This window comes from Vibrio sp. 10N.261.55.A10 (genome assembly GCF_041470825.1).
GTDB lineage: Bacteria > Pseudomonadota > Gammaproteobacteria > Enterobacterales > Vibrionaceae > Vibrio > Vibrio crassostreae_C.
Genome location: NZ_JBFRNC010000032.1, coordinates 115,343 through 173,013 on the forward strand (window position 1 = coordinate 115,343; position 57,671 = coordinate 173,013).

A 57,671-nucleotide genomic window follows, 5' to 3' on the forward strand; every position below is an offset into this window, starting at 1 on the left:
AGCGGCATAGATACTCACGCCGTTTTCAACTTTTAGGAGGTGATTGTTGTCACAAATCCTTTTATCTCCTATAAAAGTTAACGTGCTACTAACATGGTACTAAGCGATCGCAGTAATGTGTTCGCTTTTCGAATCCACACTTTCTCTCCAGTTTGTATAAATATAGGTAGAGCAGCACAAATAATTACAGATAAAACTAGACTCATTAGGGAAGATGAGAACGTAAAAAAATAGAGGTTATATGAATCAATTAATTTCAATTGGACCACTAGAATCCTTCCTAATCGCGATTAGTGTTTTGTTTCTAGGTCATTTCGTCAATGCAAAGCTTCCGATTCTCAAAAAGTACAACATTCCAGAGCCCATTGTCGGCGGCTTGATTGTCGCTTTTGCTATTACAGCCCTGCACTTTAACGGCCTTGATCTTGAGTTTTCCTTGCCCCTGCAGAACACGTTTATGTTGATGTTCTTTGCAACGGTCGGTCTTGCGGCGAACTACACGCAGCTGATAAAAGGTGGTGCTAAGGTATTCCTATTCTTAGGGGTAGCGTCGGTTTACATCATTATCCAAAACGGTGTAGGCGTAACCTTAGCTACGGCACTAGGCCTTGAACCCTTGATGGGTTTGATTGCTGGCTCTATCACCCTTTCGGGCGGTCACGGCACAGGCGCGGCTTGGTCTCAAACTTTTGCAGACACGTTTGGCATTGCAAATACGCTAGAAATCGCGATGGCTTCAGCGACCTTTGGTTTGATCATCGGTGGTATTATCGGTAGCCCAGTGGCGCAAAAGCTGATTGATAAAAACCAGCTTGAATCTGAGTACGGCACTGGCACGCAAACACATGAACGCTTCCCTGAACTTGTTACTTACAACGAGTATGAAGAAGACAAAGTGACGGCGAAGAAGGTGATTGAAGTGTTGTTCATCCTTCTTATCTGTATCACGGGTGCGAAGTACCTAGAGCAGTGGGTGGCGACTTTTGAAATTTCTTGGTTGATGATTCCTGACTTCGTTTACGCGTTGTTTATCGGTGTGTTCATCACTAACGTGTTTGAAGTGACTAAGCTGCATAAGACTGACAGCGAAACGGTCGATATTCTTGGTACGGTGTCATTGTCACTGTTCCTAGCAATGGCGCTAATGAGCCTTAAGCTTTGGAACATATTTGACCTTGCGATTCCGTTCTTGGTTATCCTGGCGGTTCAGGCGGTTGTGTTAGGTATCTTCTCTTACTTTGTGACGTTCAAAGTAATGGGTTCTAACTACGACGCAGCGGTTATGGCAGGTGGTCACTGTGGTTTCGGCCTAGGTGCAACACCAACAGCGGTAATGAACATGGGCTCTTTGGTGAACCGTTTTGGTCCTTCACCACAGGCGTTCATGGTGGTGCCAATTGTTGGTGCCTTCTTTATCGATATCGTTAACCTGATTATCCTTCAGGGTTACATCTCGTTTATCGGTTAATGTTCGCCTTTACTTAAACGCAATGTGCTTATCGCACTAAGATGAATACAAGAAAGCCAGTCTGTTGACTGGCTTTTTTTGTTCTTGTTTATCGAGGTTTTCTTGCCTGATACCCCTGCGGTTAGGGCTCTGTCACATCAACACGCCCTAAAGTGTTGTAACGACTTCATCAAGAGCTAGGCGCGCTTTTGGTTTGCCGTAGTTGTAGTCTTCGCCGTCTTTGTGGTAGCCGATAGCTAGAGCTACATCAACAACGTGACCTTCTAGTTCGTCAGCAAACTCTTCGCTGATCATAGCTGCATCTACACCTTCCATAGGTGTTGAAGCGATACCTAGACGAGCTAGTGTGTGCAGTGTGTTACCTAGTGCGATGTAAACTTGAGACTTAGTCCAGTTACCGTTGAAACCTGTTTCGTCTGTGTTCATTTCTGCGAATGCGTAAGCACCTAAGAATTGCTCGTACATTTCAGCTGGTAAGTGACCAGAGCTTACTTCTGTATCAGCACGCTTCGCGAATTTCTCTTTAGTGTACTTAGGATCGTGAGCAAACAGGATCGTGTGTGACGCTTCTTTCGCATGTGGTTGGTTAAACTGGAACATGTTTTCGAAAGTATTGTGGAAGCGTTGTTTTGCTGCGTCACTCTCAATGATGATGAATTTCCAAGGCTGAGAGTTGATAGAAGAAGCTGACAAGCGAAGTGCTTCTTTGATTACTTCCATGTCTTCCGCAGAGATGCGCTTTTCTGCATCGTATTTTTTAGCTGTGTAACGAGTGTTTAGATCAGTAATGATTGGATGAGTCATGTTGAATCCTAATATCTATCAATAATAAATGTTGTAGGGTTTTATGTTCAGTTACGTCAACAATAAACGGATAACCAATTTAAACGAATCTCAATAGATTGAACGTCTAAATAGTTATCGAACATGCCCCAATAAATCGAGTATCTGCGGTAGCTCAAGTCGATGGGTGTAAGATAATAGAAGAATGACTCGGGAAAAATAGCGAACATATCAAATCACTATGGTTAATAATGTCCATAATGATTCAATAAGTGTGATCTTAATGGAGGTGGAATCTCTAGATTCAGTAGCTTAGTACGCTTTGATACCATATTGGCGCAATAATGGCGGAAGTACGCTGTCTAGGTTGGGGATATCTTCTGGCGTGATTTCGATTAAACCAAAACCATGCTCTTCATAGATTTTTCTCGTAGCTTCACGTTTATTTTCGGCGATTGGCGCAGAATCAGTTCCCCAGAACTGGATGTATACTTTGCCACTTGGTAGATAAAAATCGCTGATCACTTCTTTTGATATCGGAAGCGGACGCTCGTACGCATGGACCACTCCTGCCATATAAAGCCAGTTATCAATGATCAGCTCTCCCTTTGATCGAACATAATGCCCGTCTAAGCTTCGGTGCTTCGCCTCAAATTTCTGACGAAAACTGGAGAATGACACATCGGTCGAGTGGCTTTCAGCATCATGCCCTAGGAATTCAACAACAGACTGCTTTAAACGTTTATTGCGAACCAATGAGTCGTGCCATACCACGAATAAGTTTTGAGTCGCTTTGTCTTCTCTTTGTTCACCTCCGGCTTTTAAGCCTGTAGAGGTGACATGCCAACCGTCTTCTTCTTTTGTTATCCAACCAAGCTCATTGAGCAATAAGTTGATTTTCTTTGCGCTGAGTTGAAAGGCACCGCCGAGCTGAGTGGCGGTCAATGTATTTCCTGAGAATGAATCCAAATCGATAAGAAGTTTCTCTGGCCAGACAATAAAGACACCGAACTTCTTATGTTCGACATATTCCCCACCAAAGCTTTCTCCTCGTTCTGTAAGAACCCAGCGCTCTTGTGAGCGCACGATATAACCCGCTGTTTTTAGATCGCTAAATAAAGTTTTAGCTTCTATGCCTTTTTGTTTAGCGAGTGCGGATGTGGAAATTTTGTCTGACATAGTCTTTTCTCAAATAGCAGAGTGATCCGCTGATGGATTTTGGTGAGATACATGATGTGATAGCACAGGCGAGTACCATATCACATCTACTAATGCCAACTACTGCTCACTGGTCTATGTTTTTAGTAGAAAGTCATGTCTGATTTTGATTTTGTGGGAAATGTGGTTCTTTCTGTAATTAAATTACATGATTAGCGATTCTGCTCATCTGGGTGCATATTTTCTATACGTGACACGATGTTCTTTTATACGGTTTATATAGATCTTAGATGCTATATTTTATTAAATGTGATTTTGATCACTATTTATTTTTAAGTATTACAAGATAAAGCGTGATCTAGATCTTGCGTTAATGATATTTATTCTCATTAATTTGGCTTTGTAATTTTAATTCATGGTATTTTTGTGATCTAAAGTGCTCTTGTTAACCCTAAAGTGTTTTTCGTGTGTGATGGTTGTCACGAAAGTTGGGCTAAGGTGCATTTTAGAAATGTTGTGATACATTTTAATCGACTTTTGAGTACACACTTTCGGTCATTTGACCAACCAATACATTACGGGGTTCTACCTATGTTATCACCAGAAGCAAAGATTAAGGTTCAAAACTTTGGTCGTTTCTTATCCAATATGGTAATGCCAAACATCGGCGCATTTATTGCGTGGGGTTTCATTACTGCACTATTCATCCCAACCGGTTGGTGGCCTAACGAAACGTTAGCATCAATGGTTGGCCCTATGATTACATACCTATTGCCACTATTGATTGGTTACACCGGTGGTAAAATGGTTGGTGGTGACCGCGGTGCGGTAGTAGGTGCCATCACGACAATGGGTGTTATCGTTGGTACTGATATCCCAATGTTCATGGGTGCAATGATTGTGGGTCCACTAGGTGGTATCGCAATTAAAAAATTCGATGAAGCTGTTCACGGTAAAGTGAAGAGTGGTTTCGAAATGCTAGTGAATAACTTCTCTGCGGGTATCATCGGCATGATCTGTGCGATCATCGCGTTCATCGTGATTGGTCCTGCGGTTAAGATTCTATCTGGCGGACTTGCTGCTGGCGTAAACGCAATGGTAGAAGCAGGTGCATTACCTCTAGCATCTATTTTTGTTGAACCTGCGAAAATTCTATTCCTAAATAACGCAATCAACCACGGTATCTTCTCTCCACTAGGTATCCAGCAATCTGAAGAGATTGGTCGTTCAATCTTCTTCTTAATCGAAGCAAACCCAGGTCCTGGTTTTGGTCTTCTACTTGCTTACATGGTGTTTGGTAAAGGTAGCGCGAAGCAATCTGCTGCTGGTGCATCTATCATCCACTTCCTAGGTGGTATCCACGAAATTTACTTCCCTTACGTTCTAATGAACCCACGTCTAATTCTTGCGGTAATCGCAGGTGGTATGGCGGGTGTATTCACTAACGTAGTGTTCGATTCTGGCCTTATCTCTCCAGCATCTCCAGGTTCTATCTTCGCAGTCTTACTGATGACGCCAAAAGGCTCTTACATCGGCGTGATTCTATCGGTTATCGCAGCAACGGCAGTATCGTTTGTTGTAGCGTCAATCCTCCTTAAAACATCAGCGCAAGATGATGAGGAAGATTCACTAGAGAAAGCTTCTGCACAAATGAAAGACATGAAAGCGTCTTCTAAAGGTGCAGCAGCAGAAGCAAACGTAAACCTAGCGGATGTAAAAGCAGTTTATGTAGCGTGTGATGCGGGTATGGGTTCAAGTGCAATGGGTGCGGGTCTACTACGTAAGAAAGTAGCAACAGCTGGCCTAGACATTGAAGTGACCAACTACGCAATCAACAATCTACCGGCTGATTCGCAAATCGTTATTACGCATAAAGACCTAACAGACCGTGCTCGTAGCACTGTGCCAGGTGCGATGCATATGTCTCTAAGCAACTTCCTAGACGGCGGTGTATACGACCAACTAGTTGCTGAACTTGTCGATGCTCAAAGTGGTGAAGCGAAAGTAGAAGCTCCGGCGCCTGCTGCAGCTCCAGCACAAGAAGGCAACAAGCTTGCACTGACAGACGACAGCATCTTCCTTGGCCTTAAAGCGACTCAAAAAGAAGACGCAATCAAGTTTGCTGGCGAACAATTAGTAAAACTTGGCAACGTATCACCAGAATATGTAGATGGCATGTTTGCTCGTGAAGAGCTTGTGTCTACTTACCTAGGTGAGTCTATCGCTGTGCCACACGGCACAATCGAAGCGAAACAATATGTACAAAAAACCGGCATTGTTTTCTGTCAGTACCCTGAAGGTATTCAGTGGGGCGAAGATGAAGATGATATCGCGAAGATGGTTATCGGTATTGCCGCACAAGGCGATGAGCACAACATGGTGCTGATGGCTATTACCAATTCACTCGATGATGAAGAAGCTGTGGAATGCCTACAGAACACAACAAACCCTGCTGATGTTCTACGTATTCTCAACGGAAACTAAAAAGCTCTAGTCAAGCTCCTGAGTGAAGGAGGCCGGTATCCCCCTACTGGCCTCATTTTCGGTCTTAATCTTTCTAACAAGATTCAGTCTGAATAGCTTACTGCTTAATGCCTAGGGCACATCGTCAAGGCATGTTGTTGAGCAGTTAGCTATCTAGATTCAAATATTTATAAGGTCAAAATTATGAAAGCGTTACATTTTGGTGCAGGTAATATCGGTCGTGGTTTCATTGGTAAGCTTCTTTCTGATGCTGGTATGAAGGTTACGTTTGCTGACGTAAATGAAACGGTTGTAAATGCGTTAATTGAACGCCAAGAATACCCAGTTAAGATTGTTGGCGAAGAGTGTGTTGTCGAAGTTGTTAAGAACGTGACAGCAGTAAACTCAGCGACAAGCGCAGTAGTAGATTGCATTGCTGAGTCTGATCTTGTGACGACTGCAGTGGGCCCTACGGTTCTTAAAATCATCTCTAAGTCTATCGCTCAAGGCATTGAAAAGCGTGCAGCAGCAAACAACACTGCACCAATGAACATCATCGCGGCAGAGAACATGGTTCGCGGTACTAGCCAATTAAAAGCAGCCGTGTTAGAGCACCTTTCTGATGAAATGAAAGCGTTCACTGAAGAGCACATTGGCTTTGTTGATTCTGCGGTTGACCGTATTGTTCCACCGGCAGAAGCGGGCGAAACAGATCCTCTAGCGGTAACGGTTGAAACGTTCAGCGAGTGGATCGTAGATCAAACACAATTCAAAGGTGAGATTCCAAACATCCCAGGAATGGAATGCACTGATAACCTAATGGCTTTCGTTGAGCGTAAACTGTTCACGCTAAACACAGGTCACTTGGTAACGGCATACCTTGGTGTGCTTGCAGGTCATGAGACTATTAAAGACTCTATCGAAGATGACGTAATCCGCGCTGAAGTAACAGCGACGATGGAAGAGAGTGGTGCGGTTCTGATTAAGCGTTACGGCTTTGATCCAGAAGCACACGCTGCCTACATCCAAAAGATTCTAGGTCGTTTTGCTAACCCGTTCCTACGTGATGAAGTAGACCGCGTTGGTCGTCAGCCAATTCGTAAACTGAGCCCGCAAGACCGCCTAGTTAAGCCTCTAAACGGTACATTAGAGTACGGCCTACCGAATGCTCACCTAGTAAAAGCAATCGCTGCTGCGTTCCATTACAAGAACGAAGACGACCCACAAGCGGTTGAACTTCAAGCAATGTTCGCAGAAAAAGGCTTTGCTGAGACATTAGCGCATTATTCTGAGCTGAATAGTGACTCAGAAGTTGTTAAACTAGCGGAAGAAGCTTATCTAGCATTGAAATGATAAACCATCAAAGTGCCACACCAGTGGCACTTTCTTATTGTCGAGCCGTTATGCCAATACAAACAAGCCATGAAACTGAATTACTCGAAGCCCTTTCGGAAGCTGAGAGTGCTAGCGCCTGCCTAATGGCTGCTTATGATGCATTGGACGACACGGTAGATGCCGTATTAAAAAACATCTTTAAGAAAGACGACACTGCAATTAAGTTCGTTGTCGAGCCACTTCTCAACAGTGGTGGGCCGTTAGGCGAGATCATGATTCGTGCTAAGTTGCTACTCGGACTTGGCGTGATCAGTAAAGAACTCTACGACGATCTAGAGGTTTTCGTTACCTTGAAAGAGTGGGCGAAAATACAGGGTGAAGACACCAGCTTTACAGAAGTTGATGTGATATTTGAGCTCAACAAGGTGCACGCGATTCAGCGTATTATGCCTATCGAATATGACGCGGAGATGGTGGAAACGATGTCTGGCCCAATGCTTGAAATGTTCTTGGGGCGACATAATCAAAAGGTGAAGTCGACGATCGTATTAGCTATCACTGACATTATCACTACCCTATGCCGAGATAACGCGCTGAGCTCTTAGCTCTAGTTTGCAGCTCTGCTTATCTTGTTTCGCATCCTACATAACTTGTAGCTGTTCGTTCGTTTCAATACAAAGATTTAAATGATGGCGGTTTCTCTCGTTGGAGAAATCGCTTTGTTGTTTTTGTGCTTCTAAAAAATATCCGAAATATCTTCCCATTAAATACAAAAGCAGCAGGCACAAAAAAGCCACATTCAGTGGCTTTTTCTATTCAAGACGCTCTCTTTATAAAAACGCCCTGCTATTCAAGACTATAGGAATTATAGGTCTTGGATGTTCTCAGCTTCTAGCTCTTGGAAGTAACGTAGAGTCTTAACTTTTAGCTCTTGTTGAGCTGGCTCATCAGCAACGATGATAGCTTTACGGTGCATCTGTAGAGCTGTAACAGTCCACATGTGGTTTACAGAACCTTCGATAGCCATTTGAAGCGCTTGAGCTTTGTTGTGGCCTAGAGAAAGGATCATCACTTCTTCTGCATCTAGAAGAGTCGCAACACCGATAGTTAGTGCGTATTTAGGAACTTGGTTGATGTCGCCATCGAAGAAACGAGAGTTCGCGATACGAGTGTCTTCAGTCAACGTTTTGATACGAGTGCGTGAAGATAGAGAAGAACCTGGTTCGTTGAATGCGATGTGACCGTCGATGCCTACGCCGCCCATGAACAGGTTGATTTTGCCGTATGAACGGATTTTCTCTTCGTATGCTGCACAGTGAGCATCGATATCTTCAGCTTTGCCGTCTAGCAGGTTGATGTTTTCTGCTTGGATATCAACGTGGTTGAAGAAGTTCTCGTGCATGAATGTGCGGTAAGACTCTGGGTGGTTAGGGTCGATGCCAACGTACTCATCCATGTTGAATGTTACAACGTGCTTGAAGCTAACTTCGCCAGCTTTGTAAAGTTCAATTAGCTCAGCGTAAGTAGTTAGAGGTGTGCTACCAGTAGGAAGACCTAGTACAAATGGACGCTCAGCCGTTGGAGCGAACTTGTTGATTGAATCTGCGATATGACGAGCAGCCCATTTACCTACTTTAGCTTTGTTGCTTAATGGAATAAGTCTCATTGATTTTGCCCCTAGAAATAAAATTTTATAGTGTTCTGAAACATTAATTCGCATTATAAAATAAGTTATCCAGTTCCGCTATTGTTTTAGGTCAAGTTTTTGCTTTTTTCGTCGTAACTGTGACTGGAACTCTCAAAATTGCACAATTATTGTATGGATATTTGGTGGCGTTAAACAAGATTAATACGTTTGTCATATACAGCAATGTTGATCTAATTCAGCACCTGAAAGGGTTGGTGTGTTTCTATGCCTTGATACGATTATTGCAATAATGGCATCGCTCGAACCATTGACGAATTTTGGTGCATTAACGTGTTTCGAGTATAAACAAGCGTTGAGCGTATAGTTGAAACTAGAAAAATAATGATGGCAATGGAGCGCTATCGTGATAAAAGACAGGGGCAGGATGAAGAACGATGAATCTCAGTGGGATGAATACCCATAAGATTGAACGAGAGCTGTGTTTTAGTCACGCTATCGCTATGAATTGTATATAAATATTGGTAAAAATGGATAGGTTGGCTAAACTTACCAATTACAAAGAAGATGTGTGTTTGAAGGCAAAAAAAAGCCCAAAGTGATGAGGTATCACTTTGAGCGATTTTACTAATCTTCTAACACTAACTCACTTTCGTATTCTTCCCTAGATACGTCGCCGCGTTTGCAGCCGTTTAGGGTGTGAAAGCGACGGCGTCCACGAGCCAGTTGAATGTACTTCAACCAAACACGCTCTAACTTGGACTTTGCCTTATGAGGGTGAGACAACACTTTAATGAAGTGTTTTTCTTCTGCATTGATTGGTGCTAGTTCACCAGTTTCAAGTGCAAGCATAGTGTCACCAAACAAGGTTAGGATTTCCTCTTCTGAAAGAGTAAAATCACCCGACTTAGCGAACCCTCTCGGGAATTTAATGGTGTCATAAAAACGTTTTTTTCCGTGTCGGAATTCGGTCTCAGACATATCAGCCTCAGTAATGTGGTTAGATAGAAATTAGTGTTTATTGCTCACGCGAAAATATTGTTAAAAGGCTAAAATAGGAAACAAAATGTTTTTGCCTTTACGATAAACAATCCTAGATCGGCTAGTTAGCAGATTTATTACAGAGATGTATTTGATGGATGTGAAAGTATTTAGAACCTTTCTTGAGGTTGCAAGGGTGCGCCATTTTGGGCGTGCAGCTGAAAACTTGTATTTAACACAAGCGGCGGTGAGTGCGCGGATCAAACAGCTTGAAGGCTATTTTGATACTCAGCTCTTCATTCGTGACCGCAATAACATCAAACTCACATCTTCCGGTGAACGTTTGATTGGTTATGCCGAAGTGATGGTGTCCACCCTACAACAAGCCAAATTTGAGCTGTCGTTAGAGAGTGGTAAAGCCTTGCAGTTAACGCTGGGCGGTACGCCGAATATTTGGGATGCGTATCTGCAAAACTGTTTAAGTGTGGTAACCGACTCTTTTGGTGGTTACGGCTTTATGGCAGAGGTGATGGGGCGCGAGCAACTGAACCGTAATTTGTTAGAACGAACCTTAGATATGGCTTTCGCGTTCGATCAGATCAAAGCAGAAGAGCTGAACTGTAAAAAAGTCGCTGACTTGGTTTTGGTGTTGGTATCAACGCAGCAAGATGATCTGGAATCTGTATTTCAACATAAGTATGTTTATGTGGATTGGGGAACGCGCTTTGGTTCTGAACACGCAGAACGTCACCCTAAAGTGCCAGCACCGTACCTACGTACCTCTACAGCCCGTATCGCCCTCGATTTCATTTTAGAGAAAGGCGGCAGTGCGTATCTTCCGGTGTCTCTAGTCGAACCTTTTATCGATTCGGGTCAGCTGCACAAGGTGAAAGGGGTTGAAGACTGGTATCTCCCAATTTATCTGAGCTACCGTAAAAGCAGTACCTCGGTTGATGCGATCATGCAGGTTGAGAAGTTGGTTAATGAGATTGACCCATCGACGGCTTACACATTGCAGCAAGCCGCTGAACAAGCACCTGAGTAACGGCATTCGCGGTAAGCAGTGGCTTTGCTGATTAGATTCAATAAAAAATGGCTCCCAACTAATTGTATAGTTGGGAGCCATTTTTGTTTTAAACCAGAAATGTACTTCTTTTCGGAACTAGAGATCGTTTCTAATTCCATAAATATCGTTTAGGCCTGGTATGTGTAGCCTTTATTAAAAGCCCTATAGGTTCATTAGATTCTCAATAGACTCTTCAAGAGAGTGTGACATGTACGAATGGATTTGATTGCCATCCGTTGCGTCAATCTCGATCATAGAAATCCCGTTGTCCGCTTTGTCTTCAAGAAAGCTTAGAGACTGCTCGACTGATTGACTGGTGAGAACCTGTTGATTTGATAAAACAATACGACATGTGTGTAGAACCATAGCCTTTTCCTTTTTATATTCGATAGGTCTCTGCATCTTGGCGTGCTAAGTACCGATCGTTGACGTTGTGAGAAGAATGCCCTCTCTAGGTTAAATTTAGTCGAATTGAATAAAATTAAAACCCTTTTTTGTGATTTATCTGACCTTCGCTTCCGAAAGTGGCTAGCGACAATGGTGGTTCACGGTAAACTTTTAGGTATCGGATCAAACGCTATGGTAAGTGGGAAGAGTACGGCATGTCGAAAAAGATCAATCACAACAGCAGCTTAACCAGTGAGCAGTGCCATTTGGCTCGATATGCACGAGATGCTCGCTTTGATGGGATGTTTTTTACAGCGGTGAAAACGACAGGAATTTTTTGTCGCCCGATTTGCCCAGCCACACCACCCAAAGAAGAAAATGTCGAATATTTTTCCCATCAAGCTCAAGCATTGAAAGCGGGATATCGTCCTTGTTTACGTTGTCGACCAGACAGCGCACCTTTTTCGCCGGCTTGGAAGGGCGTCGAAACCACTTTCTTACGTGCGATGCAGTTGATTGATAATGGCGCTCTGAATTCAGGATCTATCGTCGACCTTGCAACGCGGTTAGGTATTTCAGATCGTTATTTACGAACCTTATTCGACAATTACATCGGCGTGTCACCCAAGCAATATAGTCTGTACAGTCAATTGATGTTTGCCAAGCAGTTGCTGCACACCAGTAGCATGAGCATTACTGATGTCGGCTTTGCTAGTGGCTTCAATAGTACGCGCCGTTTTAATGATGCCTTTCAAAAAGAGCTGCAGCTTTCGCCAAGCCAAATTAGGCGAGCGAAGCCAAGTGACACTCAGAGTAATCATATTCAGCTTGGTTTTCATGGACCCTTAGATTGGAACCACTTGTTGAGGTTTTATCGACGAAGAATGATTGAGGGCTTAGAAGGCGTTGGCGAAGATTATTATAAGCGCACGGTAAATGTGAACGGGTCAAAGGGTTGGTTCAAGGCGACTTTAGCCAAAGATAACCGCTTGGATATTGAATTCGAGTTGGATGATATAAGCCAATTAAGAAGCTTGATTGCGAATATCCGCCGTATGTTTGATCTTGATGTCGATATTGCCAAGGTTGAGACGTTCTTTACGACTATCGATCCTAACTTGGTGGCTAAGAGTGGTATCCGTATTCCTGGCGTGTGGAGTGCTTGGGAGGCAGGCGTGAGAGCGATTCTAGGACAGCAAGTTTCGGTAACCGCGGCGATTGGTCAGCTTAACTTATTGGTCAAAGAGCTTTCTGATGAACATGAGAAAGCCAGCTTCCCAACACCAAAACAGATAGCGGACGCTGATGTTAGCTTCTTGAGAATGCCGGGAAGCCGCAAAGAGACCCTAAAGCGTTTTGCCGAATACATGGTCGACAATGAAGCTGAGCATCCTTCCAAATGGATTGAGCTAAAAGGGATTGGGCCTTGGACTATTCAATATGCACTGCTTCGCGGGTTAAGCGAACCTAATCATCTGTTGGTTGGTGACTTGGTGGTGAAGAAGTTTATTGAGCATCGCCCCGCCATCAACACGGAGAGTGTTTCGCCTTGGGGTAGTTACGCCACGTTCCACTGTTGGAATCAGTCTTAATCGGAATACTAAGCTAGGAGATATCATGGACAACCGTTTTACTTACTATGAGAGCCCATTGGGAACCGTGACGTTACAGGCGAACGATGAAGGTTTGCTCGGCCTTTGGTTCGAGACACATACCACCAAGCCGGAACCGTTGGGTGTTCAAGATGATAGCTTTCCGATCTTTGCATTGGCTATCGAGCAGCTTAATCGCTATTTCTCGGGCGAAGCTATTCAGTTTTCTGTGCCGATTGCAGCCAAGGGCACGCCATTTCAGCAGTCGGTTTGGCAGGCGCTGACGACCATTCCTTATGGAGAGACTTGGAGCTATGCACAATTGGCCGATGCGATAGGCAATCCGAAAGCCGTTCGTGCTGTGGGTTTGGCGAATGGCAAAAATCCGGTTTCAGTGATTGTGCCGTGTCACCGTGTGATTGGTAAAAACGGCAAACTGACGGGTTATGCAGGTGGCGTAGAACGTAAACAGCACTTATTGGTGATAGAGGGAAGAGAGCAAGACTAGCAAGCGATTTAGCCATGAGCCTGTCGAGATGCTGGCTGAATATCTCGTACTACTTAATGGTGAAGGCGAGTGGTTCTTAAAATATGACTTTGCATTAAAATCAACGCTTTCTGGGAAATATCGATTTGGTTGCATATTCTTTGACTATGTTCTCTAGGCAAGGATGCCCAAATGAATAGATTCCCCTTACTAATATCTGGCTGCAGCTCTGCATTATTGCTGACAGGTTGTTTAACTGATACCAGCCGACCTTTCGAGGTTCCACAGCTTGCTCTGTTCAAAGGTATGTATGAGAACGCAGATAATGACAGTTATCTACTTTTTGAATCCGGGCAAGTGACTTATCAAACAACGGATAATTCCGTGACTCGAACCTATCGTGTTGATGATGACTTGATCACCATTGAATTCAATTCTGGAAGCAGCCGAACTGACTCTAGACTAGTGATGCGCATTCAACAGAAGGGCGAGATGCTAACTTGCAACCAATGTCCAGCGATACAATTGAGTAACGTCTGGACACTTGTAGATAAGCCTGTGAAAGACAGTTCGAACTAGAAAAGATCTCCGAATTAAAAAAGATCGCCATTAAGCCATAGGTGTGCAGCGATACTGACGGCATAGCCAATCATGATCACTGGCATCCATTTCAAGTGGCCAAAGAAGGTGTATTTGCCATGCGCCGCGCCCATTAACGCCACACCTGCCGCACTACCAATAGATAACAAGCTGCCGCCAACGCCTGCGGTTAAGGTGATCAGTAGCCAGTTACCCATCGACATTTGAGGTTCCATCGATAACACGGCAAACATCACCGGAATGTTATCGACAATCGCAGATAAGATCCCCACCATGATGTTGGCCCAAATTGGATCCCATTGGCTATACATCACGCCAGAGGCAAGCTCCAAGTATCCCAGTAGACTCAAGCCACCTACACACATTACCACGCCGTAGAAGAACAGCAGAGTGTCCCATTCGGCATGGGACACTCTTCGAAATACATCAAAGGGCACGACTGAACCGAGTCGCTTCAATGCCCCCCCATCATTGTTGGCAATCGCCACCGCTTTTTTCTTCGCCAGTGAATTTGGTAAGGTCTTACGCAAGAAATAACCAAAGAACTGTAGATACGCCAGCCCCATCATCATGCCCATTACTGGAGGGAAGTGGAGTACGGCATGGAAAGCAACCGCAGTGCCGATGGTCATGATGAACAACAACACGATGCGTCTTGCACCGCGTTTTAATTCAACGTGCTGATGCACCGTGTCGGGTTGGGTTGTGGGAACAAAGTAAGACATGATCATTGCAGGGACGAGGTAATTCATCACTGAAGGAATAAATAAGGGAATGAATTCACTGAAGCTCACATAACCAGCCTGCCACACCATCAACGTTGTGATGTCACCGAATGGGCTGAACGCGCCGCCAGCGTTAGCGGCTATCACGATATTCACACAGGCTAGGTTAACGAATTTAGGGTTAGATCCTGCGACTTTCAGAACCACGGCGCACATCAATAGAGCTGTGGTGAGGTTGTCGGCGATCGGTGAGATAAAGAAGGCCAGAATACCGGTTAGCCAGAACAGAGAGCGGAAATTAAAGCCTTTGCCCACCATCCACGCTTGCAGCGCATCAAACAGTCTTCTCTCTTCCATGGCGCTGATGTAGGTCATGGCGACGAGTAGGAAAAGTAACAGCTCAGCGTATTCCAGTAAGTTGTGTTCGAGTGCTTGCTTAGCGACTTCAACAAGGTTGTGTTCTTGGTAGATAAAACCAATGATTATCCAGATCAGTCCTGCTGCAAGTAACACTGGCTTAGATTTTCGGAGCTTTAGGTACTCTTCCATCATCACCACGATGTAGGCGACAACGAAAATGGTCAGGGATAGGTAGCCAGCGAATGAGTTGGTGAGCTTGAGTGGTTCTCCCAACTGAGAAGTGGCAGCACCTGCTACCGAAGAAAAGAGTAACAAAGAGAGAACAGCAGAAAGCTGGATACCTAACATGGATTACGCTCCGAAGTTAATAAGTTATTAACACGGGTAAAAGAGTAGACCTAAATAACCATGTGCAGTGTGATAGATATCTTAATAATTCAATAGATTATAATGAAAGGAATAGACTGTGATGTGAACGAAATACGGTCTTACATACTCAAAATTACTGTCTTCCACACTTAAGTTAAAGACCAAAGACCAAAGACTAAAGACCAAAGAAAAAGCCCTACCGGACTCAGTGCCGATAGAGCTTATTCGAAATTGCTAACATTATGCAGCATTGAGATCAAACGTCAGTGTTTGTTCTGCTGCACATACTTCAACAGGCCAGCCATAGGATTGGTATTCAAGCGCAAGTTTGTCCGCTACTACGCGAGATACTGTTGCAGTGATCCACATGCCTTTGCCCATTACTTGATATTTAAGCGTTCTCATTTCCATAGTCATTACCGTTCTCCTTCTATATTGGCTGCGCGAAGTCTATAGCACCTCTGAGGGCTGAAATTTCGAATTAAGCTCAAATTATTTATAAAATGGCTCACTGTTTGCGCTTGGCTCAAAACTCAATCAACTAAGGGAAAACGGTTGCGTTCTGGAAGCAAAATCACTTTTTAAGTCTCTGTATTATAATCGAATTAAAATTGACCAGAAAAACAATGTAAGAGATCTCTTACAGCATTATCAGAGATCGCACTAGGTAAAAACTTCTCACTAGAAGCCAGATTTGTGTGGCGATTGTGTGCGTTTTTGGTTGCGCTGTTGAAGCAAGATTTTTTAGTTTTGTATGTGAAATATTCTAATTTATTTAGCGTATGGTCCTGCTTTTAAATCCAAATCACAGTTTTATATGTTGCTGTGCTTCTTTTATTTAAACCGATACGCTATTTGATTTTGGTCATTAACCTTTCGCTCATTAGTTTGCACTATCTATACGTGTTCTGTTCCACATAAACGAGATGTATAGAGGTCCTTATGACTAATCCAACCAAAACCGATCGTAAAGTCACGATCGGCAGCTATATCGCACTCGCGTTCGCGATGGTGTTCTTTTCAGGCTTAATGCAGTCCAATGAATGGTATGGAGTGTTCGATTTTACAACGCTCAACGGTTCATTCGGTAAGGTCGCTTACGATGTGAGTGAAACGGCCGATGGTATTCAAGCGGCAACGACGTCACTGCGTGGTAAAGGCGGTAGTGGTGCTCGCGACGGTTTCATTTTTGCTTTGACACTTATTCCGACCGTGATGTTTGCACTGGGTATGATCAACGTACTTGAGCACTACGGTGCACTGGATGCGGCTCGTAAACTACTGACACCTCTGCTTCGCCCTCTGATGGGTATTCCGGGTAACTCAGGCTTGGCACTGATCGCTTCTTTGCAAAGTACCGATGCTGGCGCAGCGATGACACGTCAGCTGAAAGACGAAGGACATCTGACTAAGCGTGAAACCGATGTGTTCACCATGTTCCAGTTTACGGCGGGTGCGGCGATCGTTAACTTTTTCTCTTCAGGTGCGGTGCTGTTCACTCTAACCGCGATGGACGGCTCTTTAGCGGTGACATCGTCAATTGGTTTGGCTGTCGCTGTGATGTTTATCTTTAAGTTTGTCGGCGCGAATCTGTTCCGTATTTACCTCAACATTACTGAAGGCAAAGAAGACAAACCAAAATCAGACAAAGAACAAAAACTGGAAGAGGAAGAGGAAGTAGCATAATGAGCGAAGTTAAAGCAAAGAAACCAATGGTTACTGATATTTTCGTTGAAGGTGCTAAGAAAGGCTGGGTTATTGCGACTACCTCTACGGTACCGAATGTTCTGATGGCGTTTGTGATCATCAAGGCATTGCAGATAACGGGTGCGCTGGATTTGATGGGCAGTGTATTTGCTCCAATTATGGCGGTATTTGGTTTACCTGGCGAAGCGGCAGCGGTATTGATCGGTGCGTGGATGTCGATGGGTGGCGCGGTGGGCGTGGTTATCACGCTGTTTGACCAAGGTATTCTGAACGGCAACCATATAGCTATCTTGGCGCCAGCTATCTACTTGATGGGCTCTCAGGTGCAATACATGGGCCGTATTATGGGACCAATTGGTACTGAAGGTCGCTACATCCCGGTGATGATCGCGATTTCGGTATTGAATGCGTTTGGTGCAATGTTCTTGATGAACATTATTTTGTAACGTGACTTTGAACGGTTAGCTGCGAACAGCTTTCAGACGTTACAAAAAAGGAAACCCCGTTTGGCTTTCACCAAACGGGGTCTATTCTTTTCGTAGCCATCCTGCTACTGCGCGTTACTTATCTTTCAATAGGTAACTGGTGCTCCCTGCATCGTTCCTTGACGTGGCTAAATCCTTTAACCTATCCAATTCATCGCCGTCCTAGCGGTGTCCTTGCAAACTCATCATCCTGATAAGCGACTCTATCCTAGAGCATAACTTCCTTGCTGATAACTCATCCTAAGCCATCAAATCTTCATCCTGAAGATACCTAATCCGTTAGGCTTTTTCCTGTTCCTGCCAACTCACTGTCGACATGTGTATTAAACACTGCAGAGGCTTTGCTCACAATCCACCCTAAGAAATAAATGTACCCACTGATCGAAAGAAATATGCGTGGATTCATACAAAACAAGGGCTTGGGTTTGTATTTTAGGAATTTTCTGCGAAGCTTGATTGTGATCTCTTACGTTCGGTGTGAGAGATCTCTTACAAGTACTCGGGTGCGATTTTCATTTTATCTCGGCGGGTGTTGTCGAACAGATAACAAAGAACACTGAGTAAACACAAAATAATAGGGAAATATGATGGTTACAGCACTTTACGCAGCCTTGCTGACGATCGTAATGATTTGGTTAGCAATAGAGGTGATCAAGCAAAGGCGAATCAATCTTGTTGCTCATGCTGATGGCGGTGTCGAGTCGTTACAGATAGCACGTTCGGCACAAAGTAATGCTATGGATTACATCCCAATCACCGTTATTTTGATGGGATTGTTAGAGATGAATGGCGCCGGTGTGTGGCTGATTCATGTCATTGGTGTGGCGTTTATTCTGGGGCGTGTGATTCATGCGAAAGGGATCTTAGCGAAGAACTTCAAAGGTCGAAAAGTGGGTATGGTGTTAACGCTTATCTGCATGATCTCTTTGATTGTCCTAAACTTAGCTTACCTACCTTTTGATAAAATGTTCTAGGGAGCATTATGGCGTTGCGTCTTCCTCCTGCTTGGGCGATTGTCCTCGCAGGCTTGATACTCAACATCATGGCGATTGTCATGTCGAGCTTGGTGCTCGATAAAATTGAAGCTGAGAAAGCGGAGTACAACGATCGCAAATACGGCAATGTGTACTCAATACAGCTTGCTTGGAATACGATTGAAACCCTAGAGCGCAAGCGTGAAGCGATTTTGATTCACCTTGATAAACTAGAAACGGTGCAGCCGACCACGGTTCTCGACGAAGCACTGCGTGGGCAACTTAGGCGTTGGGTGAGTAGCGAAGTGCCAAGTATCTCTTTGGCTCACTTACCGAAACTGATGATGCTGATAAACAGTGCACAAGAAGCGCAACGAACTCGAATCGATGATTACTATTTGGATAACCTGACCTTGGTTGAGTTAATCCAAAGGCTTGATGAGAAAATGGCTTTCTATAAGAACATCGCCCTGTTTCTTCAAGTATTTGGCTTGGCGCTTATCTTAGCTCGCGACCTCGCTAGAAGACCTTAATCTTTAACCTTAATGCCTCCATTTACTTATCGACTTGTATCGTTAGCGAGACTCATTTGGCAGGTTAGGGTGCTGTTGGCCTTGGTACTTTGGTAACTGTTCTTTTAGCCCCTTAAACGTGCTCAGTGCACTGCCTATCGATAACTTGTTCATCAACCAATTTGGCAAGATGCCCCCTGCGTTCGCATACGCGGTGTAGGTGATGTAGGTATTGCCATTAGTCAGCGGTTGCAGTGTCCAAACTGCGTCCACATCGTAGATTCGAATGTACCCCGACTCTTTCGCCAAATAGTTCGACGCATCCTTTATCGACAAAACAAACTGCCCACCCTCGATGCTGTATTTTGAGTAGGTCACCATGTCTCGATCTCTGGCAGGCCACGGTGCTTTGAATTGGGTATAGACGATGTTTTCATCTTCAGATATCTGCATCAACACACGGCTTTGCGATACATTATCTATCCAGTTTGGCACGTTCTCACTGTCTTCCAATAACAGTAAAAAACCGGAGTAAGTGGTGGGCGTTTGCATCTGTGCTCGTATTTCGACCAAGCCTTCGCTGTGTGGCCTTTTATCAATCATGATGCCATCTTCACTTTTGACGAACTGCCATGGGTTGGCATAAGTCAGTGTCGATAGGGCGCAGAGGCCGAGTACCAAAATCTTAGGTAATGTCATTATTCTTCCATAAAAAGAAAAGCTTATCTGCTAGGAGTATAGAATAGAAATGGACTTAGTAGGTGTTGCCAATCGCTGTGGGTTGGCCTCTTTGGGGAAAATCCCAATGAAAACGGAAGCGTTCGGTCGCTTCCGTTTTATTCTTGGGCAATGGATAAGCGCTGTAGGCTAGAGCTTATAGGCTTCTACGGTTTTGATGGTTGTCCAGTTGCTGTTGGCGTCTTGGATGAACTCTTGTGTATTCTCCAGCCAGCGTTTCTGAACCGATTTGTCTAAGTTCAGATACAACTTTCCATCTTCCACCTTCCAAGCGAGAGGGTCGGTTTCAAACTTCTTACCCATGGCTACTCCAAACGCGCAGTAACCGCCATATTGAGGGGCATAGGCTTCTGGATTGGCTCGAAATTCATCTCTGTTTTCACTGCTCGCAAAGTTATAGATCGCATTCTTATAGGTCGCTGTGAACTCAGATGTGCCTTTTACTGGACCTTCATTGGCAAAGTAAGCGACAGGATCATAGCCTTTAATTGCGAGGTTATTGCTGTCGACACTCATATCAAGGTCTGCTGCCATTAACGAAAAGCTGGTGCCTAGTAACGCGGCCATTAGAGTGATTTTTTGACTGGTCGATTTCATGTGTGACATATCAAGTTCCTTGTCAGTGTTGGTTATCTTGTTTGAAATAATTTAGCCCACTCGTCCGGTCTATAGAGGGACAAAAGAACTAAAAACTAAGCGAATCGTTCGGAGGATGCATGGATCTGCTTTCACAACTAATGGAACACTTCTCGATACGCACTGGCGTTTTCTATTCTGGAAACCTGTGTGGAGTATCGTCATTTAACGCGCAACAAGGTAAAGAGGGCCACCTTCATGTATTGAGCGCGGGGGAGTTGAGCTTGTCTAGCGCTCACACGGAACACAGGCATTTGTCGCAGCCTTGCATTGTTTATTTGCCGAAATGGCGTCACTGGCCGCGATGTCTCGTACTCAGTTTATTGAAGCGTTCAAACGGGAAGTGGGTGAAACGCCGGGAGATTATGTGCAAAAGTGGCGAGTCTCTGTTGCTCAATCTCTGTTATTGCAAAATAAGCCGATCAATTGGGTCGCTGATGAAGTGGGTTACAATAGCTATTCAGGATTCTCACGTGCTTTTCAACATGTTGCCGGAGTGTCGCCGCGCCTTTGGCTAAAGCAAAATGCGTCGTGAAACGGCAGGCAATCCCCACCCGATTTATGGCTATTCGTATCTGGCTGGTCTATGTTTTAGCGGAAATTGTATGTAGTTTGTTCTTTTATCGGAAGAGGGTGTAAAAAGGTGGACTTTATAAGCTCGTTGTAACATCCTGCCCGTCCTATTTTATCTAGACACCAATGAGACGAAGTGCCTGCTGAACATTATTCAGCCTCCCGTATCTCATTAAAGTATTAAGGAGTTCAACTTGAACCTATTTGTAAGAGACCTTACCGTTATCGATTCTTCATACATCTGTGAACACAGAGGGGTCGTAGGAGATAGTTGGATTTTAGATGTCACCATGTCTGGTGAACTTAATGAAATGAGCATGGTGCTGGATTTTAGCAAGGTCAAAAAGCAGATCAAACAGCTTGTCGATGAGCATGTTGATCATCGTTTGCTGCTGCCAATGCAGAGCGCTGCAATTGTTCTTCAAGCGAGCAAAGCGGGCTACTCTAAGGTTGATGTGTTGCGTGGTGACAAGAGTCTTCATCTACATTGCCCTGATGAAGCATATTGCCTCATTGATGCAGAAGCGATCACCATCGAGAGTGTGACCGCACACGTTTACAATATTCTTCGCGATAACCTACCAAGTAACGTCACAGGGTTAGAGATCACCCTACGTCATGAGAACATTAATGGCGCGTTCTACCACTACACCCATGGTTTAAAAAAGCATGATGGCAACTGCCAACGCATCGCGCATGGTCACCGTTCTCCAGTAGAAATCGTGGTCGATGGTCAGCGTGACGGGCAACGTGAACAAGCATTTGCTCAGCGTTGGGAAGACATTTATTTAGGTTCTAAAGAAGACCAAGTTTCAGTTTCATCACTTAACCTGAGTGAAAACGCGAACAGTGTTAATGATGAAAGTCACTATGGCTTCCGCTACACCGCGCCACAAGGCGAATTTGAGCTAGCGATTGCTAAGAGTGAGACGGAAATTTTACCGACAGATACCACGGTGGAATTACTTGCTGGCTATATCGCGGATCAAGTTGAACCGAGCCTAGCAGAGAACCAATCACTACAAATCGTCGCTTATGAAGGTGTTGGCAAGGGCGCAATGGCGTTCCGATAACACTCCAGCGAGTGACACAGTCTCATTACTGACATGATGAAATAAAGGCAAGATAATCCGTTATCTTGCCTTTACTTTTTGTGACTCTTTAAAACTGATTTAGCTGATGATGTTAGGCACAAACACTAACGAAGCAGCACGCGTCGCAGTGGTGTTTTTTCGATTCCAACAACCAACCCGAAGCTCAACAATACGGTGCCAAAAAATACCGTAACGTCTTTTGCCAATTCCGTAATGCCTAAAACTCCACAGACATTGAACAGCACGATAATGATCAGCAAATGGCAAACGTAGATGCCTAACATACGATTCGAGATCGCGCGAACCCACGCATAGTCGCCGATGTTTGGATTAGCCAAAAGCCACATAAATACGCCCATTCCCCATAGTGCCGTACCAAACAAGAAATCATTCATGTTGAATCCGACGTCGAACGTGGTGAGCCACGCCGCCTCAGCAAAGTGAATCAACATGCCTAACGCTAATAACGCCAGCGCTTTAGTGGATGACACCTTCCATTGATTCTGACGAATGAGGAAACCTAAGGTCACCATTAACGTGCTAAAGAACGGGCCGTTACGAGTAAAGAAAGGTGCGCAGAGTTCGGTCAAGTTCGCGTAGCTGCCCGCTAAAACACCATAGACGTAAAGTGCAATTGCCGTTGGTAATAGCAGTTTTTCGAGTTTCATTTCGACTATCAAAGCGATGATCAAAACGGCACAAACCAGAGCGGGAATAAACCATAAATGAACCAATCCACCCTCTAAGAAAGAGTTGAGCGGGGTGTTCATTAAAAAGCCCCAATAGTCTTGGCGTTCGCCTAAGTAACCGAACTCTTCCACCTTCGCGAGGTTGAATGGCATGACTAGGCAAATGATGCTCCAAACCACCCAAACCTTGAGGAGTGGTTTCGAGTAGTTGACCACGGTTGTCCAAGGTAAGGCAGTGAGCTTAGGTTGAATCAGATAACCTGAGATAAGGAAGAAAAGAGGCACAGCGAAGCGAGCGGCTTGGTTAAGCACATAGCCAATCCAAGGCACTTCATCGATTTGCCAATAAGTAAGTGCCACTTGGCCATGTAAGCCAATGATCGCCAAGATAGCAATCACTCGACCCAACTCAATACTGGCGATGTGTTGTGAAGGCGTATGTTGAACGGAAGACATATCAGATCTCTAAGAAAATTTTCGTAGAATCTAACAGCCTTTTTATTGAATCAGTTAGCGCTAAATCAAGGGTTGCGACCTTTGTTTTAAGGCTTGTATTGATTATTTGAAGCCTGTCGCAGCTATATTAAATCCATTGCAGTAAGTACAAAAATACCGAGAGTACAAGTGATAAGAGAAACAACAGTAGTAAGCGCGATGATGTTAGCCGCCAGTGTTGAGTTTCCTCCCATCGCACGAGCCATAACGTAGCTTGCCGCTGCTGTTGGTGCTGCGCTCATCAAGAAGATAAGCCCGAGATCGAGCCCTTCAAATCCTAAGTACCCAGCCGCCAGTGTAATCAGTAACGGTGAGGCAATTAACTTGTAGCTAGAGGCGAACCACGTCGATAACTTTTCTTGTTTGAGCGAGCTGATGTCCAGCGACCCACCGGTACACAGCAGTGCCAAAGGTAACGTCATGTTGGCAAAGTACTGACCAGCATCAGTGACCATTTTGGGGATAGGAATCGAAAGCGCATAGAAGACGACCGCTAAGAAAATAGCGATGATCAATGGGTTCTTGGTAATCGACTTAGCGATCACTTTAATCGCTTTCGCACCAGTGTCTTCGCCTTTGGGTGTCAGTGCAATCACGGCTTGAATGTTATACAACACGGTTAGAGATGCGACATAGATAGCCGCCAATGCCACGCCTTGGTTGCCATAGATATTAGCCACATAGGCGAGGCCGATGATCGCGGTATTGGCGCGGAATCCACCTTGGACAATCACACCTTGATCTTTCGAACCTTTAAATACTAATTTGGTTGAGAAAATCGTGAACAAGAAAAAGACAAAGTTAGCGATGACGCCAAACGCAACTAACGCGCTACTGGCTGAAAAGTTGTGATTCGATTGAACAATACTCAGAAATAGCATCGCGGGTAGGGTGACTTGAAAGACCACCTTAGATGCGACATCAATGAAATTGTCATTGATTAAGCCGATTCGCTTGAGCATCACACCAAGAAACAGCATTAAACAGATAGGGCCTGTTACCGACGCCGAAAACGCAAACTGTTCCCAAAGTGTGTTCATTCTCTTTCCCTAGTTATTAAACTCAATAATCGGTTAACTCAAATTCCTTTGAATACTGTCGCATTTTTCCACAGTTCTTTGATAAGACAAAATGAATACCTAGGGTTAAGTAAAAAATCTTGAAAAAAAGAACGAACGTGCTAAAAATAATGTATCAGATTTATTATTGGTGAATAATGAGTAAGGGAAAGATAACCAAAGAGTATATTTTGAGCCATGCATTCGCGCTTGCAAGTGAGAATGGGCTTGAGAGTTTGACGATTGGCGAGTTAGCCAAGCAGTGTGGCATGTCTAAGAGTGGCTTGTTTGCACACTTCAACTCTAAAGAAAACCTGCAACTCTCTGTACTCGAGTATTCCAACGCCATATTCACCGAAAGAGTCATCATTCCCGCAAGAGAGCTGGGAGATGGTGATATTGAAGCGAAATTGAAACAGCTGCTCGACAATTGGTTGGGCTGGAACCATTCATTCCAAGGCAGTTGCATGTTTATTGATGCATGGAAAGATGCGGGCAGTGAAACGTCTGTGATTCAGAAAGCACTGCAGAAAACCATTTCAGTGTGGATTGATTACTTGACGATTCAGGTAGCAAAAGCGGTTGAGAGCAAACAGTTCAGAGCTGATTTAGATCCTAAACAGGCAACCTTTGAGTTATACGGCCTCTACTTGAGTGCCAACTTGTTCTACTCGTTACGAGGCCAACAAGCGAGCCACACCCACTTTTGGAGTGGTGTACAGCGCTTAATCGCTAGCTGGAAAGAGGTTTAGCTCGCAAAGCATCTGAGTTTTGTTTAACTAAGGCTTATAAGAAATTTTAAGAGAAGTGGCGGCAAGCAGCCATAAACAGCGCTATCGTCATTTTTTATACTAACAAATAGCACGGTCGTTCGATTTTCAGGGCCGAGCTCGATCCGCCAATGATGATGGCGATACAAGGACCGGTCATGAGTGACAAAATCTACTTTAATACATCGAACAAATTCAGCTTCAAGCGCAGCTTAATTGGCGCAACAACCAATCTTCATTACATCCTAGCGCCGAGTCATGCGAAGAAAACCGCACGTAAGTTGCTGCTCACTCCAATGCGTACTGAGCAGAAAAATGCTGATCCCCAAGGGCTTATCAAGAGTGAAATCAAAGGTCGTGATGGCGTTTTAAAAACCTATTCTTTGGGTACGGGGCCTGTTTGGGTGCTGACTCATGGTTGGTCTGGCACCGCGAGTCAGTTTTTCCCTCTGATGGAACATATCGCCGCTAAAGGTTTTACGGCTCTGGCTTATGATCATCCTGCTCATGGTGGCAGTGATGGTGTACATGGTCATATTCCTGCGTTTGTGAACGGCCTTGAAGCGATTCTCGATTCGGTGGGTGAGGTAGCAGGTTTGGTCGGTCACAGTATGGGCACGGCTTCTGCGTTGGAATGTAAGCACGTTAAATTGGAAAACAAGCCATTATTGCTGATTGCACCTGTACTGGATTATCTAGAAAACCTATTTGGCAGCGTTGCGCGTTCTGGCTACTCAATGAAACTGTTCGAGGCGGTAGTTGGAGAAGTCGAAGAGCAGTTTAACTACCCGATTCAGTCTGTTGATCCCTATGGAAAGCTAGCGCTTCGTGAGTCTCAGACGATCATCGTTCATGATGAGCAAGACAAGTTTACTAAGTTTGATGTGTCTCAGCGTGCGGCTAATGAAATGGGTCGCGTTACTTTAATTGCGACTCAAGGACAGGGCCACGGGCGAGTAATGAAGTGCCCACAAGTGTTCGAGAGCTTTGATAACTTAATTGGCTAAGCACAACGAGCGCAAGTCAGTAGGACGCCAGTAAAAAGATCGTAAGCTCAAAGCTAAGAAAACAAACATTAAAAAGGCCAACCAGACATTATCTGGTTGGCCTTGCTTTTAGGTGCTTAGTTGGTATTTAGCTCAATCCTATTTTTAGTTAGCACAGCTTGCTGGGCCGATCTCTTTCCACACGCCCCATTGGCCTGTCGTTGTTGGATCTTCACCGGTTGTCCACCATTTCGCTTCCCAAACCTTACCGCCTTGAGTCACTTGGTCGCCACCAGTGTAAACCGCGCCTGAATCCCAAGCGTTAGTACACGTACCGCCGCCTGTGGTTTTCTTTAGAACTTTCACTGAAGTAGCCGCAACCGATGTATCAGTGCCATCGCTGACCGTTACAGAGAAGTTCAGCGTTGTATCTTGCGTGTATTCCGCCGCGACAAAGCTCACTGAAGCACCTTGAACCGTTGCATCGATACCAGCAGGTACATCCCACGTGAAGGTCAATGTGTGTTGGTCAGCATCGCTCGAAGCCGAAGCATCAACCACGACTACATCACCTGCATTCACTTCAGCCGGAGCCGTAACCACAGCAACTGGTGCTGTATTGACTGGGCCTGTGTCTTTAGGAGTTACCGTTACAACAACGGTGTCAGTTGCAGTAGCGCCTTCGTTATCAGTTACCGTTAGGCTGAACGTGAGTGCTTCTTGTTGCGCGACTTCAACCACATCGAAGCTTACAACAGCCGCATTCGCGTTCGCCAGCGTTACTGCCGTGCCGCTTACTTGTGACCAAGCATAGCTCGCGATTGTACCGTCGCTGTCTTTTGAAGCGCTGCCATCTAGAGAAACAGAGGCTGGGCCTTCAACTGATTGGTCTGCGCCTGCAGCTGCCGTTGGTTTACGGTTTACAGGATCTGTTGTACCGCCAGCAAGGCCTTCATGCATTGCGTTGAGGATGTCGCCGTTGTCTGCATCAATTTCCCAAGAGAATAGACCCGCAAGGCCAAGGCTACGAACGTACGCGCCTTTTGCTTTTACTGAGCGGTCATCATCAAATGTGATGAGCTGGCCTGAAGTACGGTTCCAAACGTAAGGCGCTTCTGCCATTTCGTCGTAGCCATATTCGAAGCCGTTGATGCCTTGGTTATTCGCGCCAAGCATGTTTTCTTTAATGCCTTTGTAATCAATAACGCCATCTTCCCATACGCCTTGCGCAGAGCTACCTTTCAGTTTGCCGTTACCCACCCCTGTCATAGGGTCGCTAGGATCGGTGAGTGATGATGGTAATACGCCTTCCCAGCCACGACCGTACATCGCTGTACCAACCACAAGTTTGTTCGCTGGAACGCCTTGTTCAAGTAGCAATTGGATGCCGTTGTCTGTGGTGTAAGCTGGGCCTGTGTACTGTTCGCCATTTTCATCAAGGCCTGTGCCATCACATTGACCAGGACGCATGAAGTTACCGCAGTTTAGTGCTGTTTGGTGACCTAACACGTTGTTCCAACCGCCGTAGAAGTCGTAAGTCATTGCGAAGATGTAATCCATGTATTGGATAGCATCGCCGTAGTTCACGTCTTCAATCTTATCGTGACCAACACCGATCGCAGAAGTGAGCTCGTAAGTACGACCGTTTTCCGCTTCTAGCTCATCTAGCATCACGCGAAGTTCTGCCATCAGTGCAATGTAAGCTGGGCCGTCATTTACAGGATCACCAAGGTCTGGAGCAGCACCGCCACCACCAGGGAATTCCCAATCGATATCCACACCGTCGTAGAATTTCCATGTGTTAAGGAATTTCTTAACAGACGCTACAAAGGTGTCACGGTTGGCTTTAGTTGTGAAATCAAAGAACGGGTCAGACAGCGTCCAGCCACCAATCGATGGGATGATCTTCAAATCAGGATTACGCTGTTTGAGCGCCATCATCATTGCGTAGTTACCCTTGATCGGTGAGCTGTATTCGTGTCCCGCTTGAGGGAAGCTTTTCTGGAAAGCCGCCCAAGGGTCATGAATCACCACTTCGTAATCGTTAACACCCTGACAAGCTGTCATGAGTGCGTTGTAGCTGTTACCGCCTACTGATTTAACTGATTCGTTCGGACCACAAATTGGGATGAAGCCATAAAGGATATGGGTTAAGTTGTCAGCGGGTAGGTTATCAACGGTGTAATCACGGCCGTAAATACCCCACTCTACAAAGTAAGTACCGACTACCGTATTTGGATCTGTGTTGTATGACTTGTTGTTCGGATCCACATTCATCGCAAGTGGCGCTAAGTGTGAGCCATCTGTATCAGCGATCGTGATTTGAGCAGGTGCGCTCTTGCTACAACCTGTTTCATCACACGCTTCGATTTCCATCTCAAATAAGCCGCCTTGGCCGTATTCGAAAGAAGCTGTGGTTTGGCTGCCAGTGATTGGGCCGGTGGCCACTTTAACGCCATCAAAGTAGATGTTGTACGTGTTTCCTGACGTTCCGCTCCATTGGTTGAACTTAACGTCGACCTTCGCTTGGTCGTGATATTTCACCATCTGGTTGTAGCCAGAGGTGGTTTCCATCGCGAGTTCAATTTTAGAAAATTGCAGGTTGTTGGAACCGTACATGTCGATGCTAGGTGCTGTTGGAGCAGCTAATGCTGTACCAGATAGCGCTAGAGCAATGCTTGCAGCACAGGTATTTATACGAATCATACTATTTCTCTCATTCCTTGAAGATTACGAGAACCCAATGGCCCCATAAACGGCTCCAATCAGTTTTGAAGGAGCTTCCCAGTCAGTATTCGAGAGAGTTTTAATTTCATAACTGAAAATAAATCCGTTTTCGATGGACAACTAAAAAATTGTATCTTGTTACAATTCTGTTGCTTAATGAATGAGAGGCTGAGTCCATGTTTTATAAAATAAAACATCCTTCAGTAGGAAAATCTCACAAGTGAAAATTCACGACATGAAGTTATGAAAAGGTGCGACAAACTATAAGAAAATACTGTGGATTGAAGCTGAATCACAAAGTGAAGTATGTTGAGCGAGCGGGGTCGATCGACGGGTAAACTTGAAGACGAATGCTTATGGCAGTATGGATAAGAGGGTTATCTTTTGAATTGCTCAGCTAAGGAAGCGCGTCGTTGTTGCATGACACTATGGGTATCACCAGTCGCAGTATCTTCGTAGCCTTCTTTAATAAATTGCTGAGATGGTACGCTTGGCTCTAATCGCTTTAAGCGAGGCGAATCGTAAGTACCACTGATGGTGTAAACGGTGGTTCCAGAGCCAGTGTTGATCGTGACGATCTTCCCGTCAAAATCGAATGAGGTAGTGATAAGACGATGATTCATCATCACACCGTTTTCTGAAAGTGTCAGGATGTCGGTGTTGTAAGGTGGCGCCGCAATCTCTATCCATGTGCCATAGACGTTGCTTGGGCTGACAGATTGCTGGTGGGCTTGGTAAGCAAAATAGCCGGCGGTGAGGGCAACCATAAAGCCAGCTAATAGGAAGCCGTAGAGTAACGAGTTGGCAAATAGATCTCTGCTTTTAGTCGGCTTTTTTGCCATTATCTCTTCATTTTTCGACTGATATTGTTTTAGATTCTATTAATTAAAACCTTAGTTTGCAAAAATTGTTCTAAGAGTTAGAAGCAGGATCGAATGTTCTAATAAATGTGGTTGCGTTAGTGGTTTTTAGCCTTGCTCCTCAGTATTTACGCTATCAATGAAAGCGAACTCCAGAAATGCTTAAGCTATGCGTATTTATTTCTTGTAGGAAAGTCTCGAATTGGTTAAAACAATTATCACCTAAATTTACGCATAGGCTTACTCGGTGAGCTCAATAATTGCAATTTGAAGATAACAAGGAAGTACAATGATTAAAGAAAACACATACTTTGAAGGTGGCGTTAAGTCGTTAGCGTTTAACCAGTCTGGTGCTGATGTGAGTGTTGGTGTAATGGCGGCTGGTGAGTACACTTTTGGTACTGCGGCTCCAGAAAAGATGACCGTTGTTAAAGGTGCTTTGATTGTAAAGCGTGTTGGCGATGATGATTGGACGACATACCAATCTGGTGAGTCTTTTGACGTTGCGGGTGACTCTTCATTCGACCTACAGGTAAAAGAAGCGACAGCTTACCTATGTGAGTATTTGTAATCAGATCTAAATTTGTTCAATCAGGGCATCGTTTGTCTCTGATTGAATAGAAAAAAACCACGCTCTAGGAGCGTGGTTAAATAAGTGATAGTAACCGGCAGTGGATAGTGTCACTTGTTTTTGTAGTCATCAAATGGATGACCAAATCGTTGTTCGTTGCAAAATCTCTTCAACCTTCAAAGCTCAAAGCCAAGACATCAGTAAGTCTCAAACACACCGTTGTTGTAGTCTTGAATTGTCTGTTCAATCTCTTCCATCGAGTTCATGACAAACGGACCATAGTGCACGACAGGTTCATTAATCGGCTGACCAGAAAAAATCAGTACACCTGAATCTTCTAGGCTTTCTAAAGACAACAATTCAGCTTTGGTGAGCAGGGCAAGTTGACTTTGGTTGATGACTTTGTCGCCGATCTTAATACTGCCTCGGTACACATAAGTCATGGCATTGTGATTAACATTAGTCCCTAACGTGACTTTTTGCCCAGAATGAGAGCGCCAATCCGCAACGCTTAATGGCACACCTGTTTTCTGTAATGGACCCTGCGCTCGTAAAGCCTCTGAATCCTTGTCAGTTTGGTTGTGCAGTTCAAACCCTCCGGCAATCACTCTTAACAAACCACTTTGTTCACTTTGATGCTCCGCGATGCTTTCACTTTGGAAATCGTGATACTGAGCTGGCTGCATTTTGTGTGTCGCAGGTTGGTTTATCCAAATCTGAAAACCATGCAGCGCACCTTCTTCCATCATTGGCATTTCGCTGTGAATGACACCACGGCCTGCGGCCATCCATTGAGCGCCACCGCTGCGTAGCTCTCCAACATTCCCCATATGGTCTTTGTGTTGGAAGTGACCTTGGAGCATGTAAGTGAGCGTTTCTATCCCACGGTGAGGATGTGGAGGAAAGCCGCCAACATAGTCTTTGCTTTCATCCGACTTCAGTTCATCAATCATTAAAAATGGAGAGAAACGTGCGTTATTAAAACCTGCGAGTCGTTGGATTTTGACGCCATCACCATCTGAGGTGGCATGTGCTGTAATCACATGATCTACTGCTCTTACATTCGTCATTTTGAAACCCTCATAAACTTGAATAGCTGTAGTTTATGTAATTTGATTTAAAAAGAAGATGGCACAGCGTTGAGTGACTTATTCGAAAATCTTGAACAGGTAACAATATGAAATTATGTCTATACTCAATAGAGAGTATATCGCCAAGGAGGCCGCTATGGCAGTTCAGCAAAAACATGGCGAAAGGCATGGTCGGATAGGTTTTGATAACGACTTTACAACGGAGCAAAGCCAGCGCTTTACAGAGGTTGCAAACAGCGCAGTTAAACGCCGCGTGAAAAAACGTGAGATAGAAGCGCCGTTTATTCAGTCAGCTAAGCAAGCCGCTTTTAAAACCGTGGTGAGGCGACCTAAAGGGAATAACCTAAACCGAACACGTCAAGTCATATGGATTATTATGATCGGGTTAGTGAGTCTTTGGCTTATGTACCTTGCAGGTTAGCAGCGCCGCTCCGTTATAGGAATGGCTAGCGTTGGCGCGTTTTTAATAGCGTAACATTGTTCCCTTCGATCTTCGCTTCAAAGCAATCTTCAAGTTCAGATGAATCCGGTGCTGAGCTAACAAGGCTCGTTGGTAGTTCTTCTATCAGGGTCGATACTGGGTTGTCGTGATAATAAGCATATCGGTTTTTTCCTGAATGCTTGGCAACATACATCGCTTTATCAGCACATCTCGTCAGCTCATGTAATTCTTGGGCATCTTGCGGATACAAAGCAACCCCAACACTTAACGTCAATTCCTTGATTCTCTCGTTTGTTTGGCAGCCGCTTTCGAACAGCCCGCAGATCCTATCTAGAATGCCGTCTAGATCTTTACGAGTTGGCACATCGTAGAGCATCAGAACAAACTCGTCTCCAGCAAAGCGCGCGATGGAATAATCGTATTCATGGCTTTTTCTGTCTCTGGTTCGAATGTTGTTGCTCAAGCGATTGGCAAAATGCTGTAAGACACTGTCTCCCACATCGTGCCCGTAGCTGTCGTTAATGCCTTTAAAGTCATCTATATCCAAAAAGACCAATGCCGTAAGTGATCGCTCACTATCCACGGTGGCTAGTTTTTCTGTCGCCCAGCGTTCAAAGCTCCAACGGTTTGCCAAGCCGGTTAACTGATCTCTGTAAGCGAGATCTTCAATGCCTTCTTTATACAGGCGTTGAATATAACTGACGGCTTTTGTGTAGTAATAGGCGGATGTGTGGCACACCAAGCTCATGGTAAATAAGCTAAGGAAAAATCTGTGTGTGCTGTTAAATGGTAAAGAAAAATTGTTGGGCATTGCTGTAATCAAGGTGCTGATGAACAGGCAAAACGAGGTGCTGAAGATTATGCCAATTCTGAAATCATTAATGAAAATGACCGCGGCCAGAATTGGGTAGAGCCAGAGGATGCGATCTGGGATGGCGTGACTGTACAAGAATAGGATGACGCCCTGAACTAGAAGAACACCACTCAGAATCAATTCGGAATACTCAGGATTGATGACTTTTCTTACATATAAAGCGTTAGAAATGGCAATGATGGCGAAGCACAATTCGAATATTGACAGCGTGTAATGCTCGCCTTCGAAGTAAGCCCAAGTATAGAAAATGAATAACGCAGCGGCAGTCAGTGAAAAGGAGTGGACAATTTTTTGCTTGCGGGTGGATCGTATGTCCGCCATTTCTTCTAGGTGCCTGCCGACGAGCCTTTTCATGTGATCTGTGCCAAAGTTTTTGATAATGGTGTTAATAGTAGATTAAATAACAAGCTATGCAGAGGCTTAGATGTCTATTTAGTGTGACTACTATCAAGGTTTCATATGAAAGGCTGTTCAATCAATTCCAAATAGTGATGTATATCACCGATGGTGCTGGTCATCTCTAGAAGATTAGATTTAAGCATCAAACTTGTAACCGTTGTTTGATGTTTATCTACTTGCTTTCCAGAGAGTTACTCCACATAGTTTGTAAACGACCAAAATTAAGAAAGGCTCATTATGTTAATTACCTTTAGTTGTAAAGCTCATGCTAGTGTCACGATGTTTGGTGAAGTCGGCCTCCAGTTCATCAAGATGCTTGGGCATAGCGGCTCCATCCCAGGTGCTATGGATGCTTCAGAGGTTCCTCAAGCTCTGGATAATCTACGTGCTGCTATTGCAGCAGAGCAGAGCAAGTCCGTAGAGCATGAAAATACTGATGACGACAATGAAGAAGAGGTGGTTGAAGCGCCTGTTAATATCGGTAGTCGAGCGTTCCCACTGGTTGAATTATTAAAAGCTGCCATCAAAGATGAATGTGAAGTAATGTGGGAAGACGGTAGCGGCAAGCGACTGTAGTACGATTCACGCGAAACGTAACAAGCCTATTGAATCTATTTTAATCAGAATGAATGCTGAACCAGTATCGGACACACCATGACCATGGAGTTTTATGGTGATGAACCGATACTGGTGTTTTTTTAGTGAAGTAATCCACTCGTTTCTGTTTATTTACAAGGTTCGTCAGCCCTGAAATGAGTGACTTTTGTTATCGTAATATCAATCCATAACAGACCGTAAACAAAGTGATGCTGTTCACGCTTTCTTGACTCCCAATTCTGAACTAAGAATTTTTCCTAGTTATTCTAAGACCCTCTCTCATGCGGTCGATTTTTAGACTCCTTATTATTTCACGGTCAACTAACAAACAATGTATGGCCGCAATTATGCCGTGCAGACCTCACAAAAAATAAGAGAGTTCACAATGTTAAAGTTCCTAGATCAGGTTCGAAAACCGACGCTAGATCTTCCGGTCGAAACTAGAAGAAAAATGTGGTTTAAACCATTCCTACAATCTTACCTCGTCGTGTTCATTGGTTATCTAACCATGTATTTGATCCGTAAGAACTTCAATGTCGCGCAAAACGACATGATTTCTACTTATGGATTATCGATGACGGATCTAGGTCTTATCGGTCTGGGTTTCTCTATCACTTACGGTATCGGTAAAACCGTCGTTTCCTATTATGCCGATGGTAAAAACACCAAGCAGTTCCTGCCATTCATGCTTGTCCTTTCTGGTATCGCTATGTTGGGCTTCAGCTTCAGTATGGGCGGTGGCAGTGCTAGCTTATTCTTGATGGTTGCCTTCTATGCGTTGAGTGGTTTCTTCCAAAGTACCGGCGGTCCTTCAAGCTACTCGACCATCACTAAATGGACGCCTCGTAACAAGCGTGGTTCTTATTTAGGCCTTTGGAATATGTCGCACAACGTGGGTGGCGCAGGTGCCGCTGGTGTTGCTCTGTTCGGTGCTAACTACCTTTTTGATGGCAACGTGATCGGTATGTTCGTGTTCCCATCAATCATTGCGATTGTGGTTGGCTTTATTGGTATGCGCTTTGGTAATGACTCTCCAGAAGCCTATGGTCTAGGTACGGTTGAAGAGTTGTTTGATGAAGAAGTCAGCGAAGAAGATACGGCTGCTGAAGAAAATCAAATGACTAAGAAAGAGATCTTTGTTGAATACATCCTGAAAAACAAAGTGATCTGGTTGCTCTGCTTCGCGAATATCTTCTTATACATTGTTCGTATCGGTATCGATCAATGGTCTACCGTTTATGCGTATCAAGAGCTAGGTCTATCAAAAGAAACCGCGATTTCAGGCTTCACTCTGTTTGAGGTTGGTGCACTGGTCGGTACGTTAATGTGGGGTTATCTGTCAGACCTTGCGAACGGACGCCGTGCTTTGGTTGCTTGTGTATCGCTTGGCCTGATTATCGTTTCGCTAGAGTTCTACCAGCATGCAACCAGTGAGTTCATGTACCTAGCATCACTGTTTGTGCTTGGTTTCCTAGTATTTGGTCCTCAGTTGCTGATTGGTGTTGCTGCAGTAGGTTTCGTGCCTAAGAAAGCAATCAGCGTTGCGGATGGCGTGAAAGGTACATTTGCTTACTTAATTGGTGACAGCTTTGCCAAACTTGGCCTAGGTATGATTGCAGACGGCACACCTATTTTTGGCTTAACGGGTTGGAAAGGCACGTTCGCAGCGCTTGATACGTCAGCTGCCATTTGTATCGTGTTACTGCTATTCGTTGCGGTTGCGGAAGAGAAGAAGATTCGCCACGCTAAGAAAATACACTTAGCGTCTCAAAACGCGTAGCGAGTCTCACGTGCTTTATTGGTTTAAAGCACGTGAGATCATACCAATCGTTAGTTCGATTCAGTATCATCTTTATTAATAAACTTAATTTTAGATAGCTCCTGTTGGGGCTATTTTTCTTTCTTACTCTTAATTTTGGTTAATATCATGATTAATGTTGCGCTTGTTGATGACCACGTCATTGTTCGATCTGGCTTTGCTCAATTACTCAGTCTTGAAGCTGATATTACGGTCGTGGGGGAATTCAACTCTGCGGCAGAAGCGCGCCTAGGATTGCCAAGTTGTCACCCTGATGTCGTGATCTTAGATATCTCAATGCAAGACGAAAGTGGCCTGAGCTTATTGGAAGAGATTCCATCTGGCATTGCCAGCATAATGTTGAGCGTTCATGACTCTCCGGCGATGGTTGAGAAGTCATTAGAGTTAGGAGCCAAAGGTTATCTCAGCAAGCGCTGTAGCCCTGATGAGTTAATTCAAGCCGTACACACGAGCGCAAATGGTGGTTGTTACCTTACGCCAGATATCGCAATAAAGCTTGCGACACCACTAAAGAATAAGGCCTCTTTAAATCAGTTAACCCGCAGAGAAAGCGAAGTGTGCCAATTATTGGCGACAGGGCTCGATGTAAAGTCTATTGCTGTCGAGTTAGGGGTTAGCCATAAAACGGTACATGTGCACCGTGCCAATGCCATGGACAAACTTAATGTTAAAAACAACGTTGAGCTAGCCAAACTATTCACTCAAGAACAGTACTAATGCGCTCTTACCTAGCCACCTCCTTGTGCGGGGTTTTTATGGCGGGTTGCGCATGGTTTTGTTTGTGGGTTATCGCTTTCTATTTTATTAATGACCCTGAGTTAGCCATTCTGCTTTTCCCATTCTCGCTTCGATTGGGAATGACGCTGCACACTCGCACACAATATTGGCCTGCCATTTACGTTGCAGAGTGGGGGCTCGCGATCGCTTTGGCTCTATTACTGGATGAACCCCAATGGTTAACCGTTTTAATCGCCAGCGGATTAAGCATTCCAGCTACTCTATTTGCCAAACGGTATTACTACGGTGACCAAAATCGGCACTTATTGGTCATGGCCAGCATTATAATGGTGACCTCACTGATCAATGTTGCTGTCGTCGGTTCTCATGTGCCTGCAACTTATATGGTGTGGTTGGTGAGCATCACAGGCGGGTTAATGCTCGTCCCAATGTGCTATCTAGTTTGGAACTATCTATTTCAAAATAAGTGGGCACCGTTGAGCTCTTACTTAATTCACAATGCTGTTGAGTTTAAAATTCGTCATATTGCCTTATACAGCGTGTTGCTGGTGGCCAGTATATTGATACAGACTAGCCTGCCAGATGAACTCAGACGCTTCGCCCCATTCTGTATGGCTATCCCTATTATCCTGCTCGCCGTTCGTTACGGATGGCAGGGCGCATTACTGGCGACTCTATTAAACAGCGTCGCGCTGATTGCAGCTCACAGCGGAACGTCCAAACTCGAAATTACTGATTTACTCTTATCTCTTTCTGCTCAAACCATCACTGGCATATTGCTGGGTCTTGCGGTTCAAAAGCAAAAAGATCTCAATTCGAAATTGCGCAGTGAGCTCTCCAGAAATCAAAATCTTTCACGTCAGTTAATCACGGCTGAAGAATCGGTTCGTCGTGACATTGCTCGTGAGCTACACGATGAAATCGGTCAGAACATCACGGCGATTCGCACTCAAGCAAACATTATTAAGCGTATCGATGCGGCTGAGATGAGCGTTCGCTGTGCGGGGACGATTGAGTCATTGTCTTTGAATGTTTATGACACCACCAAACGCCTACTTACAAAACTAAGACCTAAGATGTTGGACGATCTTGACCTAAAAGATTCCGTGGAACAGCTTATTCGAGAGATGGAGTTTTCGGATCACGGCGTTGATATCCAGTTAAATTGGCAAGGTGATTACTCGTGTTTGAGTGACACGCTCAAGGTCACTATCTTCAGGCTGTGCCAAGAATCTCTAAACAATGCCTCTAAATACGCCAACGCGAGCGAAATCAGAATTGAACTGATTCTAGATGATCAGGCTTATCTTCGGATCTCAGACAATGGCGTTGGTTTTACAGCGCAAGACCTTCTCAAAGGAATGGGGGTTCGTGGTATGCAAGAGCGTGTTCAGGCGCTCGGCGGCAAGATGACAATCAACGCTAATGGCTCATCTTCGGGTACCAATATCAGCGTTACATTACCTAAAGTGTGAGAACGAATATGTTTGGATTTCTGCGCTCAACAATGTCAAAGAGTGATGCTCTAACTGATGATGAGGTCAATCAGAGTTATCGCTACTGGCGCCTCCACATCATGATAGGTATGTATGTCGGCTATGCAGGTTTTTACTTCACTCGTAAAACCTTTAATTATGCCGCGCCAGCCATGATCACCGACCTTGGTTTGGATAAAGGCGATATCGGCTTAATTGGCACGCTCTTTTATCTTTCTTATGGCTTATCGAAATTTATATCAGGCACGATATCGGATCGGTCAAACCCGCGTTACTTCATGGGGCTCGGCCTAATCGCGACAGGTTTGATCAATATCGCGTTTGGTTTTTCTAGTTCGTTGGCGGCTTTTATCTCGCTTTGGGTGCTTAATGCATGGTTCCAAGGTTGGGGCTGGCCATCGTGTTCCAAGTTATTGACGACTTGGTATTCTCGTTCCGAAAGAGGCTTTCGCTGGGCTATATGGAATACAGCACACAACGTTGGTGGGGCGCTAATTCCTATTCTCGTGGGTTATCTAACGCTGCAATTCAGTTGGCGGGCTGGGTTTATCTGGCCGGGTGTGATTGGTGTATTTATCGGTCTTATCGTTTGCTGGCGCTTACGTGACAAGCCCACCACCATGGGACTCCCGACGGTAGGGAAGTGGCGCAGTGACCATCTAGAGTTGGCGCAAGAGAACCATGGACAAGGGTTAAGCTATCGAGAAATATTGAAAACCTATGTGTTCAGCAATAAGTACATTTGGTTGCTCGCCTTTAGCTATGTGCTGGTTTACATCGTAAGAACGGCGGTTAACGACTGGGGTAACTTATACTTAACCGAAGAACACAATTACAGTTTGATAAACGCCAACGCTGCCTTGTCTCTGTTTGAGATTGGCGGTTTCGTTGGTTCACTTGTTGCTGGGTGGGGCTCGGATAGGCTGTTTGGTGGCAACCGCGGTCCAATGAACATCTTGTTTGCCATCGGCATATTTCTTTCAGTTTCAGCATTGTGGTTGATGCCTTTAACCAACTTTGTGTTTCAAGCGGCTGGGCTGTTTTGTGTAGGCTTTTTTGTTTTTGGTCCTCAAATGCTTATTGGCATGGCGGCGGCAGAATGCTCGCACAAAGACTCTGCTGGGGCGGCGACAGGTTTTGTTGGCTTGTTTGCTTACATGGGTGCAGCACTTTCTGGTTACCCATTAGCGCTCGTTCTAGAAACTTATGGCTGGAGTGGATTCTTCATTACCATCTCGACTTGTGCGGCCGTTATTGGCTTGCTGCTACTGCCTTTCCTACAAGCTCAATCACCTCAGAAAAGTGCAGAGGCTCGCTCTGGCTTTTAAGGGGCCTTCTCGATAACAAGATAGTCGCTGGTGCTTGTATTCAGATGTTTGTATCGCTGCTGTAACCAGTGCGATACAAGCCGCTATCTTATTTTCGGCGCTTTCTATACGTGATATTTAAATGTGACCCTTTTCACGCTTTTCATCGTTCTCACCTGTTTCTAAGAATTTTTCCTATTGCGTCTAAGACCACATCTCATGTGGGTTTTAGCCGCACTCTGTAGTCTTTCTAATTATTTACGTTATTAGAAATCAGCTCTCTGAATTGTGTTCAAAGGGCTCACTACGGAAAACGCCATGTCACTCAGCCACTTCTCAGAACACTCATTTTTCCCAATGGAAAACACCATCCAAAATTATGCATGGGGGAGCATTTCTTCGATACGTGAACTGTTTGGCTTTCAGAATGAGTCACAAGAGCCGCAAGCGGAAGTTTGGATGGGAGCGCATCCAAAAGGTTGCTCAATGGTTAAGCTTGACCAGCACTTGGTGCCTCTCTCTGAGCTGATTAACAAGAATAAACCGGCCTATCTATCAAGCGATATTGCGCAGGAGTTTGGTGAGCTACCATTCTTATTTAAGATCTTAGCGGCAGAAAAGGCGCTGTCGGTTCAGGTGCACCCAAACAAGCGACAAGCTGAAATTGGCTTTGCGAGAGAAGAGCAAGCAAGAATCCCTCTAACCGCAGGGCATCGTAACTATAAAGACTCAAACCACAAGCCTGAATTGGTTTACGCGATCACTGAATATCAAGCAATGAATGGCTTTCGAGAATTCGATGAAATATTAGGGTTGTTCAGAAAGTTGAATTCGAGCGAGCTGGCTGGTTTAGTTGAAGAATTTTGCAACAACCTTGATTCTCTAGGCTTAGAAGCATTTTTCCGTGAGCTGTTAACTCTAGATGACCAACGTAAACATCAAGCATTAGAGCAACTTCTGACTTACGCAGAGTCTCATCAAGACCAAGCTGAGTTTGCTTTGGTTACTGAGCTTAGCCATCAGTACCCGAACGATATCGGTCTGTTTTGTGTTCTTCTGCTTAACTTGATCACACTAAAGCCGGGTGAAGCGATGTATTTGAATGCGAACACTCCGCACGCTTACATCAAGGGGACCGGGCTCGAGATCATGGCAAATTCAGACAATGTGCTGCGAGCTGGCTTAACGCCAAAACACATTGATGTCGCTGAGTTGGTTGCCTGCACAGAGTTTACACCAATCCCGTTCGAACGCTTGTTGTTAGCACCTTCAAAGTTAGGTCAATGTGATCGCTATGATATCCCAGTTAGTGACTTTGATTTCAATATTTTTCATCGCCCAAAGCAAGAAGAAGTGATCACAAGCGGTGCTGAAATTTTGATGGCAATAGATGATGATTTAACGTTAATGAGTCAGAAAGGTGAACACCTAACACTCACCAAAGGGCAATCGGTATTTATCCCAGCTTATATTGGTCATTATGTACTGAGCAGTAATGGGCGAGTGGCTAGGGCGTTTAATTAGAGATGGTGTTTGTGGTATAGATTGAGCTCCATCCCCACAAAATCATCATCTCCTTCATCAACAACGTGATAGCCAAGCGATTGATAAAAGTTAATAGCACGAGCATTACTTTTAAAACTCGATAGAGTGACTTGACTAAGTTGCTCTGCCATAGCTTTTTTATGTATGAGAGTCATGACTTGCTTGCCAAGCGAACGACCTTGGTACTGGGGGGAAATGATCAGCAAATGAATATGGTATGCGTTGTCATAAGGTTTAAAGCAGGCGAGCCCCACTCTTTTATTTTCGCGATATACCCAATGAAACCAAGATGGATGGTATTCGTTTAAAAGTCGTTGACGTTGAAAGTCGTCATCCCAGCCGAAAACGCTATCTACGTGTATGAAGATACCTTGTTTAACACACGCAAACAGTTCATCGAATTCAGAATTTGAAGCGAGTTGGAGTTGTATGTTCTCTTCTTTCATTGCCACTTTTACCGCTTCCTTATCAAACGCCTTTGAATAAGCAAACAGTAACATAATTGAAGAAGCCGAATTAGCTTAGATTTGCGAAGTGATGAAACCAAAAAGCCATGCGTGATGCATGGCTAAGAATAAAGTCTTGGATTGATTTTTCTATACGATCTTAAGCGCGTGATGGCGCGTGAGCTGTTTGTGTAGCGAGTCTTTTAGCTCCATGCGTTCTACTTTGAGGTTGTGCATGCTGTCGTCATCGATAGGGCTGCCAGAGATTTCTAGCTGACGGATGTCGTAGTCGAGTTGGTGGTATTTCTGCATGTCTGCTTTGAATTTTTCGTCGTCGTGGTTGAGCTGAACAATGTCTAATTTAAGATCTGGGAAATCTAAGATAAAGGCATGGTTTTCATTGAGCATTGGCACTTCCTCTCTAGTCGAATTATTAACAGTATAGAAGTAATTTTTCGAAAGAAATGTGGTTCAAAACACAAAGCCGTAAAGCGATCAAAAAAGGGCGTAAACTCGTAGGATTATCCTCGAACTTGCGCCCTTTTGTATGTATATAGCTAACTATTTATAGCTAACTATTTATAGTTATATGTTTAGAACTATAAGAGTTTAAAGCAGAAAGTTTACTTTGCTTTCTTACCAGAGCGTTGCTGCTCTTTGTGTGCAAGCTTCTCTTTTTTGCGTTGCTCGATAAGGTGAGCAGCTTCGCCGCCTACGTGGGTTTCGCCACGAGCATTCGACAGTTGAACTTGCTTTTCACGTTCACGGAAACGGGCTTTCTGCTCGTCGCTGTGCTTATCAATACACTTAGGGCAGCTTACGCCTTTCTCGAAGTGTTTAGAGGCTTTGTCTTCGTCAGTGATTGGCAGGCGACACGCGTTACACACATCGTAACCGCTCTTTTCTAGCTGGTGGTTTACTGCAACACGACCATCAAATACGTAGCAGTCGCCTTCCCACATGCTCTCTTCTTCTGGTACTTCCTCTAGGTACTTAAGAATGCCGCCTTCAAGGTGGTAAACCTCATCAAAGCCTTGCTCTTTCATGTAGGCTGTTGATTTTTCGCAACGAATACCGCCAGTACAGAACATCGCGACTTTCTTGTGTTTCTTAGGATCAAGGTTGTCTTCAACGTACTGAGGGAACTCACGGAAGGTTTCTGTGTTTGGGTTTACGGCATTTTTGAAGGTGCCGATGTCCACTTCGTAGTCGTTACGAGTATCAACCAGAATCACATCAGGATCAGAGATCAATGCGTTCCACTCGTTTGGTTTCACGTAAGTGCCAACAACATGGCGTGGGTCGATGCCCTCAATGCCCATGGTTACGATCTCTTTCTTAAGCTTAACCTTGGTGCGGTTGAATGGTTGTTCTTCGTTGAACGACTCTTTGTAAACAACATCAGCCAAACGAGAATCTTGTTTGAACCATTGAAGAAGAGCGTCGATAGATTCGCGCTTACCTGCAACGGTGCCGTTGATACCTTCACTCGCAAGTAGCAAAGTACCGCGGATTTGGTTGGCTTCTAACACGTCAGTGAGTGGCTGGCGAATTTCTTGGTAATCATCAAGTGCTACGAATTTATACAGAGCACATACAACATATTGAGACATGGTTTTTCCTTTCTGCGAGCTGGAACGTAAATCCAGAGCGGTTGCCTTTTATGATACATACTGAGTTTGATTTACTCAGGTTTGCCCATATTGGCTTATTAAAATCCGCCGCAGTATAACCAAGCCAAGGAAGGACAAAAACCAACCAAAAGTAGGGCTATTTAGCATTGTTACTAGTGTGGCTTTTGGACTAAGAAATGCAATGAAACCGTTTTATCTGGTTCGAATTACAACACGTATTCCCAAACCAAAAAGGCCCTGCTGTAAAAATACATCAGGGCCTTGGTATTGAATCTGTCTGACTTAATCAGCGATTACGCTTGGTTAAGTACTTCCGCTAAGCGTTTCACCGCTTCTGTTAATTCTTCTGGGTTGGCGTTAGTGAAGTTTAAGCGCAGTGCGGCTTTTGCTTCATCGGCCTTTGGATAAAATACTGGGCTTGGTACAACCGCCACACCATTCGATAGCAAAGTCTTAGCTAATTCGAAGGTATCGCACTCTGGGATTTCTACCCAAATGAACATCCCGCCATCGACGGCTTTTAACACGCAATCTGCAGGCAGTTGTTTCTCTAGCTCTGAGAACAGCACTTCATAACGAGACTTGTACAGGGTGCGAATGTTCTCCATGTGTACGCCAAAGTCTTCATGTTTTAGAAGACCAACAAGCAGTGCTTGCATGGGTACACTTGAGTGTAAGTCAGCGCCTTGCTTCACTTTGATCAGTGGTTCAAGGTAGCTGCGTTTACCTGTTACCGCGCCAATACGTAGACCTGGCGATGCAATCTTAGAGAATGAACGAAGAACGATAGAGTTATCAGGGCAGAACGAAGAAACCAACGGCAGTTCTGTACCTGTGAAACGCAGCTCACGATATGGTGCATCTTCAATGAATGCCACGTTGTATTTGATACACAGCTCAGCGACTTTTTGACGAGTTTCTGTTGCCCAGCATACGCCGGTTGGGTTGTGGAAATCAGGCACGGCATAGAACATCTTCGGTGATTGCTGTGCAAAGCACGTTTCCAGTTCATCTAGGTTCGGGCCAAATTCAGTTTGAGACACGGTCGCAATGTTTGCTTGAACTAGGCCAAACACCTGCATCGCACCTAAGTAGCTTGGCGCTTCCATCACAACCACATCACCTGGGTCGACATACGCACGCGCAATCAAATCCAAACCTTGCTGAGAGCCAGTACAAATCATTGCCGTGTGTGATTCTGGCAATTGGTAGCTTTGTGTTAGGTGGTCAAGCAACGGGCCGTAACCGGTAGTAGAACCGTATTGGAAAACTTCAGGCATGTTCGCTAGGTTTTCTAGCGTTGGCTTCATTAAATCGATAGGGAATGTTTTCTCGTCCGGTAAACCACCGGCCAATGAGATGACATTTGGATCACTTGCGGCTGCGAGGATCTCCCGAATGTATGAAGATTGAATCTGTTGTAATGACTGTGCGATTTCCATGTGTTGTGTCTCGTCGTTTATCGTTTTTATTCTATCGCTTGATATTACACGGCAATTGTAAAAACTAGCGTGTCCGTTTATGCTCTTAAACATGTCCATTTATGCTATTTAAACGATGTCACGTCAACACATATCGCGAATCAATGATGTCCTGTTCCATATTCACCAAGACATCAGTCAGCCTTTGTCTGCCAAAGAGTTATCTGAGATAGCGGCCTATTCAGAACAGCACTTTCATCGCACCTTCAAAAGTGTGGTCGGGGAATCGTTGCATCAATACATCCGACGAACTCGAATGGAGTATGCAGCCAACCAATTGATGTTTGATACCAGTTCGTCTGTGGTTGAGATCGCCCATAAATGTGGCTTTAGTTCTGTGTCTTCGTTTAGTCGAGCATTTAAAGCGACCTTTAATATGTCGCCCGGAGAATGGCGTAAACACGATTTACAAGTAGCAGAAAAACCCTATTTAAAAGCTCCCGAAGTGGCGGCGGGCTATTTGAATGTTGCGCAGCGAGTGTTACCTGAACCTAAGATTATTGAAGTGCCTGAACGGATGGCGGCCTATGTTCGACATACGGGATATAATCGATCCATTCGCAATGCGTGGTTGATATTGAAAGCGTGGGCGAATTCGGAACAGCGTGATTTCTCGAGCCAATTTGGTTTGCATCACTCAAACCCTGCTTGGGTTGAGATGGATCAGTGCCGCTATGTGGCGTGTATCGCGATTGATGAACCGATTAAGTATCGCAGTGTCGTGAACCAGATGGTGATTCCCAGTGGTTTGCATGCCGTGTTTCGACTGAATGGTCGCTATGGTGAGCTGCTACCACAGATCAGTATGGTGTTAGAAAAGTGGCTACCCACATCTGGTTTCAAACAGCGCTCGACTCCTGCGTATGTGCATTATCATCAGAATCACTTCCTTAATAGTGATGAAATATTCGAGCTCGATTTCTACCTTCCCGTGAGCTTTTACTGAGCCTTTACTAGGTTAACCATTGAGTTGGCTCAGTAATTGGTTTTGTTGTGTTTTGTCGAGCGTGATTTTACTCATTTGTTGTGGCTAATTTGCTCGCTCAATGACAGACAGGCCTCTTATGTTGATGGTGCGATAGGAGAGAAGCTTGTTGATAAACGACTCTAAGTAAATGATGACAACGTACGGATTAAACGATAGCATCCTGCTCTAATTGCAAATAGTTCTTAATATCACTCAATAGAATATGACCATTACCCACAAAGATTATCTGAAAATCGCTTTCCCTTTCATCATCTCAACGGTGACACAACCTCTGTTAGGTGCTGTGGATACCGCTGTTATTGGCCAACTTGGTATTGCTGAATTGATTGGTGGCGTAGCGATCGGCACCATCATTATGAACACCATGTATTGGTTGTTTGGTTTTTTCCGTGTCAGTACCACGGGCCAAAGTGCGATGGCACTGGGTAAGGGAAACCGCACTGATTTGGCGGGTAGCTTGATGCGTCCGTTTGTGCTGTCTGGTTTAGTGGGTTTGATCTTTATCTTGATACAACCACTCATCTGGCAAGGCGCAATGTGGGTGATAGAGCCTGAAGCCAATGTAGCCGAGCACGCGCATATCTACTTCAGTATTTTGATTTATGGCGCGCCTTTCGTGTTGCTTAACTACACCATTATTGGTTGGTTAATGGGACAGGCGAAAGCCAAAGACGTTCTTTATACACAAGTGTTTGGTAATGTGTTGAACATTGTCTTGGATGCGGTGTTTGTACTTTATTTCGATTTGGGTGTCGCAGGTGTGGCTTACGCAAGTTTGATTGCACAAGTTACCACCTTTGCGATTGGTGTGACCTTGGTGATGAAGACCAGCAATATCTCGGTCTCTGAGTTCCTGCAAGGCTCGAAGATGACCAAGAAAGACCTATCGACAATCATCTCTTCGAATACTGATCTATTGCTTCGCACCATTTGTATCTTGGTGTTCTTCAACATGATGGCGCGTACTGGCTCTAAACTGGGTACCGATGTTCTAGCGGCTAACGCGATCTTGATGCAGGTGACTTTCATAGTCAGTTACATGTTTGACGGCATTGCCAACGCATCAAGTGTATTTGCGGGTAAAGCGGTGGGACAGAAGAATCCTTCAATGTTGGATCGAGTATTAAGGCTTAACTTCCAATGGACGGCAGGTTTCATTGCTGCGCTGACGCTTTTAACCCTGATATTCAAAGACATGATTGTTTTCTTGTTTACCGATATTCCAGCGCTGGTTACCTTGTATCAAGAGATGGCCCCGTGGCTGATTGTGTTCCCGCTAGTGGCTGGCTTTGGCTTAACGGTTTACGGCATCTTTACCGGAACGGGAACCACGCGTCCGGTTAGAGACTCAAGCATCGTGACTTTGTTGGTATTCTTAGCGGTACAGTCATTCACCATCGATATTTGGGGCAATCATGGTTTGTGGCTTGCGTTTACTCTGTTCTATCTTGGGCGTATTGCGTTCCTGTATCCGTTCATCGCACAAGTTAAGCAGAAGTGTTACCCAGTCGAAGATACCGCTCATGGTGCCATTAACTAAGTAACCTAATCACCACCTGTAATATTTTATGAAAGCGCTTTACTATTTTTACACGATAAATTTAGTGAGTGCTTTTTTGTATCGGTAAAAATCACCTCGAAGGGTCAACACGCCCTAATGAAAATTGGTCAATCAAACAGCAAATAAAGTGCGATGCAGTTCAATGTTCTCTTTTCATCATGTCGGCTAAATGATAGAGTTGTTATGTTATAACATCTATATGTGAGTATCTGCGTGAACACCCCACTTTTGTCTGTTGACCACCTAACGATCAAAACCTCTTCGAGAACCCTTTTCCAAGATATCCACTTCGATGTTTATCGAGGTGAGCTGTTGGCGATCATGGGACCGTCAGGCATTGGTAAGTCGATGCTTTCACGTGCGATTGCGGGTTTTCTGCCAGAAACGGTCGAGGTTGAAGGTCATATTTCTCTGTCTGGTGAAGCGGTATGTGGTTTGCCTATGTTGCAAAGAACTGCCACACAGCGCCCCGCAGTTATCTTCCAAGATGCGCTTCAAGCTTTGAACCCTCTGGTTTCAATAGAAGGTCAACTCTGCCTTGCCTTGACGGGAACTCGCACTAAGCTTAAATCAAAAGAAAAAATTCAAATTACCGAGTTGCTGAATCAACTTGGTTTTCCTAATCCAGAAACCATCTTGCCGTTGTACCCGAGCCAAATTTCGGGTGGGCAACGCCAACGTGTGTGTATTGCGATTGGCTTGCTGAGTAACGCCGATATTATCATCGCCGATGAACCAACCAGTGCGTTAGATCCGGTGACAGAGCAAGAGATACTTAAGCTGATTCGACACAATGTTAAACAGCGTCAAATTGGTGGTTTACTCATCACCCATGACCTGCATAGCGCGTTGGCGTGTGACAAGCTGTTAGTCATCGATGATGGTGGTGTGGTGGCTTACGGTGCACCGAAACATGCACTTGAGTCGAGCTCTCACGCTTTCTGCTGTTCATTGAGAGACTTAATCGAATGAGCTCGACCTTATTACTAAACTCAGAAGCCTCGCCATTAATGCCAGTGACTGATTCAGAAACACAAACACCGATAGAGATTAAGTTCGACAATGTGAGTGTTCACTACTACTCCGTACCAAGTTGGTTGGGTGGTAAAGCGTTCAAAGCGCTACAGAACATTGACCTTAAGGTTGAAGACAAAAGCTTAGCGATTGTTGGGCGTTCTGGTGCGGGGAAATCAACGTTGATTGAACTGCTATTTGGCCTTAAAGCGCCAACCGTTGGTCAAATAAACTTGTTCGGTTATTCGCTCCCAATTCGCGATAGTAAAGCGCAAGCAACGGTGTGTCGCTTGATTCAATTGGTGCCTCAAGAGCCCCACACTAGCCTCAACCCTTACTATACCGTTCGACAGATCTTAGCCGAACCTCTAAGTAACTTAGATGTTTCGGGTAATCATGAAGCCATCATTGAAGAGGCGCTTTCAGACGTTGGATTGCCTGCCAGTTTGCTCTTACTGAAACCTAATCAGCTTTCTACAGGTCAAGCTCAACGTGTGGCTATTGCTCGGGCTCTTGTCGTTAGACCCGCAGTGCTGGTGGCCGATGAACCTACTGCCAGCCTTGACCCAGTGAATCGCCAAAGGTTGTTGGACTTGGTTAATTCATTAAAAAAGAAGCGCGATATGCGCCTTATTTTGGTTACTCACGATTTAGGTGCCGCAAAAGCCCTTTGTGAAGAAATACTGGTACTCGACCATGGTGAAATGGTGGAGCACGGACCGACCGATCAAGTGATGAGTAAACCTGCTCATCCTGCGACTCAGATGCTGATCGAGTCTCAGCCTCTTTCGAAATCTACTTGTTAAACACAACCTTATTTATTAAAAAAATACAGCTACAGAGAAAAAATAATTATGCGTTTTAATTCAATCAAACTGGCTTGCACGCTTGCGTTGGCTCTGCCTTTGACGGGCTGTTTTGACTCTCAACCAGGGTCTAGCGATGCCGCAGTAAAATCTGAAATTCGAGTTGCGATGATGCAACCACCAAGAACGGGTTTATCGCCACTTTCTGATGACGCTTTTAAGTTATCTCGTTGGAGCACAGCAGAAACTCTGGTTAACCTGAGCCCAACCTCAGAAGCAGAACCTATGCTAGCAACGGATTGGAAACATCTTGATCCTCTGACTTGGCAGTTCACGATTCGCCAAGGCGTTAAATTCCATGACGGTTCGACATTAACGGCAAACTCTGTAGTGAACTCTCTACAAAAAGCGCTTGAAGCAGCACCTAAGCCGCGTATCCTAGATGGCGTAGAGCTAGAAGTGAAAGCGATGGACAACTACCGTGTAGAGATTAAAACCAGCTTTGATGACCCTCTTCTACCAAGCCGTTTATCAAGCCCTCAATTAGCGATCCTAGCAGCAAGTGCTTATCAAGAAGATGGTCGTGTTAGTCCAATTGGCGCAGGTACTGGCCCGTTTGAGCTGACTGAAATCAACGGCACAACCAGCGCGAAACTGAAACGTTTTGACGGCTACTGGGGCGAAAAAGCGCAAGTAGAATCTGTGATTGCAGAATACGTTCCTAACGGTTTTGCTCGTGCTGCAGCTCTAAGAACAGGCACGGCAGACATCGTTGAAGCAGTGCCCGTTTCACAAATCGCGACCATTGATCCGAACCTACTTTATGAAGTGGCGATGCCTCGTACCAATACGCTTTACCTAAACAACAAGTCAGGCGTATTCAGCGATATTAACTTGCGTAAGGTTGCGGCGGCTGCGGTGGACCGAGAGCAGATCGTGAATACCGTTTATGAGAACCACGCGGATATTGCACAAGGTCTATTAGGTCCTGCACTTGCTTGGGCTGAACCAATTCGACCTGAAGGTCAGGCAGTTGACAAAACGCTAAAAGCGAACGGCGAAAGCATTGTTATTGGTACCTTTACCGACCGTGCAGAGCTTCCAGAAGTGGCAGCGCTACTGAAGCAACAACTTGAAGCGGCTGGTTTCAAGGTTGAGCTGGATATTCGTGAATATGCTCAGATCGAGAACGATGCGCTATCTGGTAAGTTTGACGCGTTTATCCTTTCTCGTGCAACGGTTCTAGATTCGGGTGACCCAGTGGCTTACATGATGAGCGACTTTGGTTGTAAGGGTTCATTCAACCTTGGCCAGTTCTGTTCTCAAGAGGTAGATAAAGCACTGAATCACGCTGACCTACAACCGCTAGGTGCGCTGCGTCATCAAGCGATCATCGAAGCTGAACAAAAAATCCTTAACGATTTCGCGGCTATCCCGCTGCTTCACGAACGTGTGATTCAAGGTGAAAGTGAGCGTGTAAGCAATGTCGTTCGTGACCCAAGTGAACGTCGCTTGGTTGACCAAACTACACAGGTCAAAAAAGCGACACAAGTTAACCCGGCAACACAGGCTAACTAAATAAATGTTATCTGCTGAGACTCTGCGTCGAACTCTATTTATCTTGACGCCTTGGCTATCAAGAATCGCCTCACTGATTGTGGTGGTGATTCTTGTTGGTTTGATGCCTGACATTGCAGGCATCGATCCAAGCCAATCTATTCTGCGGGCTAGGGCGGGGCAACAACACCTGCTTACGCCTGAAGCTTTAGCGGCGGTACGCGCTGATCTTCAGCTTGACCGTTCAGCCATTGAGCGCCTGCTCGACTGGGTAGGAAGTGCTTTTTCAGGTGATCTAGGTGAATCATGGATTGATGGTTCTTCGGTTGCACTAGGTATTCAAAAAACAGCGTCTACATCTCTGTTTTTGATGTCTAGCGCACTGGTGATGACTTTCGTACTGTGTGGTGCAGGTTTACTGGCTACCTTGCGAAGTTGGAAGAAGGGCAAACTAGGGCAGAGTTACAGCAGTTTAAGCACCGTATTAATATCGTTGCCAGAGTACGTAGTGGCCTCGGTATTAATATTGGTGTTCTCTATCTGGTTAGGTTGGCTACCACCGTATGGTTGGCAAGGTTGGCAAGATATCTGGCTACCGAGTTTAGCGCTCGCACTGCCTGCAAGTGGCTTGTTTAGTCGTCTACTCAGAGACAGTTTACAACGCGTTCTCAATGAACCTTGGGTGATCACTTGGCTCAGTGCCAACGTTCATTCCAATCAAATTATTCGCTTTGCGCTGAAAAGAGCGCTGAGCAGTCTGATCCCGCAAATCGCGATGATCGTGATTGGCTTAACTGGTGGCGCAGTCGCGGTTGAGCTTATCTTCTCGATCCCTGGTATCGGGCGCATGATTCTTGGTGCAGCCAAGGCGCAAGACTTACCAACGCTGCAAGGCGGCTTATTGGTGTTGCTGCTATTTTCAATTGCCGTGAGCAGCATGAGCTTGTTTGTTCAGCAATTGATTCTTGGCCACAGCCTGAAAAGCGGCAAGCTCATCAGTAGCCACTCTTCGTTTCGTTTTACCCAGAACCGCGCAAAGCGTGTCACTGCTTTTGCGATCTTCTCGTTCCTAATTACTATCGTAGTTTGGGCAGCATTTCGTGACCCATATACCAGTCAATTTGCTCGCTTAGCGGATCCAAGTTGGCAAGCTCCATTGGGCGCCGATGGCATTGGTCGAGACCTACTGGCGAGAATTGGTTCTGGTATGATTGCGACCTTCCAAGCCGGCATATTGGCAACGTTCTTGAGCTTGGTGACGGGCATCATCATGGGTTTCAACACCCGCTTTAGCCAAGGCCTTATCGAGATCACTAAGGGTATCCCATACATCATTGCAGGCTTGCTTGTTGCAGGCTTAACGGGGATGAATCCGAACAGCGCATTAATCGCGATTGTATTGGTGTCGTGGGCGCCGCTAGCTGCACACTGCTCAAGCTTGATCGTAGAAGCCAAGGCTCAACCTTATACACACCTCGCGCCACTATGGGGCACCAGTAAGCTTAGAATCTTCCGTTTCTACTTGCTTCCGTATGTGTTGCCACCGTTGTTAAGACACGCGATGTTGAGGCTACCGGTTATCACTCTAAGTCTGACCTCGCTGAGCTTCATCGGATTAGGGGCAAAGCCACCAACACCTGAATGGGGTTTGATGATCGCAGAGAACCTTCCATACATTGAGCGCGCGCCATTAGCAGTCATGGGGCCAATTGTTGGGCTGATCTTGTTGGGTGCAGCCATTAACATGATGTTTGATGACTAACGTAAAGATCCGGTCGCTGAGGTTTCTAAATTGACGATCCGATTGGGTATTCGATTTAGCATTTATGTTGTAACCTTAGCCCTGCTTTTTAGAGACGCTTTTTGATTGGCTCGAAAGTTAAACAGGCCCTAGTTAAGTGTAAAGGATTCAACATGTATCTCGTTTTGTATTGCCACAACATTGGTATGACTGATTTTTCTTTCTTTGAGACGGAAGATTTCGACAAAGAAGATGGCTATATCGTGCGAGGAAAATGGCCGAATGAAAAAGCGTTTCGTGATTACTTGACCAAAGAATTTGGTGATATGAGCGACTTCCAAGTGATTGATCTGATCGCCAAAGGCGCAGAAGCAAAACACTACTCGCCAGAAGAGTTGATGAGCTTAGCTCCGTAACCGCTAGCTCAGCAATATCTAGCTCGGTAATACGGTTTAAATTGAACAAACAAATGGCAGCCTGATTGGGCTGCCATTTTTCGTTTCAAGCTAGAGCTCGTTGCTATGAACTTTGAATAAAGCTACTGCGCCACTTCGTCCACCAAGTACAAGATTGACTGATATGGAATGCCACTGTGGTGTGATAAACCTATCTCACAGGTTCGGCTGTTACTGAAACCACGAGTACAGTTGCTCGGTACTTGTTCCTTGAGTGGGTGTACCGCCGCCTCATTCAGCTCTGGTGTAGTGAAGCCTTTGTCACCTGCCCAACCACAACATTGAATATGCTCTGGAACAATCACCTCTTCGGTACAGGCTTTAGCAAGGTTTAACATCGCGCCTTCTAAGCCCATTCGACGAGAGCTACACGTGACATGCAGCATCACGGTTTCTTGTAGCGGCTCAAGCGTCAGATGTTCAAGCAAATATTGATTCACAAACCCTGTTGGCTCTAACACCTCTAATGGCTTGGTGAACTGTTCAATACTGCGTTTAGCACATGGGCTGGTATCCATCAATATTGGGTATTCACCCTGACGACTGGCTTGCCATAGCACTTCTTCCAACTGCTGAGCCTTCGACTGTGCTAAGTCGGTCATTCCTTTGCTGTCGTAAGGCATACCACAGCATTGGTCATCTAGCTTCTTCGGTAGAATTACCTCGAATCCTGCCTTGTTGAGCAAAGACATGGTCACTTCAGTAAGAGGACGTTGGTCGCCCGCATCACTTTGTTGCCCCATGGTTCGACTGGCACACGAAGGGAGGTAAACCACTTTCTTATGATTGCTTGAGTTTTCTGCCGTCACTGGTGATGAGACTAGCGTGTGACTATTGGATTGCGGCATCTCAGGCATCCAAACCGGCGTCGCGCCTTTGGTGATAGAGCGCAAGCCGTTAGTTAGCTTGCCGACAGTATTTGCGCCTAATACTTTGCTCGCTACTTGGTTGGTTTTGAGGCCAGCCTTGGTGAGTTTTGTAGTGGTCGAGAAATGATCCGCTGTCCACTTAGCGATTGGCGTAAATTTCTCGTACTTGGCAATACGAAGCTTTTTAATCAAATCACCGGTGTTGATTCCCACTGGACAACGTTCGGCACACAGGCCGGTTGCGGCGCAAGTATCAATGCCTTGGTATTCAAAGGTTTTCTCTAGTTCGCTTGCTTCTATCTCTTCACCCGCAGCTCGGCGGCGTTGTAACTCGCGATATAAAACAATACGTTGGCGAGGTGATAAAGTCAGCGTGCGAGAAGGGCAAACAGGTTCACAGAAGCCACACTCAATACAGCGGTCGACTAGATCATCGGCAGCAGGCATCGGCTTCAGGTCTGTGATGTGGGAGTTTGGATTGTCGTTGATGATAACGCCGGGGTTAAGCAGCCTTTCTGGGTCAAACAGCGCTTTGATCTGTTGCATCAAGGCATAGCCATCTTTGCCCCATTCCAATTCCACATAAGGTGCCATGTTTCGGCCCGTGCCGTGTTCCGCTTTCAGTGAACCTTGATACTTCACTGCAACTAGCTCGGCAACGTCATCCATGAAACCGCCGTAACGGTCGATCTCTTCTTGGCTGTCGAAGCCTTGGGTAAACACAAAATGAAGGTTGCCTTCGAGTGCATGGCCGAAAATGATCGCTTCGCTGTAGTCGTATTTATCGAACAACTCTTGCAGCTCTCGAATACCGTTAGCCAGGTTTTCAACAGGGAAAGCCACGTCTTCGATGATAACGGTTGTGCCAACTTCACGAACGGCCCCAACTGCTGGGAACATGCCTTTTCGAATGCCCCACAGGGTTGCAACAGTCTTTGGATCGGACGTAAAAGGGACCGATTCAACAATCGTGTAATCAGCCAATGCATCCAAAATTGATTTACATTGTAAATCTAAGTCCTGCTGGGAGCTGGCGTGTGATTCCACCAAAATAGCCGCCGCTTCTAAATCTAGGTTTGGCATAAACGCAGGCATACCCGGTTTATCCGCGACAGAACGTAGCGCCCTGCCGTCCATCAACTCAACGGCTGCAACCGGAGTTTTGGATAATGTAGTTACGGCTTTACTTGCTTGCTCGATGTCGGCAAACACCAATAGCGCTGAAGCTTTGTTCGGGTGTTCAATCACCGTGTTGTAAGTGATCTCGGCTATGAAGCCTAGTGTGCCTTCTGAGCCAATCATCAGGTGTTTTATGATCTCAATTGGGTCGTGGTAATCGACCAATGCATTGAGCGCGTAGCCGGTGGTGTTTTTAAGACGGTACTTGTGGCGGATTCTGTCTGCCAGTTCTTGATTTGAGCTAGTCTGTCTGTGTAAATCAATAATGCCTTCAAACAACGTTTTGTGTGATTGCTTGAAAGCTTCAACGCTGGCGTTATCTGCCGTATCAAGCAGGGAACCATCACTCAATACGATTTTCATGCTCTCGACGGTGCGATAGGAGTTTTGCGCAGTACCACAACACATACCGCTGGCGTTGTTCGCGGCAATACCGCCAATTTTACAGGTGTTGATAGAGGCTGGGTCTGGGCCGATTTTACGTTGGAAAGGGGCGAGGTATTTGTTAGCATCAGCACCAATCACACCCGGTTGAAGGATAATCTGATTGCCGTTGTCGACGATTTCATGGCCACGCCAGTCGTCGGTCAGAGTAATAAGTACCGAGTCTGAAACGGCTTGGCCTGAAAGGCTGGTACCCGCAGCGCGAAAGGTAAAATGAATGCCCAGTTCGCGACAGCTTTGAATAGTGAATATCACTTCATCTAAGTTTTTCAGCCTTAGAACCATTTTCGGTACCAAGCGATAGAAACTCGCATCGGTGCCGTAAGCCAAGCGCTTTGCCTCTTGTGTGACAATGCGTTCTGTTTCTATTCTTTGAGCCAGTATCGCTTCAAGCTGCTTATAAGCTTGTGGATCTACTACTCGCTCATGGGATGTGTTTGTCTCCATCTTTGCTTCCTTGTGCTTCTTATTTGGCACTGATTTGCTTTTTTGTTTTTTTATTTTATTTTCCAGTGCTTAAACGGTGTCACAACGGTAGTGGAATTGCTGTGACACCGATTGAACTTCAGCCTAAGTAGACCAAAGCATGAGTCTGAATCGTGGAGATTTAATCTAACCCCACCAAAGATTCACGAGTTAAGTCTTTGATTGTCCTCGCGCCTGTTAATGTCATCGCAACGCGCATCTCTTTGTCGTAAAGGTCGAGTAGATTCTCAACGCCGGCTTGTCCTTGCGCTGCTAATGCGTAAACGAAAGAACGGCCAAGCAAGGTGCAGTCTGCGCCCAATGCCATCATTCGAACCACATCCAAGCCAGTACGAATGCCAGAGTCGACCAGAATTTTGGTGTCGCCTTTAACTGCATCAGCAATCGAAGGCAGCGCTTTGGCACTTGATAGAACGCCGTCAAGCTGGCGGCCGCCGTGGTTTGAAACCACAATGCCGTCTGCGCCAAATCTCACCGCATCCTTTGCATCTTCTTCATCAAGAATGCCTTTGATGACCATTGGGCCATCCCAGAAATCACGGATCCACTCTAGGTCTTTCCATGAGATCGATGGGTCGAAGTTGTCACCCAACCAACCGATGTAGTCTTCCAGTTTGGTTGGAGAGCCGCGGTAAGTAGAGATGTTGCCTAGATCATGTGGCTTACCTAACAAGCCAACATCAACGGCCCAACTAGGATGACGCATAGATTGGAATACACGACGCATTGCCGCATTTGGGCCACTCATTCCTGAGTGCATGTCACGGTAGCGAGCGCCGGGTACGGGCATATCCACGGTGAAGACCAGTGTTGTGACGCCAGCGGCTTTAGCGCGTTCAAGAACGTTCTTCATGAAGCCACGGTCTTTTAACACGTAAAGTTGGAACCACATTGGGCGTTCAATCTTAGGTGCAACTTCTTCAATCGGACATACCGACACGGTCGACATGGTAAAAGGGATGCCTTTGTTGTCGGCGGCTTTTGCTGCTTGTACTTCACCGCGTCTTGCGTACATACCCGTTAAACCAACAGGCGCCAGTGCGATTGGCATCGCTAGCTTCTCGCCAAATAGTTCGGTTTCCAAATTTAGGTCCGACATGTCGTTGAGTACGCGTTGTTTTAGCGCAATCTCAGCTAGGTCAGCCGTGTTGCGACGTAGGGTATGTTCTCCGTAAGAGCCACCATCAATGTAGTGGAAAAGAAACGGTGGTAATTTCGCTTTTGCTGCGGCGCGGTAATCAGTCGATGCGGATATGATCATAATTTCAGTCCTAAATTCTTGGGATGTTGCTCTTCTTTGAGAGCTTGGTTTGGGCTGCTTTAATTCGGGAAAATGGCGTTAATACCCATGGGTGTTGATGTGCTCTAGTATCCATCCCGGAACTCATCAACTGTCTTATTAGACGGTGTCGCTGTCGGGGAATTGAGTATTAACGCCAAGTGCTTTTGAACGACTTATGGTTTACATAAGTGCGTCGGTCATTTTGAATCCGTAGATAACCACTAGGCCGATGATGCCTGTCATCACCAAGTAGTAGAACGTTGGAATGATTGTCTTACGTAGGGTTGCACCTTCGCGTCCTAGCAAGCCAACAGTTGCTGATGCCGCTACCACGTTGTGAATCGCAATCATGTTACCTGCTGCTGCACCAACGGCTTGTAGAGCAACAACCACCGCACTAGAGATAGTCAGAGTCTGCGCTACTTCGAATTGGAACTGGCTGAACATCATGTTTGAAACTGTGTTCGAACCTGCAATGAAGGCACCTAACGCACCAACCGTTGCACTCAATGCTGGGAATGCGCTACCAACGAGGTCAGCTGCGAAGTTTGCCGTGGTTACGGGCATACTTGCTAAATCTGCGCCGTTCACACCAGAGTTAATGAAGATACGAACCATTGGGATGGTGAACACCAACACAAAGCCTGCGCCAATCAGAGTCTTGCTCGATTCACCGAAGGCTTTAGCCAGTGGCGTTGCGCTGCGAGATTGCATGAGAACAGCAACCAGCGCGACGAAGACCAAGATACCGCCCGGTAGATACAGAGGCTGAATCGCAGTGCTCACACCGGTTTCACCAAGGATGTTGCTGAACGATAGGCTAACGCTCTTCAGTAGGCCTTTGAATTCAGGGCTCACGCGGCTCGCAACCAAGGTCACCGCTAGCAGCACGTATGGTGCCCATGCCATCGCCATGCTCATCTTCTTATGGCCTTGATTGTTGTCGTCAAGGTCGATTTTCAGAGAACCTAGCCATTCTGCAGGCCACTTGTCTTCGCTCTCAAAATCCCATTTTGATTTTGGTACGAGGAAGCCACGTTTTGCTGCAGTAACCACAATCGCAAGGCCAACCAAACCACCAATCAGTGATGGGAATTCAGCGCCTAGGAAAACACCTGTTAGTGCG

General features: G+C 45.3%; 53 protein-coding genes and 1 pseudogene (1 of these 54 cut by a window edge). 32 read left to right on the top strand and 22 right to left on the bottom strand.

The features are described from left to right. Positions 1-241 precede the first annotated feature (241 nt). Positions 242-1,468, top strand: a complete 1,227-nt coding sequence (gene gltS / locus AB4274_RS11270; RefSeq protein WP_017060972.1) for a sodium/glutamate symporter — start codon at positions 242-244, stop codon at positions 1,466-1,468. Positions 1,469-1,615: 147 nt separating this feature from the next. Here the strand turns inward: gltS and AB4274_RS11275 are convergent, their stop codons facing one another. Both AB4274_RS11275 and AB4274_RS11280 read right to left on the bottom strand, forming a co-directional pair. Then, a complete protein-coding gene (locus AB4274_RS11275) occupies positions 1,616-2,272 on the bottom strand; it encodes an NAD(P)H-dependent oxidoreductase (protein WP_017061511.1) in 657 nt (218 codons plus the stop codon). 291 nt (positions 2,273-2,563) lie between these two features. Beyond that, positions 2,564-3,430, bottom strand: a complete 867-nt coding sequence (locus AB4274_RS11280) for a glycerol kinase (protein ID WP_372054517.1) — start codon at positions 3,428-3,430, stop codon at positions 2,564-2,566. A gap of 570 nt (positions 3,431-4,000) precedes the next feature. Between AB4274_RS11280 and AB4274_RS11285 the strand changes: the two genes are divergently transcribed. The 3 genes from AB4274_RS11285 (at position 4,001) to AB4274_RS11295 (ending at position 7,812) form a co-directional block, all read left to right on the top strand. Next, entirely contained in the window at positions 4,001-5,893 is a 1,893-nt protein-coding gene (locus AB4274_RS11285) for a PTS mannitol transporter subunit IICBA (protein WP_372112064.1), read from the top strand. Between the two features lie 183 nt (positions 5,894-6,076). Then, positions 6,077-7,225, top strand: coding sequence for a mannitol-1-phosphate 5-dehydrogenase (locus AB4274_RS11290; protein WP_009846102.1), 1,149 nt, complete (start codon positions 6,077-6,079; stop codon positions 7,223-7,225). 50 nt (positions 7,226-7,275) lie between these two features. Beyond that, positions 7,276-7,812, top strand: coding sequence for an MltR family transcriptional regulator (locus tag AB4274_RS11295; protein WP_198592367.1), 537 nt, complete (start codon positions 7,276-7,278; stop codon positions 7,810-7,812). Between the two features lie 260 nt (positions 7,813-8,072). Here the strand turns inward: AB4274_RS11295 and nagB are convergent, their stop codons facing one another. Next, complete coding sequence (gene nagB / locus AB4274_RS11300) at positions 8,073-8,873, bottom strand: glucosamine-6-phosphate deaminase (protein WP_017057618.1); 801 nt, start codon at positions 8,871-8,873, stop codon at positions 8,073-8,075. 606 nt (positions 8,874-9,479) lie between these two features. Beyond that, the gene (locus AB4274_RS11305) at positions 9,480-9,833 is read right to left on the bottom strand and encodes a DUF413 domain-containing protein (RefSeq protein ID WP_017061517.1); all 354 of its coding nucleotides are present in this window, start codon (positions 9,831-9,833) and stop codon (positions 9,480-9,482) included. Between the two features lie 154 nt (positions 9,834-9,987). On the opposite strand from AB4274_RS11305, the gene AB4274_RS11310 reads away from it, so the two are divergent. Continuing rightward, positions 9,988-10,878: a LysR family transcriptional regulator gene (locus AB4274_RS11310; protein ID WP_017061518.1), complete on the top strand. Its 891-nt coding sequence runs from the start codon at positions 9,988-9,990 to the stop codon at positions 10,876-10,878. A 183-nt stretch (positions 10,879-11,061) separates the two neighbouring features. Here the strand turns inward: AB4274_RS11310 and AB4274_RS11315 are convergent, their stop codons facing one another. Beyond that, positions 11,062-11,265, bottom strand: coding sequence for a hypothetical protein (locus AB4274_RS11315; RefSeq protein WP_017061519.1), 204 nt, complete (start codon positions 11,263-11,265; stop codon positions 11,062-11,064). A gap of 236 nt (positions 11,266-11,501) precedes the next feature. Between AB4274_RS11315 and AB4274_RS11320 the strand changes: the two genes are divergently transcribed. The 3 genes from AB4274_RS11320 (at position 11,502) to AB4274_RS11330 (ending at position 13,944) form a co-directional block, all read left to right on the top strand. After that, positions 11,502-12,878 carry an AlkA N-terminal domain-containing protein gene (locus AB4274_RS11320; protein WP_017061520.1) on the top strand — a complete coding sequence of 459 codons (1,377 nt, stop codon included), beginning with the start codon at positions 11,502-11,504 and terminating at the stop codon, positions 12,876-12,878. Between the two features lie 25 nt (positions 12,879-12,903). After that, positions 12,904-13,386, top strand: coding sequence for a methylated-DNA--[protein]-cysteine S-methyltransferase (locus AB4274_RS11325; RefSeq protein ID WP_017061521.1), 483 nt, complete (start codon positions 12,904-12,906; stop codon positions 13,384-13,386). Positions 13,387-13,557: 171 nt separating this feature from the next. Further along, a complete protein-coding gene (locus AB4274_RS11330; RefSeq protein WP_017061522.1) occupies positions 13,558-13,944 on the top strand; it encodes a hypothetical protein in 387 nt (128 codons plus the stop codon). Between the two features lie 14 nt (positions 13,945-13,958). Here AB4274_RS11330 and nhaD read toward each other — a convergent pair whose 3' ends face one another. Together nhaD and AB4274_RS11340 are read right to left on the bottom strand one after the other, a co-directional pair. Further along, positions 13,959-15,398 (bottom strand): sodium:proton antiporter NhaD, encoded by a 1,440-nt coding sequence (nhaD, locus tag AB4274_RS11335; RefSeq protein WP_017061523.1) that lies wholly within the window; start codon positions 15,396-15,398, stop codon positions 13,959-13,961. A 261-nt stretch (positions 15,399-15,659) separates the two neighbouring features. Continuing rightward, positions 15,660-15,836, bottom strand: a complete 177-nt coding sequence (locus AB4274_RS11340; RefSeq protein WP_017061524.1) for a hypothetical protein — start codon at positions 15,834-15,836, stop codon at positions 15,660-15,662. Positions 15,837-16,361: 525 nt separating this feature from the next. Between AB4274_RS11340 and AB4274_RS11345 the strand changes: the two genes are divergently transcribed. The 4 genes from AB4274_RS11345 to AB4274_RS11360 all read left to right on the top strand — a co-directional run bounded on the left by AB4274_RS11345 (position 16,362) and on the right by AB4274_RS11360 (position 19,118). Then, positions 16,362-17,105, top strand: a complete 744-nt coding sequence (locus AB4274_RS11345) for a nucleoside recognition domain-containing protein (RefSeq protein ID WP_372112066.1) — start codon at positions 16,362-16,364, stop codon at positions 17,103-17,105. Further along, entirely contained in the window at positions 17,105-17,572 is a 468-nt protein-coding gene (locus AB4274_RS11350) for a YjiG family protein (protein WP_004737023.1), read from the top strand. The genes AB4274_RS11345 and AB4274_RS11350 overlap by 1 nt, the downstream gene beginning before the upstream one ends. 626 nt (positions 17,573-18,198) lie before the next feature. Continuing rightward, positions 18,199-18,585, top strand: coding sequence for an MAPEG family protein (locus AB4274_RS11355; RefSeq protein ID WP_017061526.1), 387 nt, complete (start codon positions 18,199-18,201; stop codon positions 18,583-18,585). Positions 18,586-18,593: 8 nt separating this feature from the next. Then, positions 18,594-19,118 carry a hypothetical protein gene (locus tag AB4274_RS11360; protein WP_017067247.1) on the top strand — a complete coding sequence of 175 codons (525 nt, stop codon included), beginning with the start codon at positions 18,594-18,596 and terminating at the stop codon, positions 19,116-19,118. 42 nt (positions 19,119-19,160) lie between these two features. Here the strand turns inward: AB4274_RS11360 and AB4274_RS11365 are convergent, their stop codons facing one another. Then, on the bottom strand, positions 19,161-19,796 hold the full coding sequence (locus tag AB4274_RS11365) for an START domain-containing protein (protein ID WP_372112068.1): 636 nt from the start codon (positions 19,794-19,796) through the stop codon (positions 19,161-19,163). 49 nt (positions 19,797-19,845) lie between these two features. Here AB4274_RS11365 and AB4274_RS11370 point away from each other — a divergent pair, with 49 nt between their 5' ends. Next, positions 19,846-19,968, top strand: a complete 123-nt coding sequence (locus AB4274_RS11370; protein WP_372112070.1) for a hypothetical protein — start codon at positions 19,846-19,848, stop codon at positions 19,966-19,968. Here AB4274_RS11370 and AB4274_RS11375 read toward each other — a convergent pair. Then, positions 19,965-20,441, bottom strand: coding sequence for a YHS domain-containing (seleno)protein (locus AB4274_RS11375; RefSeq protein ID WP_017067245.1), 477 nt, complete (start codon positions 20,439-20,441; stop codon positions 19,965-19,967). The genes AB4274_RS11370 and AB4274_RS11375 overlap by 4 nt on opposite strands. Positions 20,442-20,551: 110 nt before the next feature. Between AB4274_RS11375 and AB4274_RS11380 the strand changes: the two are divergent. After that, positions 20,552-21,006 (top strand): annotated as a pseudogene (locus AB4274_RS11380) (helix-turn-helix domain-containing protein). A 232-nt stretch (positions 21,007-21,238) separates the two neighbouring features. Next, positions 21,239-22,117, top strand: coding sequence for a 6-carboxytetrahydropterin synthase (locus tag AB4274_RS11385; RefSeq protein ID WP_104216219.1), 879 nt, complete (start codon positions 21,239-21,241; stop codon positions 22,115-22,117). Between the two features lie 125 nt (positions 22,118-22,242). Here AB4274_RS11385 and AB4274_RS11390 read toward each other — a convergent pair whose 3' ends face one another. Then, a complete protein-coding gene (locus tag AB4274_RS11390; RefSeq protein WP_102428135.1) occupies positions 22,243-23,283 on the bottom strand; it encodes an acyltransferase in 1,041 nt (346 codons plus the stop codon). A gap of 122 nt (positions 23,284-23,405) precedes the next feature. Continuing rightward, the gene (locus AB4274_RS11395; RefSeq protein WP_048610304.1) at positions 23,406-24,362 is read right to left on the bottom strand and encodes an AEC family transporter; all 957 of its coding nucleotides are present in this window, start codon (positions 24,360-24,362) and stop codon (positions 23,406-23,408) included. A 176-nt stretch (positions 24,363-24,538) separates the two neighbouring features. Here AB4274_RS11395 and AB4274_RS11400 point away from each other — a divergent pair, with 176 nt between their 5' ends. Continuing rightward, the gene (locus tag AB4274_RS11400; protein WP_017072389.1) at positions 24,539-25,132 is read left to right on the top strand and encodes a TetR/AcrR family transcriptional regulator; all 594 of its coding nucleotides are present in this window, start codon (positions 24,539-24,541) and stop codon (positions 25,130-25,132) included. Between the two features lie 176 nt (positions 25,133-25,308). After that, positions 25,309-26,157, top strand: coding sequence for an alpha/beta hydrolase (locus tag AB4274_RS11405; RefSeq protein ID WP_017065066.1), 849 nt, complete (start codon positions 25,309-25,311; stop codon positions 26,155-26,157). 144 nt (positions 26,158-26,301) lie between these two features. Here the strand turns inward: AB4274_RS11405 and AB4274_RS11410 are convergent, their stop codons facing one another. Both AB4274_RS11410 and AB4274_RS11415 read right to left on the bottom strand, forming a co-directional pair. Next, positions 26,302-28,842 (bottom strand): glycosyl hydrolase family 18 protein, encoded by a 2,541-nt coding sequence (locus AB4274_RS11410; protein ID WP_136982296.1) that lies wholly within the window; start codon positions 28,840-28,842, stop codon positions 26,302-26,304. A 398-nt stretch (positions 28,843-29,240) separates the two neighbouring features. Continuing rightward, positions 29,241-29,705 (bottom strand): DUF2850 domain-containing protein, encoded by a 465-nt coding sequence (locus tag AB4274_RS11415; RefSeq protein WP_017065063.1) that lies wholly within the window; start codon positions 29,703-29,705, stop codon positions 29,241-29,243. Positions 29,706-30,012: 307 nt separating this feature from the next. Between AB4274_RS11415 and AB4274_RS11420 the strand changes: the two genes are divergently transcribed. Then, positions 30,013-30,294, top strand: coding sequence for a pyrimidine/purine nucleoside phosphorylase (locus tag AB4274_RS11420; RefSeq protein ID WP_017057600.1), 282 nt, complete (start codon positions 30,013-30,015; stop codon positions 30,292-30,294). Positions 30,295-30,491: 197 nt separating this feature from the next. Here AB4274_RS11420 and AB4274_RS11425 read toward each other — a convergent pair whose 3' ends face one another. Next, complete coding sequence (locus AB4274_RS11425; RefSeq protein WP_017069674.1) at positions 30,492-31,364, bottom strand: pirin family protein; 873 nt, start codon at positions 31,362-31,364, stop codon at positions 30,492-30,494. A 157-nt stretch (positions 31,365-31,521) separates the two neighbouring features. On the opposite strand from AB4274_RS11425, the gene AB4274_RS11430 reads away from it, so the two are divergent. Beyond that, entirely contained in the window at positions 31,522-31,806 is a 285-nt protein-coding gene (locus AB4274_RS11430) for a hypothetical protein (protein WP_372112073.1), read from the top strand. A gap of 25 nt (positions 31,807-31,831) precedes the next feature. On the opposite strand, the gene AB4274_RS11435 is transcribed toward AB4274_RS11430, so the two are convergent. After that, entirely contained in the window at positions 31,832-33,022 is a 1,191-nt protein-coding gene (locus AB4274_RS11435; protein WP_102321386.1) for a GGDEF domain-containing protein, read from the bottom strand. Positions 33,023-33,337: 315 nt separating this feature from the next. On the opposite strand from AB4274_RS11435, the gene AB4274_RS11440 reads away from it, so the two are divergent. From AB4274_RS11440 to manA, 6 genes are all read left to right on the top strand, one after another. Then, complete coding sequence (locus AB4274_RS11440; RefSeq protein WP_017061543.1) at positions 33,338-33,676, top strand: DUF1840 domain-containing protein; 339 nt, start codon at positions 33,338-33,340, stop codon at positions 33,674-33,676. Between the two features lie 406 nt (positions 33,677-34,082). Then, on the top strand, positions 34,083-35,477 hold the full coding sequence (gene uhpT, locus AB4274_RS11445) for a hexose-6-phosphate:phosphate antiporter (protein ID WP_017061544.1): 1,395 nt from the start codon (positions 34,083-34,085) through the stop codon (positions 35,475-35,477). A gap of 147 nt (positions 35,478-35,624) precedes the next feature. Continuing rightward, positions 35,625-36,233, top strand: a complete 609-nt coding sequence (gene uhpA / locus AB4274_RS11450) for a transcriptional regulator UhpA (RefSeq protein ID WP_372112075.1) — start codon at positions 35,625-35,627, stop codon at positions 36,231-36,233. After that, entirely contained in the window at positions 36,233-37,729 is a 1,497-nt protein-coding gene (gene uhpB / locus AB4274_RS11455) for a signal transduction histidine-protein kinase/phosphatase UhpB (protein WP_372112077.1), read from the top strand. The genes uhpA and uhpB overlap by 1 nt, the downstream gene beginning before the upstream one ends. Positions 37,730-37,737: 8 nt before the next feature. Continuing rightward, entirely contained in the window at positions 37,738-39,078 is a 1,341-nt protein-coding gene (locus AB4274_RS11460) for an MFS transporter (RefSeq protein WP_102504387.1), read from the top strand. 297 nt (positions 39,079-39,375) lie between these two features. Next, positions 39,376-40,581 carry a mannose-6-phosphate isomerase, class I gene (gene manA, locus AB4274_RS11465; protein WP_372112079.1) on the top strand — a complete coding sequence of 402 codons (1,206 nt, stop codon included), beginning with the start codon at positions 39,376-39,378 and terminating at the stop codon, positions 40,579-40,581. Here the strand turns inward: manA and AB4274_RS11470 are convergent. From AB4274_RS11470 to AB4274_RS11485, 4 genes are all read right to left on the bottom strand, one after another. After that, complete coding sequence (locus AB4274_RS11470; protein WP_102321382.1) at positions 40,578-41,102, bottom strand: N-acetyltransferase; 525 nt, start codon at positions 41,100-41,102, stop codon at positions 40,578-40,580. The two genes, manA and AB4274_RS11470, sit on opposite strands and share 4 nt — an antisense overlap. Before the next feature lie 96 nt (positions 41,103-41,198). Then, on the bottom strand, positions 41,199-41,456 hold the full coding sequence (locus AB4274_RS11475; protein WP_009846137.1) for a YdcH family protein: 258 nt from the start codon (positions 41,454-41,456) through the stop codon (positions 41,199-41,201). 215 nt (positions 41,457-41,671) lie between these two features. Then, a complete protein-coding gene (locus AB4274_RS11480) occupies positions 41,672-42,661 on the bottom strand; it encodes a rhodanese-related sulfurtransferase (RefSeq protein WP_017067892.1) in 990 nt (329 codons plus the stop codon). Positions 42,662-42,975: 314 nt separating this feature from the next. Further along, positions 42,976-44,124, bottom strand: a complete 1,149-nt coding sequence (locus AB4274_RS11485) for a PLP-dependent aminotransferase family protein (RefSeq protein WP_372112081.1) — start codon at positions 44,122-44,124, stop codon at positions 42,976-42,978. A gap of 115 nt (positions 44,125-44,239) precedes the next feature. Between AB4274_RS11485 and AB4274_RS11490 the strand changes: the two genes are divergently transcribed. The 7 genes from AB4274_RS11490 (at position 44,240) to AB4274_RS11520 (ending at position 52,246) form a co-directional block, all read left to right on the top strand. Continuing rightward, positions 44,240-45,109 carry a GyrI-like domain-containing protein gene (locus tag AB4274_RS11490; RefSeq protein WP_372112083.1) on the top strand — a complete coding sequence of 290 codons (870 nt, stop codon included), beginning with the start codon at positions 44,240-44,242 and terminating at the stop codon, positions 45,107-45,109. Positions 45,110-45,353: 244 nt separating this feature from the next. Next, positions 45,354-46,691, top strand: coding sequence for an MATE family efflux transporter (locus AB4274_RS11495; RefSeq protein WP_372112085.1), 1,338 nt, complete (start codon positions 45,354-45,356; stop codon positions 46,689-46,691). Between the two features lie 234 nt (positions 46,692-46,925). Beyond that, complete coding sequence (locus AB4274_RS11500; protein ID WP_102321379.1) at positions 46,926-47,684, top strand: ATP-binding cassette domain-containing protein; 759 nt, start codon at positions 46,926-46,928, stop codon at positions 47,682-47,684. Further along, entirely contained in the window at positions 47,681-48,532 is an 852-nt protein-coding gene (locus tag AB4274_RS11505; RefSeq protein WP_372112086.1) for an ABC transporter ATP-binding protein, read from the top strand. The genes AB4274_RS11500 and AB4274_RS11505 overlap by 4 nt, the downstream gene beginning before the upstream one ends. A 48-nt stretch (positions 48,533-48,580) precedes the next feature. Next, entirely contained in the window at positions 48,581-50,110 is a 1,530-nt protein-coding gene (locus AB4274_RS11510) for an ABC transporter substrate-binding protein (protein ID WP_372105095.1), read from the top strand. A gap of 4 nt (positions 50,111-50,114) precedes the next feature. Further along, complete coding sequence (locus AB4274_RS11515) at positions 50,115-51,851, top strand: ABC transporter permease subunit (RefSeq protein WP_372112088.1); 1,737 nt, start codon at positions 50,115-50,117, stop codon at positions 51,849-51,851. 152 nt (positions 51,852-52,003) lie between these two features. Further along, the gene (locus AB4274_RS11520) at positions 52,004-52,246 is read left to right on the top strand and encodes a hypothetical protein (RefSeq protein WP_372112089.1); all 243 of its coding nucleotides are present in this window, start codon (positions 52,004-52,006) and stop codon (positions 52,244-52,246) included. A 122-nt stretch (positions 52,247-52,368) separates the two neighbouring features. Here AB4274_RS11520 and AB4274_RS11525 read toward each other — a convergent pair whose 3' ends face one another. The 3 genes from AB4274_RS11525 to AB4274_RS11535 form a co-directional block, all read right to left on the bottom strand. After that, on the bottom strand, positions 52,369-55,224 hold the full coding sequence (locus tag AB4274_RS11525) for an FAD-binding and (Fe-S)-binding domain-containing protein (protein WP_372112091.1): 2,856 nt from the start codon (positions 55,222-55,224) through the stop codon (positions 52,369-52,371). A gap of 160 nt (positions 55,225-55,384) precedes the next feature. After that, positions 55,385-56,524: an FMN-dependent L-lactate dehydrogenase LldD gene (gene lldD / locus AB4274_RS11530; RefSeq protein WP_017071914.1), complete on the bottom strand. Its 1,140-nt coding sequence runs from the start codon at positions 56,522-56,524 to the stop codon at positions 55,385-55,387. A gap of 201 nt (positions 56,525-56,725) precedes the next feature. Further along, positions 56,726-57,671, bottom strand: partial view of an L-lactate permease gene (locus AB4274_RS11535; RefSeq protein ID WP_017061561.1) — the 3' portion only. The gene runs 749 nt beyond the window's last position; only the last 946 of its 1,695 coding nucleotides appear in the window; its start codon lies off the right edge, out of view — the gene reads right to left on this strand; its stop codon occupies positions 56,726-56,728.

Bases quoted from the DNA above. Each gene is read 5' to 3' on its own strand.
- gltS (WP_017060972.1), top strand. From the start codon at position 242: ATGAATCAATTAATTTCAATTGGACCACTAGAATCCTTCCTAATCGCG.
- AB4274_RS11275 (WP_017061511.1), bottom strand. From the start codon at position 2,272: ATGACTCATCCAATCATTACTGATCTAAACACTCGTTACACAGCTAAA.
- AB4274_RS11280 (WP_372054517.1), bottom strand. From the start codon at position 3,430: ATGTCAGACAAAATTTCCACATCCGCACTCGCTAAACAAAAAGGCATA.
- AB4274_RS11285 (WP_372112064.1), top strand. From the start codon at position 4,001: ATGTTATCACCAGAAGCAAAGATTAAGGTTCAAAACTTTGGTCGTTTC.
- AB4274_RS11290 (WP_009846102.1), top strand. From the start codon at position 6,077: ATGAAAGCGTTACATTTTGGTGCAGGTAATATCGGTCGTGGTTTCATT.
- AB4274_RS11295 (WP_198592367.1), top strand. From the start codon at position 7,276: ATGCCAATACAAACAAGCCATGAAACTGAATTACTCGAAGCCCTTTCG.
- nagB (WP_017057618.1), bottom strand. From the start codon at position 8,873: ATGAGACTTATTCCATTAAGCAACAAAGCTAAAGTAGGTAAATGGGCT.
- AB4274_RS11305 (WP_017061517.1), bottom strand. From the start codon at position 9,833: ATGTCTGAGACCGAATTCCGACACGGAAAAAAACGTTTTTATGACACC.
- AB4274_RS11310 (WP_017061518.1), top strand. From the start codon at position 9,988: ATGGATGTGAAAGTATTTAGAACCTTTCTTGAGGTTGCAAGGGTGCGC.
- AB4274_RS11315 (WP_017061519.1), bottom strand. From the start codon at position 11,265: ATGGTTCTACACACATGTCGTATTGTTTTATCAAATCAACAGGTTCTC.
- AB4274_RS11320 (WP_017061520.1), top strand. From the start codon at position 11,502: ATGTCGAAAAAGATCAATCACAACAGCAGCTTAACCAGTGAGCAGTGC.
- AB4274_RS11325 (WP_017061521.1), top strand. From the start codon at position 12,904: ATGGACAACCGTTTTACTTACTATGAGAGCCCATTGGGAACCGTGACG.
- AB4274_RS11330 (WP_017061522.1), top strand. From the start codon at position 13,558: ATGAATAGATTCCCCTTACTAATATCTGGCTGCAGCTCTGCATTATTG.
- nhaD (WP_017061523.1), bottom strand. From the start codon at position 15,398: ATGTTAGGTATCCAGCTTTCTGCTGTTCTCTCTTTGTTACTCTTTTCT.
- AB4274_RS11340 (WP_017061524.1), bottom strand. From the start codon at position 15,836: ATGACTATGGAAATGAGAACGCTTAAATATCAAGTAATGGGCAAAGGC.
- AB4274_RS11345 (WP_372112066.1), top strand. From the start codon at position 16,362: ATGACTAATCCAACCAAAACCGATCGTAAAGTCACGATCGGCAGCTAT.
- AB4274_RS11350 (WP_004737023.1), top strand. From the start codon at position 17,105: ATGAGCGAAGTTAAAGCAAAGAAACCAATGGTTACTGATATTTTCGTT.
- AB4274_RS11355 (WP_017061526.1), top strand. From the start codon at position 18,199: ATGGTTACAGCACTTTACGCAGCCTTGCTGACGATCGTAATGATTTGG.
- AB4274_RS11360 (WP_017067247.1), top strand. From the start codon at position 18,594: ATGGCGTTGCGTCTTCCTCCTGCTTGGGCGATTGTCCTCGCAGGCTTG.
- AB4274_RS11365 (WP_372112068.1), bottom strand. From the start codon at position 19,796: ATGACATTACCTAAGATTTTGGTACTCGGCCTCTGCGCCCTATCGACA.
- AB4274_RS11370 (WP_372112070.1), top strand. From the start codon at position 19,846: ATGGACTTAGTAGGTGTTGCCAATCGCTGTGGGTTGGCCTCTTTGGGG.
- AB4274_RS11375 (WP_017067245.1), bottom strand. From the start codon at position 20,441: ATGTCACACATGAAATCGACCAGTCAAAAAATCACTCTAATGGCCGCG.
- AB4274_RS11390 (WP_102428135.1), bottom strand. From the start codon at position 23,283: ATGTCTTCCGTTCAACATACGCCTTCACAACACATCGCCAGTATTGAG.
- AB4274_RS11395 (WP_048610304.1), bottom strand. From the start codon at position 24,362: ATGAACACACTTTGGGAACAGTTTGCGTTTTCGGCGTCGGTAACAGGC.
- AB4274_RS11400 (WP_017072389.1), top strand. From the start codon at position 24,539: ATGAGTAAGGGAAAGATAACCAAAGAGTATATTTTGAGCCATGCATTC.
- AB4274_RS11405 (WP_017065066.1), top strand. From the start codon at position 25,309: ATGAGTGACAAAATCTACTTTAATACATCGAACAAATTCAGCTTCAAG.
- AB4274_RS11410 (WP_136982296.1), bottom strand. From the start codon at position 28,842: ATGATTCGTATAAATACCTGTGCTGCAAGCATTGCTCTAGCGCTATCT.
- AB4274_RS11415 (WP_017065063.1), bottom strand. From the start codon at position 29,705: ATGGCAAAAAAGCCGACTAAAAGCAGAGATCTATTTGCCAACTCGTTA.
- AB4274_RS11420 (WP_017057600.1), top strand. From the start codon at position 30,013: ATGATTAAAGAAAACACATACTTTGAAGGTGGCGTTAAGTCGTTAGCG.
- AB4274_RS11425 (WP_017069674.1), bottom strand. From the start codon at position 31,364: ATGACGAATGTAAGAGCAGTAGATCATGTGATTACAGCACATGCCACC.
- AB4274_RS11430 (WP_372112073.1), top strand. From the start codon at position 31,522: ATGGCAGTTCAGCAAAAACATGGCGAAAGGCATGGTCGGATAGGTTTT.
- AB4274_RS11435 (WP_102321386.1), bottom strand. From the start codon at position 33,022: ATGGCGGACATACGATCCACCCGCAAGCAAAAAATTGTCCACTCCTTT.
- AB4274_RS11440 (WP_017061543.1), top strand. From the start codon at position 33,338: ATGTTAATTACCTTTAGTTGTAAAGCTCATGCTAGTGTCACGATGTTT.
- uhpT (WP_017061544.1), top strand. From the start codon at position 34,083: ATGTTAAAGTTCCTAGATCAGGTTCGAAAACCGACGCTAGATCTTCCG.
- uhpA (WP_372112075.1), top strand. From the start codon at position 35,625: ATGATTAATGTTGCGCTTGTTGATGACCACGTCATTGTTCGATCTGGC.
- uhpB (WP_372112077.1), top strand. From the start codon at position 36,233: ATGCGCTCTTACCTAGCCACCTCCTTGTGCGGGGTTTTTATGGCGGGT.
- AB4274_RS11460 (WP_102504387.1), top strand. From the start codon at position 37,738: ATGTTTGGATTTCTGCGCTCAACAATGTCAAAGAGTGATGCTCTAACT.
- manA (WP_372112079.1), top strand. From the start codon at position 39,376: ATGTCACTCAGCCACTTCTCAGAACACTCATTTTTCCCAATGGAAAAC.
- AB4274_RS11470 (WP_102321382.1), bottom strand. From the start codon at position 41,102: ATGTTACTGTTTGCTTATTCAAAGGCGTTTGATAAGGAAGCGGTAAAA.
- AB4274_RS11475 (WP_009846137.1), bottom strand. From the start codon at position 41,456: ATGCTCAATGAAAACCATGCCTTTATCTTAGATTTCCCAGATCTTAAA.
- AB4274_RS11480 (WP_017067892.1), bottom strand. From the start codon at position 42,661: ATGTCTCAATATGTTGTATGTGCTCTGTATAAATTCGTAGCACTTGAT.
- AB4274_RS11485 (WP_372112081.1), bottom strand. From the start codon at position 44,124: ATGGAAATCGCACAGTCATTACAACAGATTCAATCTTCATACATTCGG.
- AB4274_RS11490 (WP_372112083.1), top strand. From the start codon at position 44,240: ATGTCACGTCAACACATATCGCGAATCAATGATGTCCTGTTCCATATT.
- AB4274_RS11495 (WP_372112085.1), top strand. From the start codon at position 45,354: ATGACCATTACCCACAAAGATTATCTGAAAATCGCTTTCCCTTTCATC.
- AB4274_RS11505 (WP_372112086.1), top strand. From the start codon at position 47,681: ATGAGCTCGACCTTATTACTAAACTCAGAAGCCTCGCCATTAATGCCA.
- AB4274_RS11510 (WP_372105095.1), top strand. From the start codon at position 48,581: ATGCGTTTTAATTCAATCAAACTGGCTTGCACGCTTGCGTTGGCTCTG.
- AB4274_RS11515 (WP_372112088.1), top strand. From the start codon at position 50,115: ATGTTATCTGCTGAGACTCTGCGTCGAACTCTATTTATCTTGACGCCT.
- AB4274_RS11520 (WP_372112089.1), top strand. From the start codon at position 52,004: ATGTATCTCGTTTTGTATTGCCACAACATTGGTATGACTGATTTTTCT.
- AB4274_RS11525 (WP_372112091.1), bottom strand. From the start codon at position 55,224: ATGGAGACAAACACATCCCATGAGCGAGTAGTAGATCCACAAGCTTAT.
- lldD (WP_017071914.1), bottom strand. From the start codon at position 56,524: ATGATCATATCCGCATCGACTGATTACCGCGCCGCAGCAAAAGCGAAA.